Genomic DNA, 57,671 nt, shown 5'->3' on the forward strand with positions numbered 1-57,671 from the left:
ATGATATATACAGAAGACGCATCTTTTCCTTATCCGATAATGTGTTCAAATTCAACAGATTACATTAACAATAAATTTTTCTTTGATATTGATGTTAAAAGTAATAATGAATTTTACTCTTTAGAGTTAAATATCCAAATGGAGTCAGATTTTTTAAGAGAACTTTTAAAATCTAAAGAGATTGAATACTATGTTATTATAAAAACTCAAGATAGTAGCTTTTACAAGCTTCCAGATAATAATATTTTAAATATAGACAGATCAAAACTATCTTTTAAAAGTAACAGTAAAATTCAATTAATTCTAAAAAGCAGTTCAGAATTAGATTTTAAAGATAATTATGATATAGATCCATTTTATACAGATGACAATGAAAGTATTATAATAGATAAAAATTCAATTGTTGGATTTTCAAATGTAGTTATATTTGATAGAAGTGAAAAAACCACAGTGGATCTATTTGAGAAAAAAATTGATAAGAGTATTTCAAGTGAAATAAAAATTGAAGTTAGAGATGAAAATATTGTTTTAATATTTAAAGATGAAAAATATCAATATGGAAAGATTTCAGAATCTAAAAGATTAAATTATCCATATCTTTATATAGGTTTACAAAAATTACTTATGGAGATGATTGTAGTAGATTGTAAAAATCAAGAGAACGTATTAGAGATAGACAAAAATAGTATTTCTAATGCAAGCAAAGGAGTTTATCGAAAAATAGTTAAACTGCTTGAAAATAAGGGAATTAAAGAGGTCTCATTTGACAATATAGATGAGATTATCAATCAAATCTCTCCGAATATAGTAAGTGAATATTATAAAGGAATTATGGGAGTGTGCAAAGATGAAGATTAGGAAACTAAATCCAGAGATAATAAGAAAGCCACAAGTTTTTGAATACTATATAGGCAATTATAAAAATGAAGATGAGATTTTTCTAGAGGAATTTTATGAGGTTGAATTATCTCAAGAAAATCTATTTTTTCCAATATATATACCAGATAAAAATGAAGAAGCAAGAAAAGCAAAGTATCGTCAGGCATTTTTATGTATGAGAAATAACTATTTAAAATTAGGTAGAGAGATTTTATTAGATCGTAATTTTTGGTATTCTTTATTTTTAGATAAGTTAAAAGATAGATTGATTTCAGAATATCGAATCTCTTTAGATTCAGAAAAAGATTTTAGAAATATTGTTTTAAAGAAATTTGACTGGGAAAATTATGTGTATAAATTGATATTTGGGGCTGAATATATACAAGAGATGATACCTGACAAAGAGGATCATATTAGATATTTTGATCTTATTACAGAGAATCTGGATGTTTATAACTATATTTTAAAATCTGAAATATTTAAGAATAGCAATTTTTTAATAAAATTTTTAGATACAATAGTTGAAACAGAATCTTCAGAGATTCTAAAGAAAAAAATAGATCTATCAAATGATAAAGATGAAAGAGTTGGCCGTAGAGTTATTAATGAATTTGCAAAGAGTTATCCTGCAGTGTTTGTTCATGCTTTGGATAAGGAGGAGTTTAAAAATTATTTTCTAAAATATTTAGATCATTATAGTAAATTTGTAAAATAAAATAAAAACAAAAGGAGTATGTTATGGGGATCAAAAATTTTTCTTTTGAAAGTATTGAGACTTATTTACAAAAAAGTAAATATTATATTCCAGATTATCAAAGAGAGTATTCGTGGAGTAAGGAAACAGAAGTTGATGATTTTTGGAAAGATCTACAAACTATTATTTTAGAAAAAGATAGAGAGGAGCATTTTTTAGGGCAGGTTGTACTAAACGAAAATGATGGGAAAAAATATATAATTGATGGGCAGCAACGAACAACAACAATGATAATTCTTTTGGCAGTTTTAAGAGATTTTTTTATGAGTTGCATGAGAAGTTTAATATTTCAGATGCTCAAGATATCTATGAAGATATAAAGATAAAATTTATAGGAAGATATTCTGAAACTAAAAATGAGTTAAAATTGACTTTAGGAGAGGTAGATAAGGAATTTTTTAGAACTTATATTCAAATGTTTAGAAAAAAAGAGTTTGAAGTAAATGTAGAGAAAATTCCTTCCCATATTAAAATAAAAGAAGCATATAACTATTTTTATAATGAAATCAAGAAAAAGTTAGATGATTCTAAAAACTCAAATGAACAATATTTAAAATTAAAAGAAATTTATGAGACTTTTTTATCAAAAATAAAAGTTATGTATGTAGAAACAGATAATGAATATGAAGCATTTATTATATTTGAAACTTTAAATGCTAGAGGAAAAGATCTTGAGACAGCAGATTTATTAAAAAATCATCTTTTTAGAATATCTAAAGGAAATCTTGAGTTAGTAAAAAATACTTGGCAAAAAATTTTGGAAACTTTAGAAGAAATAGATGTAACTAGATATATTAGGCATTATTGGAATTCAAAATATTCTTTTTCTAGAGAAAAAGATTTATATAAAAGATTGAGAGATAAAATTTCTACTCCTGTTGATACAAAGGAATTTATTGAAGAAATCGAAAAGCTTTCACCATTATATAAATCTTTAGAAAAACCTGAAAATGGATTTTATTTTGATGATAAGGATATAAATGAATCTTTAACAAACTTGAGAATAATGGATGCGAGTACTTTTTTCCCTTTGATATTAGCATTAGAGAATAAAGGTTTTAATGAAGAGATTATAAAAAAAATTGTTCATAATATAGAAACTTTATTTTTAAGAAATTGTGTAATTGGTGATAAAGTTGCAAATAAATATGAAATTTTATTTTCTAACTTAGCATCCAAAATAACAACAGAAACATTGATAGATTTTGAATCTATAAATAAAGAATTAAAGGATAATATTTTAAGCGATGAGGAATTCTTAGTTGCGTTTGAAACAGCAGAAATTAAACAAGTAACTACGGCTAAGTATGTTTTAAGAGAGATTAATGATTTTTATGATAATGAAACAACAATAATCAAAGATAATAATAAAATTCAGTTAGAACATATAATGCCAAAAGCATTGGGAGATAAATGGAATATAGACAACGAACTACATACTAAATATTTAAATAAAATTGGTAATTTAACACTTTTATATAATAAACTAAATAATAAAGTAAAAAATAATACATTTGAAGTAAAAAAGCAATCTTACAGTGAATCTACAATTCAACTTAATAAAGAATTAATTAATTTTAAAGAATGGAGTATAAAAAATATAGAATCAAGACAAAAAAAATTATCAGAAATTGCAGTGAAAAGATGGAGTATTATTGAATAAAGGTTATTAGCTTACAATATAAAATGAACTAATTTATTCATAGAAGGAGAGAATAAATGGATTTAGCAATTGAAAAATCGCTTATAAATAAAGATATAAATCATTCAGATCATAATCCGAAAATAATAATAAATGGAAATACAAAAGGTATTCAAGAGAAGGTTAAAGAAATTTTAGAAAAATCATCTAGAATTGATATAGCTGTGAGTTATGCTGTTTGGTCAGGATTATCTCTTATACACGAAGGATTAAAAAAATTTGATTCTAAAAGCAGAATAATAGTTACAACAGATGGAACTGTTACAGATATAAGATCATTGGAAGCTTTAAAAGAACTGTCAATTAGTTCTAAGGTTTATGATCCTGAATTTGGAGATATGGGATTTCATTTAAAAAGTTATTTTGGTGAAAATTCAAAAGAAAAAACTCTTCTAATCGGAAGTTCTAATATATCATTAAGGGCTTTTGGGTTTGTGCATGAGATGGGAGTTGAAATCAAGGCTAAAGATGAGGGAGAGATTGTAAAAGAGTATAGAGATACGTTCGATATGATTTGGAATGATAAATCATCAAAATTTATTACAGAAGAATTTATTAATGAATACAAGGAAAAGTTTAATAGAAAAAAAGAGTTATTAAAAAAGATTTCTGATATAAAATTAGAATCTGAAATAACTCCAAATTATATGCAAAGAAAAGCTTTAGAGGAGTTAAAAGAGTGTCGAAAAGAATTTGATAGAGGATTAGTTATAGCTGCAACAGGAACAGGTAAAACATACTTATCAGCGTTTGATGTTAGAAATTCTAAAGCTAAAAAAGTTCTATTTTTAGTTCATAACAGACTTATTTTAACTGATGCAATAAAAACTTTTAAAAAAATATTTAAAGATAAAAAAATACTAGAGTTAAAAACTAATAATACTTTTGAGCAAATATCAAATGCAGATTTTATTTTTACAACAGATAAAACTGCTAAAAATACTTTTTATAAAAGTTCTAAATATTCAAAAGATTTTTTTGATTATATTATTTATGATGAAGCTCATAAAATTGGAGAAGAGACTATATATAAAAATTTAATTGAATGGTTTAATCCAAAATTTTCTTTAGGAATTACAGCTACTCCAGAAAGAAGTGATAATCCTAAATACCTATTTGAAGTATTTAAATATAATGTTCCTTATGAAATTCGATTATTAGATGCTATGGAGCATGAATTAGTTTGTCCTTTTACTTATTATGGTTATAATCTAGATGAAAGGCTTTTAAAATCTAAAGAAAAATTTGATGTAGAAAAATTAGCTGTTTATTTAAAAGATCTTATAAAAGACAAAGGGCACTATGGAGAAAAATTAAAAGGTATTGTATTTTGTAAAGACGTTGATGAAGCAGAAAGCTTATCAAATGAGTTTAATAAATTAAATATTATTAGTTTTTGTGCAAGTGGTTATGAGGTTGATAGAGAGAAAATAGAAGAACAAATTTTAAGTTTAAAATCTGATAAAGAAAAAAGTACTCAATTAGTTTGTGTTGTTGATAGATTTAATGAAGGTGTTGATATTCCAGGAGTCAATATGATTATTATGCTTAGAAATACTACTTCATCAATAATATATTTACAGCAATTGGGAAGAGGGTTAAGAAGAACGAATGATCCACATAAATATGTTACAGTTTTTGATATAATTGGAAACTCTAAAAATAACTATAGTATAGCAGAGGTTTTAACAGGAAATACAACTGTAGATAAAAGAAAATTATTCAAGTATGCTAATACTGGGTTTAAAACAGTATCTCCTTTTATTAATGTTGAAATTGAAAAAGAAGCTATGGATAAAATAATAAAGTCTATTTCTAAGGAGTTCAAGGTAGAGAGTCAACTTAAGCAAAAGTTTAGAGATGAACTTTACAGATTTAAAGAAATACCAACTTTACTAGAACTTTATAAAAATCCAAATTTTAAAGAGTTAGAACTTATTCAATTACTTTGTAAAAATTTTTATGATGTATTTGTGGAAAAATATGTGGAAAAATATAATATAGTTAAAGATAGTGATTTTTTATCTAAGTTCTTTAAATTTATAACACAATTTATTTTTAGAGCTTATAATAAGGAAACTCTAGTTGATTATTCAAAACTTTTAAAAGGAGAGAAAAGCTCAAATTCTATTTTAATTAGGATTCTTGCTCATAAAGATGATTGTGAAAATAGTATATCTAGCGCTATTAAAAGTGACTATTATAATTTAAAGTACTCTTTACCTAAAGTATTTTTATACGAAAATGAAGAGTTGTTAATAAATAGTAAAATAATTAATAAATTAAAAGAAGAAAATGCATATGAATTATTCTTGGAACATATTGATTTAATAGAATATTTAAGTCAAAATCATGATTATAAAATGAAAACATTTGATTTATTGGATAAAGGAGAGTTTCTTTTTAACTCTGGTTCAGAAGACTGTTATATGAATGCAATAGGAGAGTTAATGGATAAAAAAAATAAAAAAGTATACTGTCCAATTACAATTTCTGAAAAAGAAACTTTTCATGATAATTCTATTTATGAATCTGATAAGATTATTTATTTAACAAAAACTTCAATGACAAAAGAAGCTGCAGAAAAGAAATTAAAAGAGTTTATTGATAAGAATTACGAGTTTTGTATAGGAGTAAGATTCCCACATCTTCAATATAGTAATACTTCATATTTTAATATGGGAAAAGTTAAAATTATAGGAGAACCGGAGTTAAATAAAGTAGATACAAAAAAATATAATCATAAGATAAAATTTCAATTAGAAGAAAAAATTCCAGATGAATTATTACAATATAAAAGTTTGGTAGAATAAAAAACTTGAATTAAGTTATTAATAACGGTTTAATTATTTTAATGCTATTAATAAGTATAGAATATGTAGCATTAAATCCAGTGGAAACAAGAGTTTAAAAGCTCTTGTTTTTTTTGTTTTTGCTGTTGTTTTATGGTAAAATAATAATAGGATTTTATTGCTTTTGTGGGGGAGGTAAAGAAAATGGAAACTTGTTTATTAAGGAAAAAGAAGATTTGTTCATTTGATATTTTAGAGGAAAATGGAAAGAAAAATATGGAGTTAGAAACTATTTGGAGAATTGCAAGTCAAAAAAATTTATTATACTGTGATGAATGTGGAGAAGCAGTTTTTCTTAAATCTGGAAATATTAAAGTTCCTCATTTTGCACATAATTTAAGTCATGATAACAAGTTTTGTTCTAAAAGAAATTTTATAACAAGTGAAGAGTATATTAATAACAAGAAAAATATTTATACAATTTTGAAAAAAATACCTGAAATAAGTTTTTTAGAAGTTGATTTTGAAAATAAAGTGGAATTTTTAACAACTTATAATAATATGAATATAAAAGTGTATCTGAAAAAAATTGAAGAGTTTTTAGAAAGCAAAATAAAATATGAAGGAATGGTTTTTTTATATGGAAATGAAAAAAATATTAAGTCTATAAAAAAAGATAAAAATCTTTTTTATTTAAATAATAGAGAAATTACTGTATTAGAACCTCTGCTAAACCCAAGAAAGATAAATTTAGATATGGAGGCTTTAAAAGAGCTTTATCTAAAATATATAGCTTTAGAAAAAGACAAAAGAAGAAGTAATATAGATTTATTTATAAAAGAAAATATTAATAATTTTTACGAAAAGTTTCAATTTTCAAAATTTGATAACTTAGAAAAAGAGATAAAAGATTTAATAACTCATAGTACGGTAAAAAATATGAAACTTCAGTCATCTAGCCAAGAGGATAAAATATCAGATGATTATTATTTAATAAGCGGAAGAAGTTTGGTTAATATTTTAGTAGGAACATATTTTTATGAAAGAGGAATTAAAGAGGACTATAGGATTTCAAATAAAATATCTAATTTTCTAACTGTAAAATTATTTGATTGTTTAAAGTTAGAAGATATATTGGTTATAGAAAAAAATGTTGATATGACTGATTCAGTTAAGCAGATATTTTTAAATAAAATAATAGGATTTTTATTCTATAAAAAAGGGTTTGTATACTTAAAGAGATTGATTTTTAAATATATTGGATTAGAAGAAAATTATATGAAAAACTATGAAGAAATATTTAATCAAATAATATCAAAAACTGGGTTATCGGCACAATATACAGTAGTTAGTGAATCAGGTTTGGATCACTGTAAAATATTTGAGATTAAAATGAAAGTTCAAAACAAAGATTATTATGCAAAAGCTAAAAGTAAAAAAGAAGCAATGAAAGAGTGTAAAAAAATTTTTTTAGATAAAAATCCAGAATTATTAAAGTTTAGTAATTTAGAAAAAACTAAAACTTTTCAGAAAAATCGTAAAAATATTGAGTATACTCTGAATCAAGAAAAACAATATGAAAAACTTAGAAGTAATTTTAAATGCGATATGTCAAGAGTAAAAAGTTATTTTATACATAAATCTATGTACTTAGATTATAACGCTTTAGATATAACTGGTGCTGTTACTATAGGAGCTGAAGTAAAAAGATTGGTAATCTTAAATATAATATTTGAAAATAGAATGAAAATTGATGATGATATTTTAAAAATTTTAGAATACTGTATTTTAAATGATCGAACTACAGAGATATTAAGAGATAATAATTTCGAAAGTTTAATAATTAAAAAGAAAGCACATGAAAATTTAGATGGACAATTGGAGAATAAAGATGTTTTTCAATCTCTATTGTTTTTAAATTTTCAATGTGATCCAAGTTGTAATTATCTGAAAACATTAATGGAGCCATTCTATAAGAATGATATTTTAAATATAAATAAATTAGAAATAACTCAAGCACAAGAAATCTTCCAAAAAAATTATATAGATTTTGAATATAGTTATGTAGATAGTAATATAGATTTTTCTTTAGAGAAAATAACTTGTAATTTAAAGGTTAATCTATTAGAAGATATAGAAGAGGATTTTTTCTATTATGGAGTTGGAAAAAATAAAAAAGAAGCTAAAAGAAAAGCTGACGAAAAATTTTTAAAAACTTGGAGTGAAAATTTAGAATTTTTATTCTCTACATTTAGAGTGCAAGACTATAATAATGAAAATATAGTGGAGCAAGTCAATAATAAAAAATTTTTAAATTCGTATATAAATCATTTTTTGAATATCTCAAAGGATAACTTAATTCAAATTTTAGATTTTTATAAATATTTAAAAAAGTATAATTTAAAAGAATTTTCAGAAATAAAGAAATTTGTAGAAAAAATAGCAGGAACCTTTAGGGAGAATGAAGAGATTTTAGATAAATTATTAAAAATAGTTTTTATAGGAGTAGAGAATTTAAACGAAGAAAACTATGAGAAGTGTTTGAATAATAGATGGAATAATAATTTAGAAAGTATTTTATTAGGAATATACATACAAAATTCAAAAGATTTATTTTTAACGAATAATTTAGAAGATATTTATAGATTGGTGGAAACGCTTTTAGGTGAGGAGGAGTTTGAGCTTTCAAAAAATATTTTAGAATCTTTATTAATTGCAGATATTCCTTTAAATAACTTAGAAAAAGCATTAGAGATTTATGATAAATTAGAACTTTTAGATGAAGATGTTTTCAAAGAGAAAAGAGAAGTATATTTAAAATTAGATAAAAGTAATAAAGATTTTTTAGAAAATGAGCCTTTGAAAGAAGAAGTTTTAAATAAACACTTTGTTATTAATAGGGTAATTGGAGATTTATATTTTCTAAAAAACACTGACTTAAATCTAGAGTTTCAAATTTCATCTAAGAGCATTCCAGGAAAAGTAAAGCCTTTAACAAATGGTGATATATTAGAGTGTAAAATAATAAAAAATCAAAAAAATGAATTTGATTTTCTAGAAGCGAATTTTTTTAAGAACACGATTACAGGTACGATTAAATATATCGATTTAGAAAATAGAATAGTATATGTTCAAGATTTATTGGATAAAATTTATTATCAATATTGTTTTGAAAAACATGAGAAAGAATTTATTGGAGTAGGACTAGAAAAAGAAGTAACTATAAATTTAAAATAAGATTTTATGTAGAGATGCAAAATGCATCTCTATTTTTTTAAAGTAAATAATATACTGTTAAAAAAAACAAAAAAACTATTGACTTTTTACAAAATAAAGATTATACTTCAAACATAAAAGTAAATGATATACTGTTTTTAAAACGGAGGTAAATGAAATGAAGTTAAAATCATGTATGACTATTGTGAATCCCTTTAATATTAAGAAGAGTGAAGTGGAAAGTGACTATAAATTAATTACACCTTCTTGTATAAAGGATAGTAAAATTGAATCTTTTGAGTACGGAAGTGTAGATAATGATAAAGAGATTCATTCAAAATATTTTTTAGTAAAAGATGATATATTGTTTCAAGCAAAGGGAAATAAAAGTGATTCAATATTAATAGAAGAGGATATTGAAAACTTATTACCGAGTACTTCGTACTTTATACTGAGACCTGATTTAACAAAAATCGTTCCTAAGTATCTACAGTGGATTTTAAAAACTGAGGTAGCTGAAAAGTATTTTGAAAAAAATACATCAGGTGCGACAATTAAGGTTATTAGAAAGAACATTCTAGAAGATTTTGATTTTAATTTACCACCTTTAGAGGAGCAAAAAGAGTTTGCCACTTTAATAGAGGCTTTTGAAATAGAAAAAAAAGAAACTGAAAAGTATTTAAAAGCTAAAGAGGAGTTAATAGAAAGAAAGATATTATCAAAGTATGAGGTGATTATTGGTGGATAAAATAATTAAACTTAAAACTGAGAATTTAAAAAGAAGATTAAATAATGAGGAACTAGTAAAAGCTTTAGAGTTCAAAATGACATATGAATTTATGTATTCACTTAAAGATGGAAGAGAGCATTTAAGAGAGCCTCATAAACTAGAGAGATACTTAGATAATATATCTTTTGAAAAAGAGGTAACTATTGAAAATTTAGCTAGTGAGTTTTCTGAAGTTTTAAAGAATTTTGATTTTTTAAATGAGAATTTAAGAGTTTTATCAAAAATTTCTTTAGAAGAGCTTCAAGAGTTTTTAAAAATAGACAGATTATTTCAGCAAAAAATAGATAGAGGTCAATTTTTAGAGATAGCCTTAGAAATCATAGAGACAATTAATAGTTTTCAAAATTCTGGAATAGGGCAATTTTCCACTCCAAAAGAGGTTGGAGAGTTATTAAAAGAGATTTTAGAGGTTAAAAATACTGAAAAATGTATTGATATAACTTTTGGTAAGGGAGATTTAGCTTTAAGAGTTGGAAAAAAAGAGATAGGTGGCTATGAAATAAACTTTACTCTAGGTAGTTTCGGTAACTTAATGCTAAGTATAGCTAATAAAGATGGTGAGGTAGAGATAATAAATTCTTTAAATGGTGACTTTGAAGAGAGTGATGTGGTTGTTTGTGATCCACCATATAGTATGAGTAGTGTAAATTTAGAAGAGGATAGAAATTATTTAAAATGGGGAGTTCCAAAGAGAACTACAGATTTATATTTTTTATCTTTAGCAATAGATAAATCAAAAAAGCGTGGAGCTATTATATTACCTGAAGGAGCACTTTTTAGAGGTGGTGTAGAGGGAGATGTAAGAAGTAATATTATAAAATCTGGATTTATTGAAGGAGTTATCTCATTACCAAGTAACTTAATGCATCATACTGGAATTCAAACAAGTTTAGTTATATTTAATAAAACTAAGAAGAGTAAAAAGATATTCTTCTTAGATGCAAAAGAGAAGTTTAAAAAAATTAGAGGTGGTGTAACTATAAGTAAAGAGGAGTTACAAGATCTAGCTAGAATTTACAAGGAGTTTCAAGAGATTGAAAATATATCTAAATTTGTATCATGTGATGAGATTCTAAAAAATGATGGAGTTTTAAATATAGTTAGATATATTGAACCAAAGGTTTATATGAAAAGTACAGAAAGGATTGTTGAAGAGATGAAGGTATCAATGGAGAAAATAACTAAATACAGAGATATTTCTGATAAGATTTTAAGTAAAATATAAAATTTAAATTAAGGGGGAGTTCCAAGAGATGAAGGAGATATTAAATTTTTTAAAAGAAACAAAAAATAGCAAATATAATGATTTACTAGCATGTTTGGAATTAAAAAAAGATATATTAGATGAAATTAGAGATAAGATAGCTCATGAAAACATTCCAGAAATAGCCAAGTTAGGTGATATGGAAAAAATGACAAATATTATGAATATAATGAGCCAATTGAAAGAAAAATCTGAGTTGATTGATGATATATTGGAAAAAGATTTGGATGTTGAAGAATATGAAGAGATTGAAAAAACAAGTCCTAAAGATTATGAAAATTATAAGGTAGATGATCAAGTAGAGCATAATCTTTATGGTACTTTTACTTTTAAAAGACCTTGTGGAATAAGAATAGAGAATAAAAAAATAGACACTAACAATTGGAAAGAGGTTTTAATAAATACTTGTGAGTATTTAGTACACAAAGATAAAAATACATTTTTAGATATAATTATCAGTAAAAAAATAACTGGAAGAAAAAGGGAGCTAATATCATCATCTAAAGATAACTTAAGAGATCCTAAATATATAAAAGAGGTAAATGGGTATATAGAAACTAATTTAAGTGCCAATGGTATTAAAAATATTATAAAAAGACTTTTAAAAGAGTATAAGATTCCAGTTAAAGATTATGGTGTTTATTTAAGAGCTGACTATACAGAGTTAAATAATCAAAAATAACATTTGTTTAAAATTGCTTAAAATAAAGTATATATTTTGGAGGAGTAAGATGATTTTAGAAGGAGAATTTTTTAGAGTAAAAAAACAAGAGTATAATGAAAAAACTTTAGCATGTATTGAAAAATCTGTAGAAAAACTTTCTGAAATAGAAGATAAGCCTTTAATGATGTTAGGGAAAATTCAAAGTGGAAAAACTAAATCTTTTATAGGTGTTGTATCATTAAGCTTTGATAATGGGTATGACTTAGCTGTTATTTTAACTAAAAATTCAAATGCACTTGCAAAACAAACTGTTGCAAGAATGAAACAAGAATTTTCTGAATTTTTAGAAGAAGATAGTGTTGAAATATTTGACATAATGAATGCATCGCCTAATATGACTAAATTTGAATTAGAAAAAAAACTTATAATTGTTGTAAAAAAAGAAAAAAATAATTTACCTAGACTGATGGATTTTATTCAAACTTATTCTCTAGCTCAGAATAAAAAGTGTCTAATTATTGATGATGAAGCTGATTTTGTGAGCGTTGGATATGATAAAAACAAAGAAACAGAAGAGTTTGATTTAAGAAAAATAGCAGCTCAAATTAATGAGTTAAAAATTCAGACAGAATGCAAATTTATCCAGGTAACTGCGACTCCTTATTCCTTATATCTTCAGCCTGAAAATATAGATCTAGGGAACGACATAGAAATAAAACCAGTGAAACCTTATGAAACAGTTTTAGTTCCGTCTGGAGAAGGATATATAGGTGGAGAATATTATTTTGACAGAGAAAAGAATCCTTTAGGAGAATATCTATTTCATGCAATAGAAGAGACTGAACTAACAATATTGAAAAGCAGTGATCGTAGAAAGTTCAAAGAGGAAGATATTTTAGTAAGCAATAAAATAGAAGGATTAAGAACAGCTATTTTAAACTTTATAACAGGAGGCTGTATTAGGATTCTACAAAATGGAGGAAATCCTAGAGGAAAAAGTAATAAATTTAGTTTTATAATTCATACGGAAATTTCTAAAAACTCTCATGCAAGACAGGAAAATATAATAGAAGAATTATTATCGCAATTAAAAAATGAGGTTCAGAAAAAAGATACCTCTTTATTAGATAAGTTTATTGAAAATAGTTATTTTAATATAATTCAATCTGTAGAAAAATATGGATTTGAAAACCCATCCTTAGATGAGGTTATAGACTATGTAAAAAAGGCTATAAAAGATGAATGGTTAAGTAAAGTAATTGTTAATTCAGAAAATGATATAAATACTTTATTAGATGATGATGGACAACTTAGGTTGCGTACACCCTTAAATATATTTATTGGTGGACAAATATTAGATAGAGGAATTACAATAAATAATTTAATTGGATTTTATTATGGAAGAAACCCAAATAAAATGCAGCAAGATACAGTTTTGCAGCATTCAAGAATGTATGGTTATAGAAGTGAAAAAGATTTGGCAGTTACAAGATTTTATACAACTAAAAATTTATATGAAAAAATGTCTCAAATAAATGATTTTGATGCAAAACTTAGAGAAGATTTTGAACAAGGTAATTTTGATAAAGGAATTATATTTATAAGTACTGATAGTAATGGGAAAATAATACCATGTTCTCCACAAAAAATAAGAATAAGTAATACTCAATTTTTAAAAGAAGGTAAAACTATAACTCCAATAGGATTTCAGACTGGATATAAAACCCATATTAAGGATTATATAAAAGAAATTGATAGAATTCTTAGAGAAAATAATAAAGGTGAATTAAAAGGTAAATTTACAATATCAAAAGATGAAGCTTGTAATATAATAGATTTAATTTATAAAACAATAGAAATAGAAAATAATAATTGTGTTGATAGAAATACATTTATTTCATTAATAAACTATTTAAGTACTTCTAATAAAATTAATGTTTATTGTGGAGTAGATAGAAATATTAGTAGATTAAGAAAAACTTCAAGATACTATTCAGATATGCCATATAATAGAGACAACGATTTAAGACAAGCTAAAGAGTTAGCTCATAAGGAGCCAACGTTAATGTTAATGAGACAGAACGGTTTAAAAGCTAATGATTGGATGGATGCTGAATTTTATTGGCCTGTACTTGTAGTACAAAAGAATGTTCCTAAAGCCGTTTATACTTCAGAAGTTTTAAAGTAATAAACTTTAGATACTTTCTATAGTATCAAGAATATGGCATAAAGTATGTCTTTATGGTAAAATTAAGAGTGATAAAATAAAGATTATTAAATAGAAATTTATTTAGAAGGGAGTTAATATGATAACAGGTGAAATAAAAAATAAAGTGGATCAAATGTGGGAATATTTTTGGACGGGAGGACTAACTAATCCAATAGATGTAATAGAACAACTAACATATCTTATGTTTATGAAAAGATTGGACATAGAGCAAATGTCAAAAGAAAAGACAGCAATACAAAGTGCTGCTTTATTAGGAATACAGGAAGATACAAGTAAATATATATACCAAAAAGATAAAGAATACTTAAGATGGTCAAGATTATTAGACAATTCAAAAGCACATGAAATAATTAGAAATGACGGAATGGAATTTTTAAAAACACTTTCAGGAGATGAAGAAAGTGCGTATTCTAAATATATGAAAAATGCAGTTTACAAAGTTCCTAGTGCTAAGGTACTTAAAAATACTATGGATGTAATGGAAGATATATTTTCTGATGAAAGTTTTGTAAAAGATAGAGATGCAAAAGGAGATTTATACGAATATTTATTATCAAAGCTATCTACAAGTGGAACAAATGGACAATTTAGAACACCAAAGCATATAATAAACATGATGGTAGAATTAATGAAGCCAACACCAGAGGATACAATAATAGATCCAGCTTGTGGAACAGCAGGATTTTTAGCTAGTAGTGTAGATTATCTAATGAGAAATCATAAAAATGAAATAATGGTAAGTAAAGATAAAAGAGATCATTTTAACCAAAAAGCCTTTAATGGAAATGATACAGATGCAACTATGTTAGGGATATCAGCTATGAACTTAATGCTTCATAATGTTGAAAATCCTAATCTTTATTTAGAAAATTCCTTATCAGTAGATTATAAAAAAGAAAATGAATATTCTCTTGTTCTTGCAAACCCTCCATTTAAAGGAAGTTTAGATTATGAAGATGTAAATTCTACTTTATTAGAAGGAGCGAAAACAAAGAAAACAGAACTATTATTTTTAAGACTTATAACAAGAATATTAAAAATAGGGGGAAGAGCAGCAGTAATCATTCCTGATGGAGTATTATTTGGATCGTCTAATGCACATAAGAGTGTAAGAGAGGAAATAATAGAAAAACATAAGTTAGAGGCTGTAATTTCAATGCCAAGTGGAGTGTTTAAGCCATACGCAGGAGTTAGCACAGGAATCCTTATTTTCACTAAAACAGGAGATGGAGGAACTGATAAAGTTTGGTTTTATGATATGACAGCAGATGGATATTCTTTAGATGATAAAAGAAATCCTATAGAAGAAAATGATATTCCAGATATAATTGAAAGATTTGGGAATCTAGATAAAGAAGTTGAAAGAAAAAGAACAGAAAAATCATTCTTTGTACCTGTATCTGAAATAAAAGAAAATAATTATGATTTATCTTTAAATAGATATAAAGAAGTAGAATATGAAGAGGTAGAATATGCAAAACCATCTATAATATTGTCTGAGATAAAAGAACTTGAAAAGAAAATTATGGAAGGCATACAAGCTCTTGAAGCTATGTTAGAGGTGTAAAATAATGGCATGGAAAAAAGTAAAATTAGAAAAAATATGTGACATTTCAAGTGGAGGGACACCATCTAGAAAAGAAAATTTTTATTATAATGGTCAAATACCATGGTTAAAAATATCAGATTTAAATGTAAGAGGAAAATTTGTTTATGATAGTGAAGAAAAAATTACAAATAGAGGGTTAAATGCAATTAGAGATAAAATTTTTGAAAAAGGAACTTTAATGTTTGCAATGTATGGCTCGATAGGAAAAACTGCATTTGCAGGTGTGAATCTATCTTGCAATCAAGCTATTTTAGGTATTTCTTCTAAAGATAATAATAGGACTAATTTAGATTATATAAATTATTGGTTGAAATCAAAAAAAAAATTATTAAGTAAGCTAGCAAATGGAGTAGCACAAAAAAATTTATCAGCCACAATCATTAAAGAATTAGAAATCCCATTACCTCCAATGGAGATCCAGATAAAAATAGCAGAAGCCTTAGATAAAGCTCAAGAGCTTATAGATAATAGAAAACTGCAATTAGAAAAATATGATGAGTTAATTCAATCGACATTTATAGATATGTTTGGAGATCCAGTTTTAAACACTAAGAAGTGGAATAGTAAAAAGCTTGGTGAGTTAACAGAAGTAGGTTCTAGTACAAGAGTTTTTACAAGCGAGTTAGTACTAGAAGGGATTCCTTTTTATAGAGGCAGTGAAATTGGAAAATTAAGTATGGGAGAAAAAATAACTTCAGAGTTATATATTTCATTAGACCATTATAATAAAATTAAAAAGAAATATTCAATACCTAAGATAGGAGATCTGTTAATGTCATCAATTTGTCCAGATGGAAAAATTTGGTGTGTAGATAATGATAATCCTTTTTATTATAAAGATGGAAGAGTGTTATGGATAAAGAGAAATGAAGAAATAATTTGTAGTAAATATCTTCAATATTTTTTAAAAATAATATTTAGATTAAACTATAGTAAGATAGCTTCTGGTACAACTTTTTCAGAATTAAAAATATTTATATTAAAAGAACTTTTGATTTATCTTCCACCAATAGAACTTCAAAATAAATTTGCTTCTATTATAGAGGCAATAGAAAATGAAAAAAAATTATGTGAAGAATCATTAAAACAGATAGAAGAAAATTTTGATTCTATGATAGATAAAGCGTTTAAAGGGGAATTATTTTAATACTTTGTAGAATTTTTAAAGGAGAGCCAATAACTAAAAATAAAAATAAATATAATTTATAATTGGATATAAAAAGATTTAAATTTTACTAGTAGTTAGTGAGTAGCAAACAATAGTTTTTATTGTTTGCTAAACAACAGTTATTAGTTTATAAAGGGGGAAAGTGATGTCAAATTTTAGTTTTTTAGAAAATGATTTTAAAGAATTATATCTTGATTGTAAAGAAGCAGAGGAAAATGTATATATAAAACCAAGAACAAGTTGTTTTTATAGTAGAAGAGCTTTAGAATTAGCAGTTAATATACTATTTGATTTAGAAGGATTGGATAAACCCACTAAAGAAATAAATGGGAAAATTATTACAGATAAAACTTTAGGAACTTTAATAAGAACTTCAGAATTTAAAAGTATAATAGATAATTCAGAAGAGTTAGAAAAAATAAATATTATAAGATTATCTGGAAATGAGGCTGTTCATAAAAATAGTGCTATAACAAGTGAAGTCGCACTAATTTCTTTAGAGATATTATATGATTTTACTTCATGGATGGCTTATTGTTACGGTAGTTTAAAAGAAGAAAAACCTTTTAATATAAATATTATAAACAAATATTCTTCTATGAGAGAGGAAGAGTTATTAAAAAGAATAGAAATTTTAGAAAAAGAGAAAAATGAAAATTTAAATAAATTAAATTACTCAAAAGTAGAGCAAGTAAATAAAAAACACAGAGAGCTCACTATTAAAAACATAGATGAAGCTAAAACTAGAAAGTTATATATAGATATTCTCTTAAGGGAAGCTGGCTGGGATATTAATCAACCTAATGTTAAAGAATTTAAGGTTAATGGAATGCCAAATAAAAAGGAAGAGGGATATGCTGATTATGTTTTGTGGGGAGATAATGGAAAACCTTTAGCTGTTGTGGAAGCGAAAAGAACTTTAAAAAACCCAGAAGAAGGAAAACATCAAGTAACTTTATATGCTGAGTGTTTGGAAAAAGATTGGGGACAATATCCTGTAAGATTTTATACAAATGGATTTGAAACTTATATATGGGAAAAAAATGAGATTCCTAGACAAGTTTATGGATTTTATAGAAAAGAAGAACTTGAAACTTTAATTATAAGAAGAACACAATCTTTAGATTTAGATAAAGCAAGAAAGCTGATTAATCCAGATATTGCAGGAAGAAGCTACCAACTTAGAGCCATAACAAAAGTAATTGAAAATTATTATGATAATTATAGAAAAGCTCTTTTAGTAATGGCTACAGGATCTGGAAAAACTAGAACTTCGATATCAATTGTAGATGTATTATTAACTGCTAATAGAATTAAAAGAGTATTATTTTTAGCAGATAGAACAGCTCTTGTAAATCAAGCTCAAAAAAATTTTTCTAAACTAATTGGAAGCGACCATACTTTGGAGAATTTAATTGAGACTAAAGGAAATAGTAAAGCTAGAATAGTATTTTCTACATATCAAACAATGATAAATGAAATAGATAAACTAAGGGAAGATGGGACAAGACAATTTGGTGTAGGGTATTTTGATTTAATAATAGTGGATGAATCTCATAGAAGTATTTATAAAAAATACGGTGCAATTTTTGATTATTTTGACAGCTTGTTATTAGGATTAACTGCAACACCAAAAGATGAAATAGATAGAAATACATACAAAGTATTTGATTTAAAAGATGGAGAACCAACAGATTCATATAATTTATTTGATGCTGTAAATGATGGTTATTTAGTATTACCTGAAGTTAAGGAGATTGATTTAAAATTTCCAGAAAAGGGTATTAAATATAGTGAATTAAGCGATGCTGATAAAGAGGAATATGAATTGAAATTTTCAGACGATGAGGGTAATATTCCTGATGAGATTGGATCTGAAGCACTTAATAGTTGGTTATTTAATAAAAATACAGTTGAAAAAGTTATTGAAACATTAATGTCTCAAGGACATAAAGTAGAAGGTGGAGATAAACTAGGAAAAACTATTATATTTGCCAAAAATGATAAACATGCTGAGTTCATAGTAGAAGTTTTTAATAAAATGTTTCCACAATTAGGTGGAGAGTTTTGCCAAAAAATTACAAATAAAGTGAATTATGCTCAAGATTTGATAGATAGATTTTCTATTGTTACTAAATTTCCTCAAATAGCTGTTTCTGTTGATATGCTTGATACAGGAATAGATGTTCCTGAAGTTTTAAATCTAGTATTCTTTAAGAAGATAAGATCGAAATCAAAATTCTGGCAAATGATTGGAAGAGGAACTAGACTTTGTCCAAATATATTTTCACCTGAAATTGATAAGAAAAATTTTTATATTTTTGATTTTTGTAAAAATTTTACATTTTTCGAAAGCAATCAAAAAGAGATTGAAGGATGTGTTCCAGAAAGTCTTACACAAAAGATATTTAATTCTAGAGTTAATCTTACTTACTTTTTACAAGATATTAAATATCAAGAAATTAAGGAATATAAAGAGTTTTGGAATAATTTATTAAATACAATACATAATGATATTTTAGAAATCGATATATCATCAGCTTTTGCAAGAAAAGAAGTAAGATATATTGAAAAATATAAAGATAAAGATGAACTAACAAATTTAAATGAAATAAAAATAAATGAACTTAAAAATAATATAAGTTATATTGTTTATTCTAAAGATTTAGATGAGAAAGCAAAGAGATTCGATTTACTTATAATGAAGTTACAACTATCAATACTTGATGAAGGTAAAGTTATTCCAAGTGCTATTAAAGGATTGAGAGAGTTAGGAAAAGGGCTTGAAAAGTTAGGAAGCATTCCTAAGGTTCTTGAAAAAAAAGAAGTAGTTAAATTACTTAATAATGATGAATTTTGGGAAGATATTGATATTATTGCTTTAGAAAAAATTAGAAATGATTTAAGAGATTTAATCAAATATTTAGATGGAGATAATTCTTCTCAAAAAATTATTTATACAGATTTTTCTGATGAGATAATAAAAACTGAAACTAAGGGGATTTCTTTTGGGGTATATGATTTTTTACCAACAAGAGATCGTGTTAGAAAAATAATGCTTGAAAATAAAGAAAAAGCATCATTAATTAAGTTAAAAAACAATATTGTTCTAGATGATATAGATATTAAAGAGTTAAATGATATATTATTTGGGAATAAGATAGTTACAGTGGATGAAGTTTATGAAGAAGTAAAAAAAGAAAATGAAGTAAAACAAAATAAAGATATAACTTTAGGGTTATTTTTGAGATCTATAATAGGATTAGATGGTAAAGCTGTAGAAGAGCAGTTTTGCGAGTTGATTTCTGGAAAAGGGTTTAGTGGGGTTCAAATAGAGTTAATTGATTATATTATAAAGCATTATGTTAAAAATGGAGTGTTTTATAAAAAACAATTAAGAGATCCAGATATTAAGAATTTTTATGGTGCTGAATTTTTCTCTATTTTTCCAAATATGGAAGATGCAAAAAGTTTGGTAGATATTATAGACAGTATTAATGGTACTGCTAATTTTAGAATTAATTAAAAAATATTGCTGAATAAATTCATAAGCAACATACAATAAAAAGAACTTTTAAAATAAAAAGGGGAATTAATAAATTATGGAAATTAAAAAGGAATTGTTGATTCCTCTATGGGGTATCTTTATTACATCAATAATAAAAGTTATTCAAAAACAAATTTCATTATATTATGTAAAAATTCAATTGAAAGATATACTAAAAAAAATATCAGAAAATAGAGAAGATGATTATTTCAAATTAAATAAAGAGTTTACAATGGGTGTTTTTAATGAGTTATCAAAAAATTCAACAGACAATGTTTATAGTAAGGTATTTTTTTTAGATGAATTTTTATTGTCTTTAAAAGGAACAAATATGTTTAATGATGCTTTAGAAGTTAATGTTTTAATTAAAGAGAATCAAAAATATTTCGAGCAATTAAAAAAATTTGATAAATTAAATATAATAGAAAAAATAGAAGAATCAATGAGTATATCTATAGATGGGCGTCACTTAGAGCCTTGTAAAGATGAAAAATTAATTATTAAATTAATGCATGAATTTAATATTTATAAAGTATTCTGGGTAAACGATACAACTCACGAGCATAAAGAATATTTTTTAAAAAAATTTGAAGAATTTCAAAATAATTTTTCTTGTAAAAAAAATGAGATATATAGTCTAATTTTAGAAGAAAAATTAAAACTTTTACAAACAAATATAGATTCAATTACCTATATTAAGATTCTGAATAATTTAAATATTTTATTTTTTAAACTTATTATAAATTTAGATTTTATAGACTATAATTTCTATAATGAAAAAAAAATGAAAATTAAATTAGAATTACTTACTATGATTGATTTAGTTGAAAAATATGAAAAAAATAACAATATAATAATGGAGATACTTAATAAGATTAATTCTAAAGAATATCTTTATTTTAAGAAAAAAGTTAAACTTTCTTATTTTAAATTAGGAATAATTTTCTCAGATTTTTTCTGATGGATTTCAAATTTATCTGAAAGAAGGGAGGGGTTTTAGTGAAGAGATGTTTTGATTCAGATATCAAAAAATTTATAGAGATAGAACAAGATCAGTGGCTAGGAGAGATGATAAACAATTTTAAATTGATCTTTGCTGGAGAATTTCCATCTAATGAACAAGTTATGGCTTGGAAAGATTGCTTTGTAAAATTACAAAAGGAGTTAAAAAAATTATCTTCTTTAGAGGGTCATATTATCTTTGAATATCTTCTTCCTATGGAAGGTGGAAGAAGGCCTGATGTTATACTTCTTTTAGAAGATAAGGTTTTTATACTAGAATTTAAAATGAAAAAAACCTATTCTCATAGTGATCTTGATCAATTAAAAGGATATTATAGAGATATTACAGGTTACCATAGAGAAAGTCAGAAACTTACAGTAGTTCCTTTTCTTATAATCACTATGATTGAGGATAAAAAGATAGTAATAGATGGCAGATATAATATATGTTCTTGTAATATGCTAGTAGATACATTAAATACTTTATTAAGTGGAGAAAATCTAAATATTGATCCAAAAATTTGGATGGGATCTGAGTATTCTCAACTTCCTACGCTAATTAATGCTGCTATAGATATATTTAATAATAATGATATAAAGGAGTTGAGATCAGCTAAAAGTGCTGGTATATATACTGCACTAGAAAAATTAAAGACAATATCAGAATGGACTACAGATGATAAAGAGAATAAAAGTAGATCTAATTCTATATCATTTGTAACTGGAGTACCTGGGGCAGGTAAAACTTTACTTGGCTTGGAATTTATACATCATAGTAAGGGTGGGAGTTTCTTATCTGGGAATGGTCCTTTGGTGAAGGTACTTCAATATGCTTTACAAAGCCGTACATTTGTTACAGATTTATATAAATTTAAGAGTGAATATACTAGTAATTCAAAACAGCCTCATACGAATATAATTGTTTTTGATGAGGCACAAAGAGCTTGGGACGCTTTACAGAATAAACGTTATAAAAAATCAGAGCCGCAATGTATAATAGAAATAGCAGATAAGACTGCAAAACCTTGTCACTATTTGGGGTTAATTGGAGAAGGTCAAGAAATACATCATGGAGAAGAACAAGGGATAAAGCTCTGGAGAGAAGCTTTAAGAAGTAGTAAGAAGCTCTGGTATGTTACTTGTCCAGAAAGTTTAAAAATTTACTTTGAAGGGTTGGATAATGTTAAAATTAAAATCATAAAAGAATTTAATTTAGATTCATCTTTAAGAACTCATGCAGCTAATGAATATCCAAAATGGGTGAAAAATCTCTTAGAAAATATTCTAGATGAAAAGTTAGCTGAAAAAATTCAAGAAAATAACTTTAATATGTACATTACAAGAGAATTAGGAAAAGCTAAAAAATATTGTTTAAATAGATATAAAGATTCTAAATATAAAAAATATGGACTATTAGGTTCTTCAAAGGTTTATAGAGATAAAACTGAAAAATTTGATCCAGGACCTTGGTTCCATGATCCTGTTTCTTCGCTAAATTCTTGTTGTAGTTTTAAAAGTATTGCTACAGAGTTTGATTGTCAAGGGCTTGAAATTGATATGCCTATTATTTATTGGGGTGAAGATCTTTTACATGATGAAAATGATTGGATAAAATATACTTTAGATACAAAGTTGCAGGATCCACATAAGATAAGACTTAATAGTTATAGAGTTCTATTAACAAGAGGAAGAGATGGTGTTATTGTCTATATTCCTAAAGATGAGAAGTTTGATGAAACACATAAATTTTTAATTAAAGCAGGAATGAAAATATTATAAAAATTTTTAGAACAAAATAACAAAATAGCAGGAGATTTAAAATAGTGAGAATAAGTAAAAAAAACTGGCTTAAAAATAATGGAAATACTAAGAAAACTTTAAAATCTAATGATTATCAAAAATTTATAGATGGATGGTTAGATATTGAAACCTTAGAAGAAAGAGTTGAAATTTTAAAATCAGAATATTCATACTACACTGTAGAATTAGAAGGTAATGAAGATAAAATATTTATTATTAGAGAACTTAGAAGAAGAGTAGCAGATCAAGGACTATATATTTTATATAAAGATAGTAAACTAGTCGGTCCTATTATGATTAGGCATAAGAAGGGAACCTCTTTAATAGATTGTTATGATCCTTCTTTACCCTCGTTTGATTATGTTGATAAAAAATTTGTAGTAAATATAGATAATATAGAAATGTATTCCTTTGAGACCTTTAAAGAACTTAATCAATTTTACAATAACCAATATCCATCTAACTCTATTACAAAAGTATTTAAAGAAAAGTTACTTAAACTTTTATTTGATTTAGAAAATTCTAAAGTTAATCTAACATACAAACTTAAAAAAAATGACTATAGATTATTAGAGAATGAGATTGAAGTTTTCCATTCTTCAGAAATGGATGAGATACGTGATTTTCTAGTAAAATTTTATCCTATAAGTGAGCACCGTAAATATATCTCTCTTTATATAAGCTCAGCTATATATGATTTGTTTAGTAATGTGCAAATTAATTACTTTAATTTTGAATATGAATGTTCCAAAGATGATAGTATTATTAAATATACTAAAAATAGAGATGAAGCTATTAAATTTCTAAAAGAAAACGCAAGAGATAATGAAGCTTATATTTATGCTTTAAAATCACTTGAAGAACGGGAAAGTTATTTTAAAGAATTAGAAGCACTATTAAATAAAGATAGTATCTCTCCCTCTGATGACAAAATAAATGAAATTAAATCTATTCAAAGTAACACTTTAAAACTCAAGGCAGCACCTAAGAGATCTGAAGTAATTACACCAAGACAAGCTTTTTCTAGAAATAGTAGCATTGCTGATCAAGCTTTAAAATCTGCTAATTACAAATGTGAGCATCAAATAAATCATGAAACTTTTATAAGTGGTAAAGGAATTCCATATATGGAAGCACATCATCTTGTTCCTATGAATGCTCAAGAACAATTTGAGTGGGATTTAGATATTCCAGAGAATTTATTTTCACTTTGTCCTATGTGCCATAGAGAAATACATCATGGAAATAGATCTGGAATAAGAAAAATTGTGACTAAACTTTATAATGATAGGGGTTATTTACTACCTTTAAGTTTAGAAGAAATTTTAGAGTTGTATTATAAATAAAAACTAAAAATATAATATAAGAGAAAATATGAGACCGAGAAGATTTACTAGAGGATGGAGTCCATCGTATAATTATAGCCCTGTTAGAGAACATGGCAATAAAACAGTTAAAGAACCTAAAAGTAAACTTGAAAAAGAATTGGATACTAAAAAATTTATAAGTAAACAATGTTTAAAATTTGGAGTTGAAAATATATTTAAAATGGTGAAATATTTAAATTCTAAAAAGATGCAATGTAAACCTATTAGAGTGAATGAAATAACAGGTAAAAGATTTACATTTTTTCAAGATCCTGATAATCTTTCACTTGAAATTTATGAATTATAAAAATTAGTAATAACAAAAGTTGCAATACATAAATTAAGGAAAGAGTTTGGGAATAACTAATTTTTTATCTCTTTGACTTGTGCTACTAAGGAGGCAAAATGGATATAATTGATGTTATGCAGCTTATTGAGAACTTTGGATTATTAGGGAAAGATTTTATATTTCTAGAGAGCAAAGAAGAGCAAAAGGATTTTGATCTTATGTGTGTTGAATTGTTAGAAATAAAATATCAAGAAGTTGAAGATGGATTAATGTTAAGTACTAGTGCACTGGCATATTGGTTAAGAGAATATCGATGGATTTTATCAACAACAAAGGAGTTTGATATTAGATTAATATTACAAACAGGATATGTTTATATTAATAAAAAATTTGAAAAAAATTTAAAAATATCAAATGAAGATACTATAAAAAAATTATATTATATGGGTGTAGATTTTGATTTAGATGAAGATGGAACTCATACAATAGATGAGTATATGATAAATAAATTTTTTAATAAATATGGAAGCATTGACTTAACAGAAATAGAAAACCATTTTTGTAAATTTAGTCATTTGGAATTAAATATTTATATTGATAAATTTTATAAAAAAGAACTCGAAAAAAGAAAAATTGAATTAATTCAAAAATTAAAAAAATTAGAAATAGAATACACTTTAATTGATGGGGAAATAATTATGAGCAATGAAGTTTTAAAAGTTATTGCTAAAAAGTTTTCAAAAGTTAAAAGAGATCTTTTTCTTACGGATGAAGAAAATAAAATTTTAAGATTAAAAAATACAGATTTTAAAAAGATAGAGTTACAAATAAACTATATATATTAAAGAGACTTAAAAGTTATTATCTGACTTAATAAAATCAAGGGATACAGAGAGTGTAATGAGACTACAGCAAAAATAAAAAAAGTGTTATTGGGAATATTGCTAATTGAATCTGTTATTATGGTTGTGCAGTCTGTTAATAAATAAAAAAGGAGAATTTCATGAAATATTATATCTTCAGGATAGATAGGAATGACTTCGTATTGAAGGAGTTAGAACAGGGAAGATTGCGGCAGGGGTGGGGAGTTAGCAATATGTCTTTACTAGATAAAGAAGGACAGGGTGTTCCTCAGGAAGTATGGATTGAAAACTATTATTGGTCAGAGGAATCTAAAGAAAGAAAAATATCCAAATATAATAACCTAAAAAATATGCTGAATATGGAAAGTGGGGATTTTATTGTAATTCCTAGGGCCCCAAAGTGGGATAGTTTTACAGTTGGAAAGGTGAAAGAAAAGTATAAATTCTCTTTGGAGGAGGAAGATTTTGGACACCTAATAGGACTTTGCCCTGATTCAATAAAAATCTATGAATACGGTACCAGTGAGATAATAAAAGAGATAACCTCAAAATTCAGATCCTACCAGTCTCCTATAAATAATATTAAGAATGAAGGACTAATAGAATCCTTAGGAAAACTTTTAGAAAAAGCCACGAAAGAAGAGGAAGAGGATGATAGTTACGAGGATAGCTCTGAGTCCTTTTTTATAGAGTCTTACTGCCTTAACTTAAAGGAACTGGAAGAAAAAGATATGAAGCTTACAATTCCTATCTATCAGAGGCCTTATTCTTGGGGGGAAGCTCAGATTAGTAGATTTTTGAATGGAATAATGGAATCCTTGGGAAAAAATATGTTTATAGGAACCATTCAGCTAGGAAGTAATGAGGAGGGTGGGTTTGATATTATTGACGGGCAGCAGCGTCTCACAACACTAAACCTTTTAATGCTGTATCTACAGGATAGAGAGGGAAATCCCAAGCCGTACTTCAAGACTGATGTAGGAGGTCAGCAGGATAATTTTGAGAGACTTTTTGAGCAATACAGAGGAAGAGACTTTTCAGCCGTAGATATCGAAACATCAAATATCTATGAATTAAATCTGAAGACAATAGCTGAGTTTGTAGAAGGTAGTAACGATATATTGAACACTATGAGAGTGAAATTCATCGACCATATAAAGAATAACCTCAAGTTTGTCGTTGTAGAAACCAGAGCAACTCTTACAGAAACTCTGAATATTTTTGATACTATAAATACCAGTGGAATGGATTTAAATGGAGCCGATGTATTCAAAATAAAGATTTATGAATATATGAAGAAATCACTCCAGGTTGGGAAAGAAGTTTTTAGTGAAATAGACGGGTTATATAAAAAAGTTATCGAAGAGAATAAAAAATACGGTACTGCTATTACAATGGGTCAGATCTTAGAGCTGTATAAAGATTATCTGATTTCAGTAAATGAATTACCACCAACTGTTATTAAAATGGGAACAGATTCCTTCTTTGAGAAGGTCTTTGACGGACTGATTAGGAACAAATTTTATTCCAACCTTCTTTCAGAAGAAAATATTAATAAGATAAAGTTAGATTTATCCGACATAAAGAGTCTTATTGAAGCCAGATTTTTATGGGAAGAGATACGTAAGAATCTTTCTACAGAGGCAAAATTTGAAGAACAGCTTATCTACTGGTCAAGATATGGAAAGCACTTTAAAATTATCTACTACAGATTGTTTAAAGAACAAAATTTCAATTTAGCAGAGATATCCATGCTGATTAAAAAGCTGTGTAAGCTCTTTACTGTATATAGTATTGTCTATGACAAACAGATAAATATTATGATGACGTTTATGAAAGAAATATATGCTGGAGTTCTCAAAGGAGAGTCTCTGGAAGCAATTTTTTCAAAAATAGAAGAAGTAACTAAAACTCATCCTCATGGAGGAAATATATCCCACTGGTTTAATAACAAGATAAACGAACCTTTGGCAACTAAGACCACAGCAAAAAACTTACTTTGTAGAATATATGCTATGCTACATGAAAACCTTGACGAGTATACTTCAGATAACCTTATAAAGCACTTTTTCAAAGATCATATAGATATAGAGCATATTCAGGCCTATAATGACCGTAATAATGCTGAAAAGGTCCGTGATATATGGGGAGATGAGATAAACAGCATAGGAAATTTGATGATACTGGAATCAAATATAAATAGATCAATAGGTAATTATGATTTTTCACAGAAAAAAAATAAGTATAAAGACAGCAAATATGAAGTCGTAAAAGCTATTACAAGCCTTGAACACTGGACAAAGGAAGATGCTGCAAAAAGAAGAGAAGAGTCAGTAAAAAAAATCTTAGAGTATATCTATCCAAATTTATAGAATAAACCGGAACAGTAATTTAATTTAGGATTTTATTTCAAACTGGAGGTTTTTTATGAAAAAAATAATTTATGCTTTATTCTTAATAGTATCAACTTACTGTTTTGCTTTAAGGGAAGTGGATGGAGTTTTATATAGACAATATGTTAATAGTAGATTTGGATTTTCTTTAGAATATCCTGCTGAAATATTATTTATGCAACCACCTCCTGAAAATAATGATGGAAGAGAATTTCTTTCTCCTGATGAAGAAACCTCGATGCTGATATTTGGTACTTATTCATTGCTTCTTATCAATGATGAAATTGATGATTCTAATCTTTTAAAGAACGTTGAAAATAATTACTATTATACATTGTACAATGATTATGGAAATGCAAACGTAACGTATAAAGTGTTGAAAGAGTCAAAAGGGTTATATATTATCTCAGGTATTATTAATGATAAAATCTTTTATAAAAGAGTTCAATTAGTAGCAAATTCAGAACCATACTTTATGGTATTTGAGATAGAGTACCCTATAATTGATAAAGATATATACAATAAGATTGTAGAAACTGTTGTTAAAAGTATAGAAATATAGAATAAAAGGTGTGAAAATAGAGGGTGTGGACCTTGTAAAGTTTATCATTAATAAGTAGGGGGAACAAATATAATGTTTAATTTGGATAAATACAAAATAGATAAAATAAAAATAAAAGGAGAAGAATTTATTGATTGTAAGAGTAGAAAAAAATTAATAAAAGTAACTCCTGAAGAAGAAGTGAGACAAAAAGTAATAGAATTTTTACAAAAAGAAATTAATGTTCCTGAGAAGATGTTAGAGGTAGAATTTCCATTGTCAAGAATAGAAAGTGGAAATAAATTAAGAGCAGATATAGTTGTATTCGAAGAGATTGATAATAAAAAAACTCCATTATTAGTTATTGAATGTAAAGAGCCTAAGATACCTTTGTGTAATGGAGTATATGAGCAATTAAGAGAATATGATGAAGTTTTAGAACCCAAATATATAGCTATGACAAACGGAATTGATATTTACATTGAAAAATATAAAGAAGATGATAATGAATTTCTGAAGTTAGAGAAGATACCTAAGTATTCAGATATGTTATTAAATAAAGGCCAAGAAATTATTAAGGAACAAAAATGGATAAGATGTAACGAAGAAGATTATAATGATATAGAATTTTTATTAGAATGCTATTACCCACTTATAACAGAGCATATAGATGATAAAGAAAAAATAGAGATAATAAAATTTATAGATTCTTTATATGATACATCTGTAAGACTTGAAAATTGTGGGAATGATTTAATATATATAGAAAAAGATAATGGTAATTTAAATAAGAGCTTTGGAAATTCTAGTGGTGATGGTTGGAATGGTTTATATAGAATTTTTTTAGTGAAATATAAAGAAAACTATTATACGATATCACTAGGAATAAATTTTGGATATATCTTAGTTGGAATAGAAGATAATACAATAAAACATCATTCATTACAACTGAGATTGACTAAAAGTACTTTTAAGAAAATTAAAAATGGATACCAAGTTATTCATAGTGGAAGAATGACAGTTGGAAATAAAGGATCTGTAAAAAATCAAATAGTATTAGATTATATAAAAGAGAAATGCCCAAGAATACTGAATGATAATAGAATAATATTAGGTGATTTGAAATTAGATAAAGATTCAAAAATAACTGATATAAAGGATTTTATTTTTAATCTAATAGAATATTCTTTATTGAGAGATGAAATAAGAGAAATAGAAAAACAGAGTTAAAGAAGTTGGAGAAATAAGTAAGAGATTATCAGAAATATTATTTATAAATAAAAAGTATAACAAAATTAAATACACAATAAAGGTCCCATAATCTATACATAGAAAATAAAAAATTTAACTTCCACATTTGTAACAATTTTTTTAATTAACGTAAATTAGAAAAAAAATTATTTGAAAAAACAAAAAAGTATGTAGTTATTATTTTGATGACTTTTTTTATAGTAGTTGAATTTTATTATGGAAAAGGATTCTTATTCTAAAAATTAGCCATATAAAAAATATTAAAATAACAAAAACAGGTACCGGAAAGGTACCTGTTTAGTTTTATTTAACTTGTGAGAAGTTAAATAGATTATTAAAAGTTCAGGTAAATATATTATACATAAAATGTGTGTGTTTTGCAACTTTTTTTAGCAGCACTGTAGCATTTTTAAAGAGCACCACCATTTTTTCTTGATATAGCATTTTTTAATCTGTAACTTTCTCCACTAAAAATTATTAAATGTCCGTAATGAATTACTCTATCTAATATTGCAGTTGTAATTTTTTTATCCATGAAAATTCCATTCCACTTAGAAAATTCAATATTAGTTGTGATAATTAAACTTTTTCGCTCATAACAATCAGCGATGACTTGAAATAGCAGTTCTGCGCCCTTTTCTCCTATTGGAACATATCCCAGTTCATCTAGAATAATTAGATCATACTTTTTTAAATTCTTTAGAAATCTACCAAGTGTTGCCTTATTATATGCGTCTATTAATTCATTTATTAAAGTAGCAACCTTAAAAAATCTAACCCTTTTGCCTTGATTACAAGCTTCAACACCAATCGCTGTTGCTAAATATGTTTTTCCTGTTCCTACGGAACCATAAAAAATTAAATTGTGACTCTTTTCTATGAAATTACCAGTTTTAATTTCCTCTAAATTTAAACCTTCGGGTAACTGTATGTCATCAAAGCAATAGCCTTCGAATGTTTTTACAACATCGAATTTAGCCTCAGCAATCAGCCTATTTTTTCTTCTAATTTCTTGAGAATTTATACTTATTTCTAGTACGTTTGTTAAAAAATCTTTTTTATCATCTAGAGGAATAGATTCATATTCCTCTAAAATCTCACTGCCTAACTTAAGTTTTTTACAGTACTTTTCTAGTGTGTCCATTTAGTTCCCTCCCATTAAAATATCATATATTGATAACTCTGGTTCCATTGAATTTTGATAAGGTGTATTTATCTCATCAGGATTAAGCTCTGCATATATTTTATTTGGCTCATTAAATGCCCTAAAAGTTGTAATTAGCGATGAAATATCATTTATACCTTTATCTAAATTAGATTCAAGCGCTCTTGTTGCCATACTTAAATCACTGCTTATTAGCATTTCAGCAAGAGCTGAAACAATTTTTCTTTTTTCAATGCAATCTTTAGATTTAAAATATATTTTCCAAATTTCAGGGAGTTCTTGATAGAAATCAGTGTATTCAAGTGCTGATATTTTTCGCTCTAAGACTTTGAGCCAATCCTTCCAATTAGTTGATTTTGTATTTTTTTTATATATTCTTTTATGATCTGTTAAAAGTTTATAGTTATTATCTAAAATTTCAATTTTATCAACAAATATTTTTAACCAAACTTCACTACTTAAAAAATTTGGAAGAACTGAATAATCGTTACTTTCGAATTTAACAAAACCAACTTTATTACTTTTATATTTTTGTAACTTATATACTTCAAAAGCATATGAATTAAGAGGAATCATTTCTGATAAATCAACTTTGAAAAGATCATTAATATTCTTATTTTTTTTGTAATGATCTCTATTAGAGTCTTGCTCACATTTTATTAATAATTCTTTATTAAAATCGCTTAAAGAATCAAAGTTGGGAACAGGTACAAATAGATTTCTTCGAGTATAGCCTACTTTATTTTCAACATGTCCCTTTTCATTGCCACTTGCAGGATTACAAAATTTTGCTTTAAACCCATAGTGAGTCATAAATTGAATAAATCTATCTGTTAATTTTCTTTCTTTTCCTTTTTTTATTTGAGCAACAGCAGTAGACATATTATCGAACCAAATTTCTTTTGGTACTTTTCCAATATGATCAAATATATTTTTCATACCTTGAAATAGAGCTTCTTGATTTTGACTCGGAAAAATTTGAACGTATGAATGATTGCTATATGGGAAAGAAATTACCAAATGATAACCGTTTATTAGTTCTCCATTCATAGAAAACTGCGTTTCACCAAAGTCAAGCTGAGCTTCTCCAGGTAAATGAGTTAAAGAAAGAAGTCCTATATTTTTATTTGAGAAATCTTTTAAAGTTTTTTTCTTTTCATTCACATATTTACAAACTGTTCTATAGCTAATATTAAAAGTATCCGAAAATTCTTCGCATAATCTTTCAAAAATTCTTTTAGCAGTATGGCGCTGTTTTCGAGGAGAACCTAAATCACTAATCAACCACTGATTAATTATTTCTTTAAATGGATCAAGCGAACTTACTCCTGGTCTTCTAATAATTTTATCTGAAAAATCTTCAGTTAAGGCATATTTTTTAACAGTTCTAAAAGTATGTCCAGTTTCTCTAGCAATTTCTCTTAAAGATTTTCCTTGAACAGAATACATAGTTTTGATATTATATTTATTGATCATTGGCAACATCCTTTATACACTCCTTAATAATTAGATTTGGTCGTCTAACTTATTAAAGTGTTATTTTGGTTATTTGTCAATGGTCTCTTTTTTTATGCTAAGTGTTGCTTTTTTAAGTTGCATTTCTGCTGTCTTTTTATATTACCATAAACAAATGTGTATAAATGTACAAATTTAAAACGATTAAAATGTTATCTGAGCAAGATTAATAAAATTTCGTTTTGGTGTAATTATGTGAATTTTAATAATAAAAAGGATATATAAGATAAATTATGAAAATATAATATAAAATAACTTATGAAATGGAGGAATGAATGTATAGGATAATTCTATTAGAAAATGAACAAATTTTATCATCTAAAGAGATAGAAGATTATGATGAAACTTTTAGCTATATTAATAGTTTAGTAAAACAGCTAGATAAAAATAAAAAAATTATAGTTCATGAAATGAGAAATGAGAAATGGGAAAAGTTTGGAGAGTGGAAGCTAGAATAAGAGAGATTATTTTAGCAATATTTAAAAATGAGAAAAATTAAAAAGTAAAGATAGTTAGTAATGGAGGAATTATGAAGTTAGAAAGTTTTGAAAATAAATATAAAGATGTGGTAGATGAAGGTTGTATATTAAGTGGATATTTAAACTCCTATAAACTAACTATATTCGGTACATATAATGAAGATGGAACTTCTATGGTAAACTATATAATGCAGTGTGAATTAGAAAGTGGTGGCTCTAGTGTTAAGAACTTTGAGAACTGGGAAGGGTTAGTTCTATATGTAAAAAATTTAGAGTCGTTTTAAAATATAGTTTCTTAGATATAGAAATAAAAAAGGAGGAGTGAAAATGTCTTTGGATACGAAAAATATTTCAATTTTATTGCATGAGAAAGTGGATCCCAAAAAAGGAGCAGAAAAGTTTGAGGAGATGTTACTAGAAACTGAAACAGTGGAGTTAGCATATATGGCTGTTAGAGATAGAATTTTATTTACAAATAAAAGGTTGATTATAATTAATGTTCAAGGATTAACTGGTAAAAAAATAGATTTCCATACAATTCCATATAATAAAATAAATTCTTTTGCTATAGAGACCTCAGGAACATTTGATTTAGATGCAGAATTAAAAGTTTGGGTATCTGGTTTAGCAGGAGTAGAGATAAAGTTTTTAAAAGGGATTGATATTAAAGAAATAGGTAAATTTTTAACAAAAAAGATAATTTAAATAGAAAGTAACTTTAAAATATGGGGTGAGATTATGAAGGGCGGATTTAAAATGCCAATTTTTATACTTTTTATAGCTTTATCTATAACTTCACTAGGTAGCGTAGTAGATGACTATGAAAAAGAGATTTCTAGATTAGAAAAACAGTGTGAAGAAAAAATGTCTAAAGATTATTCAACAACTGGGATGGTATTAGCTACGCAAGAGTACTATGAGGAGTTAGATAAGGTTTTAAATAAAGTATATAAAGAGCTTATGGTAACTCTTGATGACGAAGGAAAAGTGGCTCTTAGAGACTCTCAAAGGGAGTGGATAAAGTTTAGAGATAAAGAGATAGCTTTTGCAGCAAATCTCTATTCTAAAAAAGATGGCTCAATTTGGAGCCTATCTACACCAAGCGTTATGACAAATTTAATGGAAAATAGAATTAGAGAGTTAGCTAGTTATATAGGAGATCAAAGAGATGAGCTGTTTTAAAAAAAAGGAAAGAGCCTCTGGGGGGGATAGAGGCTCTTAAGGGGATTAATTATGTTCTCATTTTTTTGTTACAATATTTAGACTGAAAACTGTATAAAAAAAGTTTGAAAATTATATAAAAAAATTATTTTAAAGTTAAAAAGCAATTAGAAATTAAAATCTGGATCTGGAATATGAGTATGTCTAAATCCCTTTTCAGCATCTCTAAGCTCTTCATAATCTAGTTCATCCTCTTCGTAAAAGTCGTTAAATTCATCTTCCCACTCTTCATTTTCATCATAGTCGTCTTCTAAAGCATTTTCTTTTTCAAGCTCTTCATCATTATTAAGTTGTTCTTTATCAAGTTTTTCTCCAGGAAAATCTTCATAGTCATCTTCAAAAAAAGTATTTTTTGACATACATCCTCCTTAATTTAAATAGATTATATTGTAGTTAAAGTCATAGTAGTAGTATTTTCTATGATGTTTATGGTAGTAATAATATATTTTAGCTCGAATTAAATCATTTTTAAGGCTTTCTCTTTCTGTAATAATTCTATATTCAGCATCTCTATAAAGAAATTTAAGCTGTTCTTTTTGAATCTCTCCTTTGGATTTTAAAAGCTGAAGTTCTCTTAAATCCTCATTTAATCTTAAATCTAAAACTTGATTTTTCCATTTATTGTAACCCTCAACTATGTCAATAGAGCTAGAAGTCTCAGGAAAACTAGTATAAACGAGTTCTTTTCCATATACAAAAGTATTCAGTATTAAAAATATAATTAATCTTTTCATATTCACACTCCTTTATAAAAAATATTTAATTTTAAACTCTTTTTAAGGTTCTACTAAAAGAATTCAATTATCTTTTTTAGATTGACTAATTATATTTGAAATTTTAAAAAATTTGATTTTTTAAAAAAAATGGGGTATATATAATATCAATTATAGTTAAAGAGGAGGCTTTTATGTCGTTACAAGATAAATTTATTGATTTAGTTACATCAGAAAAAATAGAAGATTTTTTATCTAAAGACTCCTTGGTTTGTTTTTCTTTTACATCAGAAATTGATAGTTGGCAAACTTTGGCAGAGTACGATGGATGGAAGTTACAAATTAATCCTAAGAATGGAATATGTAGAGTAGTGGATTCGCATATTATAAGAAAAGTATCATCTTCTGTGAAAAAGATAGAGGAGTTAATAGAAAGTTATATGTAAAAAGTTAATAAAAAAGTAGAGTTTATGACTCTACTTTTTTGTTACAATAGTTTCTTGTTTATCTCTTGAAGAAATTTTAAAAAAATTTAAAAAAGCTTCTAATAGATATAATCAAAATTACGTTGTATAATATAACCAACATTATTAAAATCGGGAGGGAAATATGTTAAAAGGAACAGTTAAATGGTTTAATAAAGAGAAGGGATTTGGATTTATAACTTGTGAGAATGGAGAGGATCATTTCGTTCATTTTTCAGCAATAAACGCTGAGGGGTTTAGGGTTTTAGAAGAGGGGCAAAAAGTATCTTTTAGAGCTGAGGGAGCAGATAAAGGATCTCTAGCAAAAGACGTAACAATAGGATAAGCCAATTTTAGAGTGAACATCAAGTTTCACTCTTTTTTTTTAATACAAGGGGGAAACTATATGGATGGTGAAAGAGTAATTTTAGCAAGAAATGGGGATGAAGAGGAGTTAGAGAAAATTTTTTTGGAATATAAAAAAAACATATTAAAGTATAATAAAATGTTTTATTTAAAAGGTGGGGACTCTAACGACTTACTTCAAGAGGGATATATAGGTTTAATGAAAGCTATAAAAGGATATGATAAAAAAAGAGAGGTATCTTTTTCATATTTTGCAAGTATATGTATAAAAAGACAGATAATCACAGCTATTAAAAACTATAATTCAAGTAAAAATTTATCACTAAATAATAGTTCAGTAGATGAAGAGATTGATATAGATCATTACTTTAAGTCATCAGCTTACTACTCTCCTGAAGAGATGATTTTAGGAAAAGAGTTTCTAGAAGGGTTAAAAAAATATTTAGATGTAAATTTAACTTCACTTGAAAAAAAGGTGTTTCCATATATGTGCCAAGGATACACATATTTGGAAACATCTAAAAAATTAAATGAAAAAGTAAAAAGAATAGATAATGCAATTTGTAGAACTAAGCAAAAAATAAAGATATATGTTGAAAGTTATTTAAAGTAAGTAAAAAATATTCTACATTAAAAAAGAGCGATGATAAGATTATTGTGAATCTATAAATAAAATTCTGGTTATAGCTAATTTATTTTTATGAAATTGTGGTTTCACACAAAATGAGTTTCAATTGTAATAAAATTTATGGTATAATTTAAATGAAACAATATCAAACTTCTTTTATAATTTTTAAATACGCAAAAAAGAATGGTTTAGTCTATGCCATTCTTTTTTTCTATTTTAATTTTGTCCTATAATAAAAAATAAAGAATAGACATGTGAATCATAAATTTTTATCTATTTTTTACTTATTTTATTACTTCAATTTTCTTTATATTTTTTCTCGCATTATATAAATTTGTATCTCGGTATTTTTATGTTAATTTTAACTATATAGCTCTATCTTAATAAAATCAATAAAATAAATCTCGTATTATTAGGAGAATACGAGATTTATAGAATTTTATAAAAAATATCGATCAAAAATAATCGGTTCTTATTTTTATATTTATATTTATATCAAAAATGTTGTATATCTTTTTTTATATACATATTATAAATAACAAAAATTAAAAATTATTACAAATAATTTTTAATTTTTGTATAAAAATATTTTTCTTTTTTTAATTAAATTAATGACTAAAAAGTTAAAGTATATATATTTAATTTTTATAATTTATTACTACATTAGATTTACTATAGAGAAAGATAAAATTTTATCTCCAACTGAAGAAATTGGTGATAGCTCAAATTTTCAAAAATTAATTAATGAAATAGACTAATAAAAGCTTTTAAGAATTTATATATGAATAGTGGAATGGCTTTAAAAAAATTTTTTGTTTTTAAATTTAAAGAATTGAATACTTCATTATCCGAATTTTTTAGATTATATAACGAGCTATTCATAGATGGTCTATTAAGTATGATAATGATTAATTTGAGGTTTATAGTATTGAAAAATTTTGTAAGTCCATCAGCACAAGCGATTAATACATCCCATCCCTTCTTCTAGCCCATCTTGGTAAAATTCTTCTACCATAATTTTCATCATATTTTTTTTAATAGTATTAAGATCATCAGGACTAGAAATAAGGATTTTGTTTTAAAACCTCCTCTTACTTTAATTCTTTTTCCTCAGACATATTTCTTCTCATAAAAAAACCTCCAGGTTAGATAATTTAATATTACCCCAACTTGAAGGTTTACACAAATATTTAATTAGCCCTAATTCTTGATTTTATTAATCCATGGAGGAATATAATTATTTGGATTAGGTTTTAATCTTAGGATTTTTTTTTGCAAAAATTATATAGTAATTCAATCGTATTTTAAATTAATTCTAAAATAAATAGAAATTCTAATATTTTAAAATAGCTCCATTCGCTGCAGAAGTACATAATTTTCTATAAATTTTTAAATATCCATTAGGGACTTCTTTAACTAGTACTTTTAAATTTTTGTATCTTTTTTTTATTTCTAATTCATCTACATTTAATGTTATTAAATTATTATATATATCAATTATAATTTCATCACCGTTTTTAACAATTGAAATTATTCCCTTTTCATAAGCCTCTGGAGAAATATGTCCTACAAAAAGTCCTCTATTTGATCCTGAAAATCTTCCATCTGTTATAAGAGCACAACTACTAGACAAACCCATTCCCTCTAAATATTTCATTGGTTTGTACATTTCAGGCATTCCAGGACCTCCTTTTGGCCCTTCATATCTTATTAATATAACCGACTTTTCCTTAATATATCCTGAAATAATTGCTTTATTAGCTTCTTCTTCACTATTAAATACAACCGCTTTTCCTTTAAAATATTTTAAATTTTCTGGAATTGCTGCTGGCTTGCAGATAGCACCATCAATGGCTAAATTACCTTTTAAGATATCTACACCACTTTCATTATTAAAAGGATTATCAAAAGATTTAATCATATTTCTATTTTTAGCATATGATATTTCTTCAAGAATATTCTTTAGTGTTTTATTGAGTATATTTTTACAGTTTAAATTCAAATTACTTTCTAATTCTTTTAAAATTGACAAAACTCCACCATCTCGATAAAAATCTATAACATCATATTCTGAAGCAGGATATATAGAAGCAATTGTTGGGATTGATTTTGAAATCTCAGATATATATTCTAAAGTTAAATTTTCATCAAAATATTCTTTATAAATACTTTGTAAATGTAATATCGCATTAGTAGACCCTCCCATAGCTAATAAAAACTTAAGAGCATTATCAAAGGAATCTTTTGTTAATATATCTTCGAATTTTATTTTATTTTTTATTAATTCTACAATTGCTTCTCCAGATTCAACTGCTATTCTAAATCGTTTTGCTTCAACAGCTGGAATCATAGCACTGCCTGGTATACTTAATCCTAAAACTTCTCCTAAACAACACATGGTATTTGCAGTTCCCATCATTGAGCATGATCCAATACATGGTTCAGCTATTTCTTCTATATTTTTAAATTCTTCTTCTGTAATTAATCTTTGTTTTTTCCAACCTATCGCTTCTGTAATAATATTACCATCCCAATCTTTATTATTATAATATGCTGGGTACATTGGTCCACCATTTACAAAAACAGCAGGTATTTTCAACCTTGCAGCTCCTATCAACATCGCAGGAACTATTTTATCACAGGATCCTAGCAATACAATTCCATCAAAATTATGAGCTCTTCCCATTATTTCTATTGAAGAAGCTATTATTTCTCTTGCAGGAAGTATATATTTCATTCCAATATGACCTTCAGCAATTCCATCGCATGGGGCGATTGTTCCAAATTCTATAGGAGTTCCTCCGGCTGCTATAATTCCCTCTTTTACTTTTTTTGAAATTTCATTTAGATTATAATGTCCTGGTGTACCACTAGTGAATGAATTTGCTATACCTATCAAGGGTTTTTTTAATTGACTATCTGTAAATCCCATAGACTTATACAAAGCTCTTTTTAATGCCCCTTCATCTCCTGAAAATATCTTATTAAATGTTTTTGTTTCCATACATCCCTCGCTCTACATAATTCCAAATTTTTTAAATGCCTCTGAGGCCAACATTCCTTCTTTTATTTTTAATTGAACAATTTTTTCTCCTCTTGCTTTTTCCAAAGATTTGGTTATTATTTCTAATTCCTTTTCTTTAGGTACAACTAGAACTCCATCTATATCTGCAATTATTAAATCTCCTGGATTTATCTTCACTCCATTTATTTGTACTGGAACTCTATAATCTATAACCATTCCTCTCCCTCTTTGATCTTGAGCATAAAATCCAGTAGAATAAACCGGAAAATTTAATTCTTTAATTCCTTCTACATCCCTTATAAAACTATCACTAATAGCTCCAACTGCTCCTCTAGCAATCATAGCAGTACACATTAACTCTCCTATTGTTGCATAATTTTTAGCTGCTCCTGCACAAATATAAATTTCATTTTCTTTTAAGTTATCTAACGCTTCTAACATTTTACCAAAAGGTAACCCTTCTTTTGGTTCTTCAAAAACATTTACTTCAACAACAGGCATAGCTCTTCCAACCATTACCGGAACTCTTTTATGGGTTTCTATAGGTCTTATATCTTGAGATAGAAATTGATTATGATAATCTATTTCATCACATATATCTCCAACTACAGATGTATATAACTCTTTTCTTATAAGCTCTAATAACTCTTTTTCGTTATCCCATTCCATAATTTTTTCTCCTTTCTTAAATTTATTAATAACTTAATTTTTTAATTCTTCTCTTGTAAACTTTCAATTTCTTTTTCTTTTAAAATTAAAACTTCTTCAATTACATTATTTATTTTTTTTAGAGCTGTTTCTCCTCCAATAATTACTATTTTATTATATTTAAAACAATCTTTTTTTAATTGATTACTTATCGTTAAATCAACAAAACTTTCTGGTAAAATAATACTTTCCACTCCTCACCTCAAAACATTATTTATTTACAATTAATACTTCTGTTGTAAGAATTAAAGAAGCAACTGAAGAGGCATTTTGTATCGCAGTTCGTGTTACTTTTACAGGATCAATAATACCTTTTTCTATCATATTAACATATTCTTCTTTTGAAGCATCAAAACCAATTCCTTCGGGTAGAGATTTAATTTTTTCAATTATAGTTTCTCCATTTAATCCAGAATTTTCTATAATTTGTTTTAGTGGAGATAATATAGCTTTTTTAATAATCTCAAATCCTATCCCTTCCTCGCCCTCTAATTTTAAATTTTCTATTTTTTTACTAATCTCAATCAGTGCAACTCCTCCACCTGGAACAATCCCTTCTTCTATTGCAGCTTGTGTTGCATTCAAAGCATCTTCTATTCTTAATTTCTTTTCTTTCATTTCAATTTCAGTCGCAGCTCCAACTTTTATAACTGCAATACCTTTTGAAAGTTTTGCTATTCTTTCTTTTAATTTTTCTATATCATATTCTGATGAAGAGCTTTTTATTTGTTTTTTAAGAAACTCTATCCTATTTTGAATATCTATTTCTTTAGATTTTCCTCCCAAAATTAAAGTTCTATCTTTTGTTATTTTTATATGCGTCGCTCTTCCTAAGTTTTCAATCTTTATATCTTCTAATTTCATTATTTTTTCGTTCGAAATTAATTCTGTTCCAACTGCACAAGAAATATCTTCTAGTAGGTTACTTCTATTTTCACCAAAAGATGGAGCTTTTATTACTGCAATATTTAATTTACCCTTAAGTTTATTAACAATAAGTGTTGCTAATGTCTCTGATTCTATATCTTCTGCTATTATTAAAAGTGATAAGTTATTTTTTGAAACTTCTTCCAAAATGTAAAGTAATTCTTTTATATTATTAATTTTTTTATCAGTTATAAGAATATAAGGATTTTCTAAGTTAATTTCCATTTTCTCTTGATTTGTAACCATATGAGGAGATAGATACCCTCTCTCTAAACTCATTCCTTCTATTATTTTTAATTTGGTGTCTAATATATTACCTTCTTCTACTGTTATAACTCCATTTTCACCTACATAGTCAAATGCTTCTGCAATCAAGTTTCCAATCTCCTTATCTCCAGATGATATTTCTCCAACTTGACTAATCTCTTCCTTTGTTTCTATTTTTTTTGCCATATTTTGTAAGTTTTTAACAACTTCCTTAGTTGCTTTTTCTATACCTTTTTTTATAAACATTGGATTATGTCCATTATTCACTTCTTTTAACCCTTCTTTAACAATAGCTTGAGCTAAAACTGTAGCTGTGGTTGTTCCATCACCAGCTATATCATTTGATTTACTCGCAACTTCCTTAATTAATTGAGCTCCCATATTTTCAAACTTATCTTCTAATTCTATTTCCTTTGCTATTGAGACCCCATCATTTGTTATTAATGGTAATCCAAATTCTTTTTCTAAAACTACATTTCTTCCGCGAGGACCCAGTGTAACTTTTATAGCGTCTGCTATTAGATTAACACCATTTTCTAGTTTTTTTCTAGCTTCTGTATTAAAACTCAATATTTTTGCCATTATTTCTCCCTAATTCCTTTTATATATTATTTAATTGCATATATATCTTCAATTTCTAAAACTATATAAGTTTCATTTTTATACTGAATTTCTACTCCACTTTTATTATTAAAATAAATTATGTCTCCTATGTTCAATTCTTTATTTTCTAAATCTTTACTTATATTTTTCACTATTCCTATTCCAATTTTTTCATTGTGATTTGAAATCAATATAATTCCATTATTAGATTTTTTTTCTAAATCATTTTTTTTAATAATTACTCTTTGTCCAATTGGTCTTAACATTTTTATTCTCCTTTTTAAAAAAAGGGTGACGTAAATTACGTCTCCCATCTTATTTCCTAATTTTTACCATTCTGCAAATGAACCATCCTTATGACGCCAAATAGGATTTTTCCAATTGTGTTCTTGTTTAGACAACTCTCTTACTAATTCTTCGTTTATATCTACTCCTAATCCGGGACCAGTTAAAATATCGACCATTCCTTCTTTAAATTCAAAAACTTCTTTATTTATCAAATAATCTAAAACATCTTTTCCCTGATTATAATGAATTCCCATACTTTGTTCTTGGATAACTGCATTATAACTCGTCGCATCAACATGTAAACATGATGCTAATGCTATTGGTCCCAATGGACAATGAGGAGCTAGTGCTACATCGTATGCTTCTGCCATTGCTGCTATTTTTTTTACTTCTGTTATTCCACCAGCATGTGATAAATCTGGTTGAATTATATCAATATAACCACTATTTAATATCTCTTTAAAATCCCATCTAGAAAATAATCTTTCTCCTGTTGCTAAAGGAATTGAACAAGAATTCGCAATATCTCTAAATGATTCTTTATTTTCGCAAAGCACAGGTTCTTCTATAAACATCAAATCGTATGGCTCTAATTTTTTAGCTAATAATTTTGCCATAGGCTTATGTACTCTTCCATGAAAATCAACAGCAATTCCAAAATATTTTCCCGTTGCTTTTCTTATAGCATCAACTCGTTCTAAAACTTGATCTACCTTTTCATAGCTATCTATAAACTGTAACTCTTCTGTAGCATTCATTTTAATCGCTTGAAATCCTTGATCTTTTTTTTCTTTTGCTGCCATTGCTACATCATTTGGTCGATCTCCACCAATCCAAGAGTATACTTTCATTTTATCCCGACATTTTCCACCCATTAATTCATATACAGGTTGATTCAAATATTTTCCTTTTATATCCCATAAAGCTTGGTCAATTCCTGCAAGGGCGCTCATCATAATTCCGCCACCTCTATAAAAGCCACCTCTATACATTACATTCCAATGATCCTCAATATCTAAAGGGTTTTTTCCTATTAAATAATTTTCAATTAATTCTTTTACTGCAGCTTTTACGGTAGAGGCTCTTCCTTCAAGAACAGGTTCTCCCCATCCCACTATCCCATTATCAGTTTCTAATTTTAAAAAAAGCCATCTTGGGGGTACTTCAAATAATTCATAACTTTTAATTTTCATAATTCATCTCCTAAAAAAATAATTTTGGTACAAACATAACTATCGATGGAAAAAACATCAACAACAGCTGTGTTATTGTCATTGCTACTAAAAATGGTGCCACTCTTCTGGAGATCGTTACCATTGAACAATTCGTTAATCCTTGTGCGACAAATAAATTAACTCCTACAGGAGGTGTCAAAAATCCTAATTGTGCAGCTATTATAAATATAATTCCAAAATGTATTGGAGAAACTCCAAGATTTTTTAATATAGGCAAAAACATTGGGGTAAATATAAGTATTTGTGCTTCTGTTGCCATAAAAGTTCCTGTTATAAAAGCTAATATAATAAAAAGTAAATAAATCATATATACATTATTTGTCCAACTTAATATTATTTGTGCTAACTGCTGAGGAATTTGCGCTAAAGTCAAATATCTAGCAAAAGCTATGGCAAATCCTAAAATAATAACGACTGTTGAAGTAGTTAAAGCTGCTTTTGTTAAAATATCTGGAATCTCTTTTAATTTTATTTCTTTATGAACAAATACTCCTATAATGAAAGCATATAAAACTGCTACTATTGCTGATTCTGTTGGAGTAAAAACACCACTATAAATTCCTCCTAATATAATTAAAGGAGTTGCTAATGACCATTTAGCATCTGAAAAAGCTGCTAAAAAATCTTTTAAATTAGCTTTTTTAGCATGTACATTCCTATATCCCTTTTTTTTAGAAATAAAATATACTGTTATCATCAAACTTATAGCTATCAAAATACCAGGCAAAAATCCTGCCATAAATAATTCACCTATCGAAACTTCAGCAGTGATAGCATAAATAATCATTGTTATAGATGGTGGAACTAAAACTCCTAATGACCCTGCTGCTGCAGTTAAAGCCCCTGCAAATGCTGTATCATATTTTTCTTTTTCCATTGCTGGAATCATCATTGAGCCTATCGCAGCAACAGTTGCTGGTGAAGACCCTGATATTGCAGCAAAGAAAAAACATGCAAAGATTGTTACAATTCCTAATCCACCATAAATATCTCCAACCAAAGATGAAGCTAACCTTACTAATCTTTTTGATATTCCACCTGTTTCCATTAAAAGACCTGCTAAAATAAACATTGGTATTGCTAAAAACGTATAGCTATCAAGTCCTGTAAATGCTGTTTTAGCTATAAATTCAATGCTCATTCCGCTCATTACTAAAGCTGTTATACCAGAGATACCTATCGAATATGCTATTGGCAATCCCATAAAAATTGTTATTCCAAATACTGCCATCATTATTCCAAATATATGCATATTAATTAACCCCTTTCCTTATTTTTTAAATTTTCAATAAAAACTTGCACTCCTCTGAATGCCCCTAAAAAGAAAGTTACTGGTATTATTGCATAAACTAAATACATTGGTAATTCCATAGCTGGTGATAATTGTTCCATTTCCCAAGTACTATAACATATCTTAAGTCCTGCAAATCCTATCCATATTAATAAAATAATTAAAATACAATCATTAATAGCATATAAATATTTTTTTCCAGTTTTCGACAACATATTTTCTAATATATCTACTTTAACATGTTTTCTTTGCTTAATTGCTAAAGAGGCTCCAGTATACACCATCAGAACAAAAAAATATCTTGTTAATTCTTCTGTCCATGAAAGAGAAAAATTTAATAAAAATCTAAATAAAATTTGTAATGTTCCTAAAAGAATTAACATAATCATTAATGTCATTATTATATAATTTTCAAACTCTTTTTTTTCTTTCATAATACTCCCTTCTATTGATTAACTTTATTTTTTGCCTCTTTGAAATCTTCATATAATTTTTTATTAACTTTTTGTCCTGCTTTATCCACTATTGGTTGCACTTTTTCTTTTATTTGTTGCTTAAATTCTGGTGAAGGGTCTATAAAATTTAACTTTGTCTTAGCCATCTCTTCTCTAGCCATCTTATCATCAGAAATTACTGCTGCATCCATATAATCTATAGCCAAATCTGCTGCATCATGAAGAGTTTTCTGTTGTTCTGGTGTTAATGAGCTATAAAAATTTTTTCCTACAACTAATACTACCCAACTAAAAACATGCCCTGTCATTGTTCCATATTTTTGAACTTCATTTAATTTATTTGAATAAATGTTCATTAAAGGATTTTCTTGACCATCTACTACACCTTGTTGCAGTGCTGAAAATAACTCACTAAAAGGCATTGGTGTTGGATTAGTCCCTAACGCTCTAAACACTTCTAAATGAATTGGATTTTGCATTGTTCTTATTTTCAGACCTTTGAAATCTTCTATACTTTTTATTTCTCTTGCATTATTTGTAACATGTCTAAACCCAAAAGGAGCAAATCCTAACCCTACGTATCCAGCTTTATCTAATTTTGTTAATAATTCTTTACCCCATTCTCCCTTTGTAATTTTAACTGCTTCTTCCTGTGAATCAAATATATATGGTAAACTTAATATTTGAAAATCTTTTACTAAATTTCCTAAAATAGCAGGATCTGGTAAATTCATTTGTGCCGCACCAAATTTTATTTGCTCTAAAACTTCCTGATCAACTCCCAATTGATTTGAAGGATATAATTCTACTTTTACTGCCCCATTTGTATTTTCTTCAACATTTTTCTTAAATAACTCCATTCCTTTATATTCAAAATGAGATTCAGGTACACCTAATCCTACTCTCATAATTTTTTGAGCTAATGTAAATTGAGACATTGATAATAATAATAAACCTGTTAATAATAATTTTGAATTTCCAATTTTTTTCATTTATAATTTCCTCCCTAATTTTTATAATTTTCCAAATTAATTTGTTTTTTATTTCTATAAGTTAATTAAGCTACTTACTTTAGCAATTTCTAGTGCTCCTATTGATGAAAGTTTATTGTCATTAATAATTTTAACTTTAACATCAGGAATATTTTCTTTTAATAAATAATCCATTGCTTTTACAAAATTTCCTGCTCCTCCAATTATTACTGTTCTTTCTTTTGTTAAAAATTTATTTAAAACTAGTGATTCTATATCCTGCTGAATTATTATTCCTAATAAATAGCTAGATTTTTCATTTAAAGATAAATCGTTAAATAGATCTAAAGATCTCAGAGAAAAAAGAGCTTTACCAAAACCTTTTTCTTTCGAAAAAAAATACCCTTTTTGTAAAAATTTATAATTTAATTCATCACAGAATGAGGCATCTAAAGAATTTTTAAGTATGCTATTTTTCGTTATTATTTCTAATAATTCACCACTTATAGTTGTTGAGAAATCTAGTATTTCATGATTTCTATTTACAAGTATAAATTTATTATGTGATCCTGGTAAAATTATGATACACTCCTCTTTTATTTGAAGTTTTTTCAATATTCCAAAAACTTCAACTTCTTCTCCTCTAATAACATCATTTAAATTTAATTCATCTAATTTTTGTGTTGTTTTTATTCCTGTTATATAATATGTTGGAATTCCACATATCTCTTTTTTTTCAATATTTTCAGCTAATTTATTTAATGTCACTGGTAAAGTTAAGTGATCTATATGGCATAATCCTAGATTAGATGTTATCATTCCAGAAGCTATTATTCCCTCTATTTCACTTTTTTTATTTTTTAGAATGTTTATATTTTCTTGTATTTTAGAAGTTAATATTTCTTTATCAGACTTTATCCCTATAGGAATTTTTATTTCTTCTTCAAGGACATTTCCTACCCAACTTCTGATTCTTGAATTAGTTGTTCCAACATCTAAGGTTAGTATTCGCTTCTCCACTCTCTTCACTTCCTTTTATTATATAGTATTATTTTTTCTTTAACTCTTTTAACTCTTTCTTCTATATTTATCCATTTTTTTTCTTTTATATCATCCTTTTTTAAAAGACTACTTCCCATACCAACTCCTATGTGACCAGCTTCTAAAAACTCATCTAAGTTTTCTTCTGTTACACCTCCAACTGCCATAACATCAAAATCATTATAAGGACCCCTTAAGTTTTTTATATAATTCATCTTTACACTATTTGCTGGAAATAATTTTAATAACTTTAATTCATTTTCTATACAATATTGAAATTCTGATGGAGAAAAGACCCCTGGTATTATTGGAATTTTAAATTCTTTAGAATAGTCCAAAACTTCCTTACATATTCCTGGTGTTAAAAAAAAATCTGCATTTAATTGATGAGATCTTATTGCTTTCTCTTTATTTGTTACAGTTCCTGCTCCTACTAGAACATCTTTATTTGTAAAATATTCTTTTAACTTTTTAATTTGTTGATATGATTGTTCTTGATTTAAAGATACTTCAAATACTCGCGCTCCTCCTCTATATGCACTTTCAGCTACTTCTATTAAATCTTCATCCGAAATATTTCTGATAATTACAATTAAACCATCATCTTTAATACTTTTTAAAAGTTTCATTTTTCCTCCTTAATAAAGTTTCTCTTCATAATACCCATACTTTTTTGATATTTCTAAGGCTGTTTCGATCATCATTTTACTTTGTTGCTCTACTATCTGAGGTGTAATTTTTGTAAATAAATTTGCCATACTAATAGCTCCTAAAACATTTTTATTCATATCATATATTGGAACTGCTATACAATAAACATTATCTTCTCCTTCTTGATTATCTATTGAATATCCCCTTTCTCGTATTCTTTTCAAATCATTTAATAGAACTTCTTTCGAGACTATTGTTTTTTCGGTTCTTGGATATAATTCTATTTCATTTAAATAATTTTCTATTTTTTCATTTGAATAAGTCGCTAATATAGCTTTTCCTAATCCCGTATAGTAAAGTCCATTCTGAGATCCCAACTGAGCAGTTGTTCTAATTCCTCCTTCATTAACTTCAAATTTTGAAAGATAAACAATTTTTTTATTATTTTCAACTGCAAAAAAAACTGTATTATTTGTTTTTTCTTTTAATTCTTTTAAAAATGGATCAACCACTTGATTTATTTCCAACTTACTTTGAAATAAATTTGAAATTTGAAATATTTTTAAGCCTAATTCATATGTTTTTTCTTTTTTATTTTTTATAGAAATATACCCCTTCTCTAAAAGTGGCATTAATATATCATGAGTACTACTTTTAGGAATCTCTAAATCTTTTGAAATTTCAGATACTGTCATATCCTTACTTGAATTACTTAACAATTCAAATATCTCTAAAACTCTTAAAACCGTTTTATTCATTCTTCTCTCCTCACTGTTCGAAATGTCGAACGTCATACGCAATACCGAATTTGATAGTTTATACTTCATAAAGTTTTATTTGTCAACTTTTTTTTTGTTTTTTCTACACTATAAAAAAACTAAGTAAAGAGTTTATAAAAAAATTTATATTTTTTAATTATTTATAAATTAAATATACTAATAAAAAATACTTAAATAAACCATAAATAAACTTTTTTTCGGTTTATTTTTTTTTAAAATTTAAAAGAAAAAAAGAAAAAAATATTTTTAAAATTTATATTTAAAAGTGAACTTGTTGACAAAATATTAATAGATGAGGTATATAACACTAATAGTAAAACTACACAAAATATTTTTTAGGAGGAATTATTATGTCAAAAGGATTTGCACCAGAACCATATAAAATAAAAATGGTTGAAAATATGGCTATTATGACTAAAGAAGAGAGAAAAGAGGCTATTGAAAGAGCTGGATATAATACTTTTTTATTAAAATCAGATGAATGTTATATAGACTTACTTACTGACTCTGGAACTAATGCCATGAGTGATGCTCAGTGGGCTGGGTTAATGTTGGGAGACGAAGCTTATGCAGGAAGTAGAAACTTCTACCATTTAGAAAAAACAGTACAAGAACTTTTTGGATTTAAATATGTAGTTCCAACTCACCAAGGAAGAGGAGCAGAAAATATTTTATCAACATTAACAATTAAGCCAGGGGACTATGTTCCAGGAAATATGTATTTTACTACTACAAGATTTCATCAAGAAAGAAATGGGGCGACTTTCAGAGATATTATAATAGACGAAGCTCATAATTCTCAAATAGATTTACCATTTAAAGGTAATGTAGATTTAAAGAAATTACAAGCATTAATAGATGAAGTGGGGGCAGAAAAAATACCATATGTTTGTTTGGCAGTTACAGTTAACTTAGCTGGAGGACAACCGGTATCAATGGCTAATATAAAAGCTGTTTCAGAACTAGCTCATAAACATGGAATTAAGATTATGTATGATGCAACTCGTTGTATAGAAAATGCTTATTTTATAAAAGCAAGAGAAGAAGGATATGCAGATAAATCTATAAAAGATATTGTAAAAGAGATGTTTTCATATGGTGATGGGTGTACAATGAGTGGAAAAAAAGACTGTTTAACTAATATCGGTGGATTCTTATGTATGAATGATTATGAATTATATCTACAAGCGACAGCTACAGTAGTTCAATTTGAAGGAATGCCTAGCTATGGTGGATTGGCAGGAAGAGATATGGAAGCTATGGCAATTGGACTTAGAGAGGCTGTAAACTATGAATATATAAGTCATAGAGTTAATCAAATAAGATATTTAGGAGAAAAGCTAGATGCAGCAGGGGTACCTATGGTAAAACCTTATGGAGGACATGCAATTTTCTTAGATGCAAGAGCATTTTTACCACATTTAACTCAAGATGATTTTCCTGCTCAAGCTTTAGCAGCATCTATTTATGAGCATTCTGGTGTTAGAACAATGGAAAGAGGAATTATATCAGCAGGAAGAGATGTAAAAACAGGAAAAAATCATTATCCTAAATTAGAAACAGTAAGATTAACAATTCCAAGAAGAGTTTATACATATGCTCACTTAGATTATGTAGCAGCTACAATAATAGAACTGTACAAAAATAAAGAGCAAATAAAAGGATTAAAGTGGGAGTATGAACCAGCTTGTTTAAGATTTTTTACAGGAAGATTTTCACAGAAATAAGAAATTATTGGTTTTATAAGGAGATTAAATATGGAAAATATCTATGATTTAATAATTGTTGGTGCAGGCCCAGCTGGACTAGCTGCAGGAGTCTATGGAGCTAGAGCTAAAATGAAAACTTTAATTTTAGAAAAAGGAACCATAGGTGGAATGGCTGCAAAAACTACTGAGATAGTTAATTATCCTGGAATACCTAAAACTTCTGGAGAAAAACTAGGTGAAGTTATGTCTAAACATGCGGAAAAATTAGGTGCTACAATTGTAAGAGATAGTATACGAACGGTAGAATTAAATGGCGAAATAAAAATTTTAAAAAGTAGAAGAAAAGAATACAAAGCTAGAAGTGTGATTTTTGCAACAGGAACTAGACCTAGAGTTTTAGGAATTCCTGGAGAAGTAGATTTTAAAGGTAGTGGTGTGGCTTATTGTGCTACTTGTGATGCTGAATTTTTCTCAAATCAAGAGGTTATTGTTGTTGGAAGTGGAGATCAAGCTATTGAAGAGGGAATGTTTATATCCAAATATGCTTCAAAAGTAAAAGTTATAGTTCTTCACGATGAAGGAGTATTAGATTGTAATAGATTAAGTGCAGAAGAAGCTTTTAAAAATCCTAAAATAGAGTTTATTTGGAATTCCACTCTTGATGAAATCATAGGAGATGAATCTGTAGAAAGAGTAAAAGTTAAAAATTTAAAAACAGGAAATATAACGGATATTCCTTGTAAAGGTGTATTTTTCTTTGTTGGAATGATTCCTAACACTGAATTTTTAGAAGAAACAGAATTAAAACTTGATAAGAGAGGTCATATTGAATGTGATAGTTTATTAAATTCATCAATCTCTGGAGTTTTTGTAGCTGGAGATGTAAGAGAAAAATATTTAAAGCAAGTTATAACTGCTGCTGCCGATGGAGCTATAGCAGCTGTAGCAGCTGAAAAATATTTAGAGGAGATGAATATTTATATAAATAGAATTAAAGATAAAAATGTAGCCATTGGATTTTGGAACTCTTTAGATAGCGATGGGCTAAAATATCTTTCTGAAAAAGAAAAAGAGTTGAGAGAAAATGATGTAGATGATTTTATATATGTTGATATTAGAAAAAATAAACACTTAGCTAAATTTTTTAACAAAGAAAATATAGATAGTCCAGAGTTAGTAATAAACAAATAAAATAAATATAAAATGGGGAGGTTACAAAATGGGTCATCCAACGATTTATCCAACAGGAGCAACGATTTATAATCCAGAAAAAGCATGGAGTGGGTATACACTTTTTCCTTTAAAAGGACAAGGGGTAATGCTAATAGATATGAATGGAGGAGAGATTAGACTTTGGGAAAATTTAAAAGGTTTTCCTGCAAAGATGTTTCCAGGAGGATATGTTTTAGGTAGTAAAAGAGAGAGAAGTTCAAAATTTGGAATGCAAGATTATGAGGATGTTGTGCAACTAGACTGGGATGGAAACGAAGTTTGGAGATTTGATAGATATGAGTATATCGAAGACGAAGGAATAGAACCAAAATGGATGGCTAGACAACATCACGATTTTCAAAGAGAGGGTAATCCAGTTGGATACTATGCACCTGGTATGGAACCAAAAGTTCACGGTGGAAAAACTTTAATACTTGGACACAAAACAGTAAGAAACTTAAAAATATCAGATAAATTATTATTAGATGATGTTATTTATGAAGTTGATGAGGATGGAAAAATAATTTGGGAATGGATTTGTAATGAACATTTTGATGAATTCGGATTTTCAGAAGAAGCTAAAAATGTTTTATTTAGAAATCCAAATTTAAGAAGTGTTGAGCCAGAAAAAGTTGGGGACTGGATGCACATAAACTCAATGTCAGCTTTAGGTCCTAACAAGTGGTACGATGCTGGTGACGAAAGATTCCATCCAGATAATATAATTTGGGATGGAAGAGAAACAAATATAATTGCTATTATCAGTAAAGAAACTGGAAAAGTGGTATGGAAAATCGGTCCATATTATAATACTCCAGAGTTTAAGCATTTAGGATGTATCATTGGACAACATCACGCTCATATGATTCCAAGAGGATTACCTGGAGAAGGAAACGTTCTTGTATTTGATAACGGTGGATGGGCAGGATATGGTGCACCAAATCCTGAATCTAAATATGGAGAGAAAAACGCAAGAAGGGACTATTCTAGAATATTAGAAATAGACCCAGTTACATTGGAAATTGTATGGCAATATACACCAAAAGAAGCTGGATTTGTAATGCCATTAGATGCTTCAAGATTCTATAGCCCATTTATAAGTGGAGCTCAAAGATTAGCAAATGGAAATACTTTAATAACAGAGGGATCTAATGGAAGACTAATCGAAGTAACTCCAAGCTATGAAATTGTATGGGAATATATAAATCCATATTGGGATAAAGAGATTATGAACATGAATATGATTTTTAGAGCTTATAGAGTTCCTTATGAGTGGGTACCTCAATTGGAAAAACCTGAGGAAACTCCAATTAAAAAAGTAGATGTTTCTACATTTAGAGTTCCTGGATCAAAACCTTTGGGTGGGGCAACGAGAATATTTGTTGAAGGTGTTTCTCCTTGGGAAAAATCAAATGCTTTAAATGCATGTGTAGCTGCTGGAGATGAAACAGAAGAAAAACCTAAATTATTTAAAATAAACTCTACATTATTTGCACATTTAAATGAAAAAAATCTTAAAGACGAAATTTCTAAAGTTGAAGATATAGGAATAATATTTGTTGGAGCTGAAAGATGTAAAAACTGTATGGCTCTTCAACCTATATTAGAAGAGTTAGTTCCAATTTATAAAGAGGAAGCTAATATGGTCGCATTCCATTTAGATGCTGATAAAAATAAAGAGTTTATGAGCAAGCATAGTTTAAAGTCAATTCCAGTTTTATTATTAGTAAAAGATAATGAGATTGTTGACAAACTTTCAGGATTTAATCCAATTGATGAAGTTGAAGAGTTTATAGAGAAAAATCTATAGGAGGATTAAAAAATGAAAGAAATGGAGAGTGAAAGAGCCTTAAAAGGCTCTTTCTATACAATAAATAGTGATTTTTATAAATGGATTGGAACATTTATAATCTTAATTATGATTTGGGCAATATCTCAAAGATATAATTTAGATTATAAAACGTCATCATTTTTTACAATTACCATATTTGCTGTTTTACTTTGGTGTTTTTCATTAATTCCAGACGCTATAACAGGTTTGTTACTTCCAACTTTATATGTTGTTTTTAAAGTGGCCTCACCGAATACGGCTTTTAAACCTTGGACTTCAACAATTCCTTGGCTGGTTTTAGCAGCTATGTTAATGTCAACAATGCTTAATGAAACTGGTGTGGCTAGAAGAATAGCTATTTGGAGTATTGCAAAATTTGGAAAAACATTTGCAACTATCCTTTTAGGGATAACCTTAGCAGGAATAATTATAACTCCATTTATTCCATCGGTTATTGCTAAAATAGTAATTTTTAATATTATAACAATGGGGCTGATTGAAACTTTAGGTTATAAACCTAAAAGTTTAGAAGCAACTCTTATAACTATAGCAGGGTTTTTTGTTATCTCAACTTTCAGATTGGGATTTGCAACAGGAGATTCTGGAATTATAATTGGACTGAACTATGCTCAACAAGTAACAGGACAAACTCTAACTTGGATGCAGTATTTAATTCATAATCTACCATATATATTTTTTTATACTTTTGGCTCGTTAGGTGTTTTAATTTTATTCACAAAAAATACAGAACCACTAACAAAAGAAAAAATAGAGCTACTAAAGAAAAAATATTTAGATTTAGGTAAAATAAAAGATAAAGAGAAAAAAGCTTTTATAGTTATGGGAGTTGCACTTCTATTTATGTCTACAGAAAGTATTCATAAAATCAACTCTGCTTGGATTTTAGTTATTTTAGCAAGTTTCTTTTTTGTTCCAAAAATAAATTTATTAAATAATGAAAGTTTAAAAAAAGTAAACTTATTGCCACTTCTATTTATTGTAGGTGCCATGAGTATTGGGAGCGTTGCAGCAGAGACTCAGGCTATAAATATAATAAAAAATTTTCTACAACCATTTTTTAAGGGAAATGCCTTTTCAATAATAACAGTATCATATATTTCTGGTATCTTATTAAATTTTTTACTTACACCTCTAGCAGCTATGTCATCTTTCACAATGCCTTTAATACAACTTGGACTTGAAAATAATATAAATCCCTATGTAATGACATATATTTTTCAAGTTTCTTTAGATCAATATCTATTACCATATGAATTTGCAGGATTATTATTAGTTTACACTTCAGGATACGTATCTTTAAGTACTTTAGTAAAGATTCTTATAGTGCGTATGTTTTTAGGGTTAGTTATTTTATTAGGAATAGCTTATCCTTGGTGGAATATTTTAGGAATAATTTCAATTTAAAAAAGGAGGCTTTATGAATAATAAAAAAGAAATCCCTTTATATATAGCATTATTGCCTATATTTTTTCTTCTTATGATAATATCTTATGCAGTTATAATAGCTAAATTACCTGTCCATTTTCCTGTTTTTGCTTCAGCAATGTTTGCAGCTTTAGTAGCAAAAATTTTATTAAAATGTAATTGGAAAGATTTAGAGAGTGGAATTTCAGATACTTTAAAAATGGTTGTAATCCCAATCATGATACTACTAGTTATTGGAATGTCCATAGGAACATGGATACTATCTGGAGTTGTACCTACAATGATATACTATGGTCTTAAAATGATAACGCCAGATATATTTTTGCCAGTAGCTTTAATTAGTTCATCATTAATATCAATTTCAACTGGTAGCTCTTGGACAACAATGTCAACAATAGGAATTGCCTTAATTGGAATGGGAGAAGGACTAGGAATTCCGCGAGAAGTTATAGTAGGAGCTGTACTTTCTGGAGCATATTTTGGTGATAAGATGTCACCACTCTCAGATACAACAAACTTAGCTCCGCTTATGGCTGGAGCAAAATTATTTGATCATATAAAACACATGCTTTATACAACTGTACCAGCATATATTTTAGCTCTTATAGGTTTTATTATTTTAGGAAATAAGTATTCTAATGCAATAATTGATGATATTGGAGTAGATTTAATGTTAACGACTTTAAATCAAAATTTTACAATAACTCCTTGGCTAATTTTAATTCCAATTTTAACAATAGGATTAGTTATGAAAAAAGTTCCAGCTTTACCTGGATTATTTTCTGGTGCTTTATTAGGTGGAGTTGCAGCAATGATAATTCAAAAGAAAACTTTAATAGATATTATGAGAGTTTTGCAGTTTGGATATAAAAGTAATACTGGAGTTAAAGCTATCGATAGTTTACTAACTCGTGGTGGAATGTCTTCAATGCTAATGACAATATCTTTGATTATTTCAGCTCTAGCTTTTGCAGGAATAATGGAAAAATCTGGAATGTTAGATAAATTAGCAACAACAATATCCAAAGTGGCTAATACTAAGAATAAAATTGTAGTAGCTTCTGTGATTACTCCAATTTTAACTAATTTATGTGCTGGTGGACAATATATGTCAATTGTAATAACTGGTAGAATGTTTAGAAAAAATTATGAGAAATTAAATTTAGCTCCAAAGAATTTATCAAGAGCTTTAGAAGATGGAGGAACAATAACATCACCTTTAGTTCCATGGACTGTTTGTGGAGCTTTTGTAGCAAGCACTTTTGGAGTTCCAACATATATTTATGCACCATTCTGTTTATTTAATTTAATTTGTCCTGTTATTTCAATATTTTATGGAATTTTTGGAATAACAATAGAAGAAAATAATAAATCTGTGAATGCAATACTAGAAAACGATGAGATAGAAGAACTTGCTTCTGAAAATAATTGATGCTAGTAATGAACTTCTAATAAATAGTGTGGCTTCGCGAGAAGTATCTGTCTAATGTCAGATATGTAATCATACTAAATGAATAGTTACTATCGTGTTATATTTTTTTAATAGGCTAGTAGGTTTTGATGTGCTTCCTTCATAATAGATAGATTTATATTATTTCATCTATCTATTATGAAGGAAGCTTTTTATATAGGTAAAAAATCAAGATGTTAAAACTAATATGTTAAAATAATAAGATATACTGGGATCGATAGTCAAATTTTTCAGAAATCTGAAAGGTAAAAATTATTATTAAAGTAAATTTCTAAAATACAAAAATATTACAAAAAATTAAATAGCTTAAGCTATTTAAAATATAAAGCTTAAGCTATAAAGAAAGTTCTTTTCATTTTAAATTTTAAATAAAATTAATTAAAATAGGTATTAAAAATACAGTTATAATCCCTGCAATTCCAATAGCTAGTCCTGACATAGCTCCTTCTACTTCTCCAATTTCAATAGCTTTTGATGTCCCAACAGCATGACTTGCAGTTCCTATTGCAACTCCTTTTGCTATACTATTATCAATTTTACTCCATTTACATATAGTTGGACCTATAGCAGCTCCAACTATTCCTGTTGAAACAATTGCAACTATAGTCAAAGCTGTATCTGCATTTAAAGCTTTAGTAATCTCTATCCCTATAGCTGTTGTTATAGATTTAGGAAGTATTGATATTAATACATCTTTTTCTAAATTTACAAGCTTAGATAAGAAAATTACTGATAATATTGCTGAAGTTGATCCAACAGTTATTCCAAAGAGTATTGGTACAATATTTTTTTTCAAGGTTTCAATTTGGTTATACAATGGAACTGCTAAAACTACTGTAGCTGGAGCTAGAAAAAATGTAATAATCTCAGTTCCTTTATTGTATTCATTCAATGGAATATCAAATATAACTAATATAGATATAACAAAAATAATACCTAATAATAGAGGATTTAAAAGAGTTATTTTAGTTTTTCTATATATAAAAACTCCTATTTGATAAGCAACTAATGATATAAGGATACTAACAAGTGGACTCATCTTTTTTAGCCTCCTCTTTTCTTTTTATAATAAATTGGACACTCCAACCA

General features: G+C 27.0%; 52 protein-coding genes (1 of these 52 running past the window's edge). 34 read left to right on the plus strand and 18 right to left on the minus strand.

The features are described from left to right. From NON08_RS12110 to NON08_RS12210, 21 genes are all read left to right on the plus strand, one after another. The coding region (locus NON08_RS12110; protein ID WP_256691862.1) for a hypothetical protein at positions 1-858 on the plus strand (858 nt) is incomplete at its 5' end. Continuing rightward, on the plus strand, positions 848-1,594 hold the full coding sequence (locus NON08_RS12115; RefSeq protein ID WP_256691863.1) for a hypothetical protein: 747 nt from the start codon (positions 848-850) through the stop codon (positions 1,592-1,594). The genes NON08_RS12110 and NON08_RS12115, both read left to right, overlap by 11 nt. Positions 1,595-1,617: 23 nt before the next feature. After that, positions 1,618-1,953 carry a DUF262 domain-containing protein gene (locus NON08_RS12120; protein ID WP_256691865.1) on the plus strand — a complete coding sequence of 112 codons (336 nt, stop codon included), beginning with the start codon at positions 1,618-1,620 and terminating at the stop codon, positions 1,951-1,953. Continuing rightward, complete coding sequence (locus NON08_RS12125; protein WP_256691866.1) at positions 1,902-3,296, plus strand: DUF262 domain-containing protein; 1,395 nt, start codon at positions 1,902-1,904, stop codon at positions 3,294-3,296. Before NON08_RS12120 ends, NON08_RS12125 begins: the two co-directional genes overlap by 52 nt. Before the next feature lie 56 nt (positions 3,297-3,352). After that, positions 3,353-6,148, plus strand: a complete 2,796-nt coding sequence (locus tag NON08_RS12130; RefSeq protein WP_256691867.1) for a DEAD/DEAH box helicase family protein — start codon at positions 3,353-3,355, stop codon at positions 6,146-6,148. A 183-nt stretch (positions 6,149-6,331) separates the two neighbouring features. Further along, complete coding sequence (locus NON08_RS12135; RefSeq protein ID WP_256691868.1) at positions 6,332-9,364, plus strand: competence protein CoiA family protein; 3,033 nt, start codon at positions 6,332-6,334, stop codon at positions 9,362-9,364. Positions 9,365-9,521: 157 nt separating this feature from the next. Beyond that, on the plus strand, positions 9,522-10,091 hold the full coding sequence (locus NON08_RS12140) for a restriction endonuclease subunit S (protein WP_256691869.1): 570 nt from the start codon (positions 9,522-9,524) through the stop codon (positions 10,089-10,091). Continuing rightward, positions 10,084-11,358 (plus strand): N-6 DNA methylase, encoded by a 1,275-nt coding sequence (locus NON08_RS12145; RefSeq protein ID WP_256691870.1) that lies wholly within the window; start codon positions 10,084-10,086, stop codon positions 11,356-11,358. Before NON08_RS12140 ends, NON08_RS12145 begins: the two co-directional genes overlap by 8 nt. Before the next feature lie 28 nt (positions 11,359-11,386). Then, the gene (locus tag NON08_RS12150) at positions 11,387-12,079 is read left to right on the plus strand and encodes a hypothetical protein (protein ID WP_256691871.1); all 693 of its coding nucleotides are present in this window, start codon (positions 11,387-11,389) and stop codon (positions 12,077-12,079) included. A 49-nt stretch (positions 12,080-12,128) separates the two neighbouring features. After that, positions 12,129-14,249, plus strand: a complete 2,121-nt coding sequence (locus tag NON08_RS12155; protein WP_256691872.1) for a Z1 domain-containing protein — start codon at positions 12,129-12,131, stop codon at positions 14,247-14,249. Between the two features lie 118 nt (positions 14,250-14,367). Next, on the plus strand, positions 14,368-15,858 hold the full coding sequence (locus NON08_RS12160; protein WP_256691874.1) for an N-6 DNA methylase: 1,491 nt from the start codon (positions 14,368-14,370) through the stop codon (positions 15,856-15,858). 4 nt (positions 15,859-15,862) lie between these two features. After that, on the plus strand, positions 15,863-17,047 hold the full coding sequence (locus NON08_RS12165; protein WP_256691875.1) for a restriction endonuclease subunit S: 1,185 nt from the start codon (positions 15,863-15,865) through the stop codon (positions 17,045-17,047). A 166-nt stretch (positions 17,048-17,213) separates the two neighbouring features. Further along, positions 17,214-20,594, plus strand: coding sequence for a DEAD/DEAH box helicase family protein (locus tag NON08_RS12170; RefSeq protein WP_256691876.1), 3,381 nt, complete (start codon positions 17,214-17,216; stop codon positions 20,592-20,594). A 76-nt stretch (positions 20,595-20,670) separates the two neighbouring features. Next, entirely contained in the window at positions 20,671-21,576 is a 906-nt protein-coding gene (locus NON08_RS12175; RefSeq protein ID WP_256691877.1) for a hypothetical protein, read from the plus strand. A 38-nt stretch (positions 21,577-21,614) separates the two neighbouring features. After that, complete coding sequence (locus NON08_RS12180) at positions 21,615-23,396, plus strand: DNA/RNA helicase domain-containing protein (protein WP_256691878.1); 1,782 nt, start codon at positions 21,615-21,617, stop codon at positions 23,394-23,396. A 44-nt stretch (positions 23,397-23,440) separates the two neighbouring features. Continuing rightward, positions 23,441-24,763 (plus strand): hypothetical protein, encoded by a 1,323-nt coding sequence (locus NON08_RS12185; RefSeq protein WP_256691879.1) that lies wholly within the window; start codon positions 23,441-23,443, stop codon positions 24,761-24,763. Positions 24,764-24,791: 28 nt separating this feature from the next. Beyond that, on the plus strand, positions 24,792-25,091 hold the full coding sequence (locus tag NON08_RS12190) for a hypothetical protein (RefSeq protein WP_256691880.1): 300 nt from the start codon (positions 24,792-24,794) through the stop codon (positions 25,089-25,091). Positions 25,092-25,189: 98 nt separating this feature from the next. Further along, on the plus strand, positions 25,190-25,918 hold the full coding sequence (locus tag NON08_RS12195; RefSeq protein WP_256691881.1) for a hypothetical protein: 729 nt from the start codon (positions 25,190-25,192) through the stop codon (positions 25,916-25,918). A gap of 158 nt (positions 25,919-26,076) precedes the next feature. Next, positions 26,077-28,308 carry a DUF262 domain-containing protein gene (locus tag NON08_RS12200; RefSeq protein ID WP_256691882.1) on the plus strand — a complete coding sequence of 744 codons (2,232 nt, stop codon included), beginning with the start codon at positions 26,077-26,079 and terminating at the stop codon, positions 28,306-28,308. 55 nt (positions 28,309-28,363) lie between these two features. Further along, on the plus strand, positions 28,364-28,891 hold the full coding sequence (locus NON08_RS12205; protein ID WP_256691883.1) for a hypothetical protein: 528 nt from the start codon (positions 28,364-28,366) through the stop codon (positions 28,889-28,891). A gap of 72 nt (positions 28,892-28,963) precedes the next feature. Continuing rightward, the gene (locus NON08_RS12210) at positions 28,964-30,100 is read left to right on the plus strand and encodes a type I restriction enzyme HsdR N-terminal domain-containing protein (protein ID WP_256691884.1); all 1,137 of its coding nucleotides are present in this window, start codon (positions 28,964-28,966) and stop codon (positions 30,098-30,100) included. A gap of 430 nt (positions 30,101-30,530) precedes the next feature. Here NON08_RS12210 and istB read toward each other — a convergent pair whose 3' ends face one another. Together istB and istA are read right to left on the minus strand one after the other, a co-directional pair. Further along, on the minus strand, positions 30,531-31,265 hold the full coding sequence (gene istB / locus NON08_RS12215; RefSeq protein ID WP_256691885.1) for an IS21-like element helper ATPase IstB: 735 nt from the start codon (positions 31,263-31,265) through the stop codon (positions 30,531-30,533). Continuing rightward, complete coding sequence (istA, locus tag NON08_RS12220; RefSeq protein WP_256691886.1) at positions 31,266-32,771, minus strand: IS21 family transposase; 1,506 nt, start codon at positions 32,769-32,771, stop codon at positions 31,266-31,268. Positions 32,772-33,076: 305 nt separating this feature from the next. Between istA and NON08_RS12225 the strand changes: the two genes are divergently transcribed. From NON08_RS12225 to NON08_RS12240, 4 genes are all read left to right on the plus strand, one after another. Continuing rightward, positions 33,077-33,259, plus strand: coding sequence for a hypothetical protein (locus NON08_RS12225; protein ID WP_256691887.1), 183 nt, complete (start codon positions 33,077-33,079; stop codon positions 33,257-33,259). 71 nt (positions 33,260-33,330) lie between these two features. Then, positions 33,331-33,564 carry a hypothetical protein gene (locus tag NON08_RS12230; protein WP_256691888.1) on the plus strand — a complete coding sequence of 78 codons (234 nt, stop codon included), beginning with the start codon at positions 33,331-33,333 and terminating at the stop codon, positions 33,562-33,564. Positions 33,565-33,607: 43 nt separating this feature from the next. Next, positions 33,608-33,985, plus strand: a complete 378-nt coding sequence (locus tag NON08_RS12235; RefSeq protein WP_256691889.1) for a PH domain-containing protein — start codon at positions 33,608-33,610, stop codon at positions 33,983-33,985. A 33-nt stretch (positions 33,986-34,018) separates the two neighbouring features. Then, positions 34,019-34,462: a lysozyme inhibitor LprI family protein gene (locus tag NON08_RS12240; RefSeq protein WP_256691890.1), complete on the plus strand. Its 444-nt coding sequence runs from the start codon at positions 34,019-34,021 to the stop codon at positions 34,460-34,462. A gap of 146 nt (positions 34,463-34,608) precedes the next feature. Here the strand turns inward: NON08_RS12240 and NON08_RS12245 are convergent, their stop codons facing one another. Continuing rightward, positions 34,609-34,860, minus strand: a complete 252-nt coding sequence (locus NON08_RS12245; protein ID WP_256691891.1) for a hypothetical protein — start codon at positions 34,858-34,860, stop codon at positions 34,609-34,611. Between the two features lie 9 nt (positions 34,861-34,869). Next, positions 34,870-35,235 carry a hypothetical protein gene (locus NON08_RS12250; protein WP_256691893.1) on the minus strand — a complete coding sequence of 122 codons (366 nt, stop codon included), beginning with the start codon at positions 35,233-35,235 and terminating at the stop codon, positions 34,870-34,872. A 173-nt stretch (positions 35,236-35,408) separates the two neighbouring features. Between NON08_RS12250 and NON08_RS12255 the strand changes: the two genes are divergently transcribed. The 4 genes from NON08_RS12255 to NON08_RS12270 all read left to right on the plus strand — a co-directional run bounded on the left by NON08_RS12255 (position 35,409) and on the right by NON08_RS12270 (position 37,430). After that, positions 35,409-35,660, plus strand: coding sequence for a hypothetical protein (locus NON08_RS12255; protein ID WP_256691894.1), 252 nt, complete (start codon positions 35,409-35,411; stop codon positions 35,658-35,660). Positions 35,661-35,823: 163 nt separating this feature from the next. Then, on the plus strand, positions 35,824-36,024 hold the full coding sequence (locus NON08_RS12260; protein ID WP_256691895.1) for a cold-shock protein: 201 nt from the start codon (positions 35,824-35,826) through the stop codon (positions 36,022-36,024). Positions 36,025-36,084: 60 nt separating this feature from the next. Beyond that, entirely contained in the window at positions 36,085-36,657 is a 573-nt protein-coding gene (locus NON08_RS12265) for a sigma-70 family RNA polymerase sigma factor (RefSeq protein ID WP_256691896.1), read from the plus strand. Between the two features lie 626 nt (positions 36,658-37,283). Then, positions 37,284-37,430 (plus strand): hypothetical protein, encoded by a 147-nt coding sequence (locus NON08_RS12270; protein ID WP_256691898.1) that lies wholly within the window; start codon positions 37,284-37,286, stop codon positions 37,428-37,430. 575 nt (positions 37,431-38,005) lie between these two features. On the opposite strand, the gene ilvD is transcribed toward NON08_RS12270, so the two are convergent. The 12 genes from ilvD to NON08_RS12330 all read right to left on the minus strand — a co-directional run bounded on the left by ilvD (position 38,006) and on the right by NON08_RS12330 (position 48,892). Then, complete coding sequence (gene ilvD / locus NON08_RS12275; RefSeq protein ID WP_256691900.1) at positions 38,006-39,676, minus strand: dihydroxy-acid dehydratase; 1,671 nt, start codon at positions 39,674-39,676, stop codon at positions 38,006-38,008. Positions 39,677-39,688: 12 nt separating this feature from the next. Beyond that, positions 39,689-40,366, minus strand: a complete 678-nt coding sequence (locus NON08_RS12280; protein ID WP_256691901.1) for an RraA family protein — start codon at positions 40,364-40,366, stop codon at positions 39,689-39,691. Positions 40,367-40,407: 41 nt separating this feature from the next. Further along, positions 40,408-40,599: a hypothetical protein gene (locus tag NON08_RS12285; RefSeq protein WP_256691902.1), complete on the minus strand. Its 192-nt coding sequence runs from the start codon at positions 40,597-40,599 to the stop codon at positions 40,408-40,410. 16 nt (positions 40,600-40,615) lie between these two features. Continuing rightward, entirely contained in the window at positions 40,616-42,181 is a 1,566-nt protein-coding gene (gene groL / locus NON08_RS12290; RefSeq protein WP_256691903.1) for a chaperonin GroEL, read from the minus strand. A gap of 26 nt (positions 42,182-42,207) precedes the next feature. Beyond that, positions 42,208-42,468 (minus strand): hypothetical protein, encoded by a 261-nt coding sequence (locus NON08_RS12295; protein WP_256691904.1) that lies wholly within the window; start codon positions 42,466-42,468, stop codon positions 42,208-42,210. A 63-nt stretch (positions 42,469-42,531) separates the two neighbouring features. Continuing rightward, positions 42,532-43,683 (minus strand): galactonate dehydratase, encoded by a 1,152-nt coding sequence (dgoD, locus tag NON08_RS12300; RefSeq protein ID WP_256691905.1) that lies wholly within the window; start codon positions 43,681-43,683, stop codon positions 42,532-42,534. A gap of 10 nt (positions 43,684-43,693) precedes the next feature. Beyond that, positions 43,694-44,977, minus strand: a complete 1,284-nt coding sequence (locus NON08_RS12305; protein ID WP_256691906.1) for a TRAP transporter large permease — start codon at positions 44,975-44,977, stop codon at positions 43,694-43,696. A gap of 5 nt (positions 44,978-44,982) precedes the next feature. Then, complete coding sequence (locus NON08_RS12310) at positions 44,983-45,450, minus strand: TRAP transporter small permease (RefSeq protein WP_256691907.1); 468 nt, start codon at positions 45,448-45,450, stop codon at positions 44,983-44,985. A gap of 11 nt (positions 45,451-45,461) precedes the next feature. Then, complete coding sequence (locus NON08_RS12315; RefSeq protein ID WP_256691909.1) at positions 45,462-46,463, minus strand: TRAP transporter substrate-binding protein; 1,002 nt, start codon at positions 46,461-46,463, stop codon at positions 45,462-45,464. 54 nt (positions 46,464-46,517) lie between these two features. Then, positions 46,518-47,462, minus strand: a complete 945-nt coding sequence (locus NON08_RS12320) for a 2-dehydro-3-deoxygalactonokinase (protein ID WP_256691910.1) — start codon at positions 47,460-47,462, stop codon at positions 46,518-46,520. Between the two features lie 5 nt (positions 47,463-47,467). Further along, the gene (locus NON08_RS12325) at positions 47,468-48,112 is read right to left on the minus strand and encodes a bifunctional 4-hydroxy-2-oxoglutarate aldolase/2-dehydro-3-deoxy-phosphogluconate aldolase (RefSeq protein ID WP_256691911.1); all 645 of its coding nucleotides are present in this window, start codon (positions 48,110-48,112) and stop codon (positions 47,468-47,470) included. Between the two features lie 9 nt (positions 48,113-48,121). Continuing rightward, on the minus strand, positions 48,122-48,892 hold the full coding sequence (locus tag NON08_RS12330) for an IclR family transcriptional regulator (RefSeq protein ID WP_256691912.1): 771 nt from the start codon (positions 48,890-48,892) through the stop codon (positions 48,122-48,124). A gap of 371 nt (positions 48,893-49,263) precedes the next feature. Here NON08_RS12330 and NON08_RS12335 point away from each other — a divergent pair, with 371 nt between their 5' ends. The 5 genes from NON08_RS12335 to nhaC are packed head-to-tail and all read left to right on the plus strand — an operon-like array spanning position 49,264 to position 56,543. Then, positions 49,264-50,640 carry a tyrosine phenol-lyase gene (locus NON08_RS12335; RefSeq protein ID WP_256691913.1) on the plus strand — a complete coding sequence of 459 codons (1,377 nt, stop codon included), beginning with the start codon at positions 49,264-49,266 and terminating at the stop codon, positions 50,638-50,640. A 30-nt stretch (positions 50,641-50,670) separates the two neighbouring features. Further along, positions 50,671-51,813 (plus strand): thioredoxin-disulfide reductase, encoded by a 1,143-nt coding sequence (trxB, locus tag NON08_RS12340; protein ID WP_256691914.1) that lies wholly within the window; start codon positions 50,671-50,673, stop codon positions 51,811-51,813. 28 nt (positions 51,814-51,841) lie between these two features. Then, a complete protein-coding gene (locus NON08_RS12345; RefSeq protein ID WP_256691915.1) occupies positions 51,842-53,644 on the plus strand; it encodes an aryl-sulfate sulfotransferase in 1,803 nt (600 codons plus the stop codon). Positions 53,645-53,656: 12 nt separating this feature from the next. Next, on the plus strand, positions 53,657-55,090 hold the full coding sequence (locus NON08_RS12350) for an SLC13 family permease (RefSeq protein WP_256691916.1): 1,434 nt from the start codon (positions 53,657-53,659) through the stop codon (positions 55,088-55,090). A 13-nt stretch (positions 55,091-55,103) separates the two neighbouring features. Further along, the gene (gene nhaC, locus NON08_RS12355; protein ID WP_256691917.1) at positions 55,104-56,543 is read left to right on the plus strand and encodes a Na+/H+ antiporter NhaC; all 1,440 of its coding nucleotides are present in this window, start codon (positions 55,104-55,106) and stop codon (positions 56,541-56,543) included. A gap of 403 nt (positions 56,544-56,946) precedes the next feature. Here the strand turns inward: nhaC and NON08_RS12360 are convergent, their stop codons facing one another. Together NON08_RS12360 and NON08_RS12365 are read right to left on the minus strand one after the other, a co-directional pair. Further along, positions 56,947-57,621 carry an LrgB family protein gene (locus NON08_RS12360; protein WP_256691918.1) on the minus strand — a complete coding sequence of 225 codons (675 nt, stop codon included), beginning with the start codon at positions 57,619-57,621 and terminating at the stop codon, positions 56,947-56,949. Beyond that, positions 57,605-57,671: the 3' end of a CidA/LrgA family protein gene (locus NON08_RS12365; RefSeq protein WP_256691919.1), read on the minus strand. 302 nt of this gene lie beyond the right edge of the window; only the last 67 of its 369 coding nucleotides appear in the window; the start codon falls outside the window, past its right edge — the gene reads right to left on this strand; its stop codon occupies positions 57,605-57,607. Before NON08_RS12365 ends, NON08_RS12360 begins: the two co-directional genes overlap by 17 nt.

This window comes from Cetobacterium sp. NK01 (assembly GCF_024506395.1).
Lineage (GTDB): Bacteria > Fusobacteriota > Fusobacteriia > Fusobacteriales > Fusobacteriaceae > Cetobacterium_A > Cetobacterium_A somerae_A.

Excerpts from the sequence above, each read along its gene's own strand:
- NON08_RS12210 (WP_256691884.1), top strand. The coding sequence starts at position 28,964 with ATGTTTAATTTGGATAAATACAAAATAGATAAAATAAAAATAAAAGGA.
- groL (WP_256691903.1), bottom strand. The coding sequence starts at position 42,181 with ATGGCAAAAATATTGAGTTTTAATACAGAAGCTAGAAAAAAACTAGAA.
- NON08_RS12160 (WP_256691874.1), top strand. The coding sequence starts at position 14,368 with ATGATAACAGGTGAAATAAAAAATAAAGTGGATCAAATGTGGGAATAT.
- NON08_RS12345 (WP_256691915.1), top strand. The coding sequence starts at position 51,842 with ATGGGTCATCCAACGATTTATCCAACAGGAGCAACGATTTATAATCCA.
- NON08_RS12225 (WP_256691887.1), top strand. The coding sequence starts at position 33,077 with ATGTATAGGATAATTCTATTAGAAAATGAACAAATTTTATCATCTAAA.
- NON08_RS12190 (WP_256691880.1), top strand. The coding sequence starts at position 24,792 with ATGAGACCGAGAAGATTTACTAGAGGATGGAGTCCATCGTATAATTAT.
- NON08_RS12335 (WP_256691913.1), top strand. The coding sequence starts at position 49,264 with ATGTCAAAAGGATTTGCACCAGAACCATATAAAATAAAAATGGTTGAA.
- NON08_RS12200 (WP_256691882.1), top strand. The coding sequence starts at position 26,077 with ATGAAATATTATATCTTCAGGATAGATAGGAATGACTTCGTATTGAAG.
- NON08_RS12360 (WP_256691918.1), bottom strand. The coding sequence starts at position 57,621 with ATGAGTCCACTTGTTAGTATCCTTATATCATTAGTTGCTTATCAAATA.
- ilvD (WP_256691900.1), bottom strand. The coding sequence starts at position 39,676 with ATGGAAACAAAAACATTTAATAAGATATTTTCAGGAGATGAAGGGGCA.
- NON08_RS12255 (WP_256691894.1), top strand. The coding sequence starts at position 35,409 with ATGTCGTTACAAGATAAATTTATTGATTTAGTTACATCAGAAAAAATA.
- NON08_RS12155 (WP_256691872.1), top strand. The coding sequence starts at position 12,129 with ATGATTTTAGAAGGAGAATTTTTTAGAGTAAAAAAACAAGAGTATAAT.
- NON08_RS12250 (WP_256691893.1), bottom strand. The coding sequence starts at position 35,235 with ATGAAAAGATTAATTATATTTTTAATACTGAATACTTTTGTATATGGA.
- NON08_RS12150 (WP_256691871.1), top strand. The coding sequence starts at position 11,387 with ATGAAGGAGATATTAAATTTTTTAAAAGAAACAAAAAATAGCAAATAT.
- NON08_RS12260 (WP_256691895.1), top strand. The coding sequence starts at position 35,824 with ATGTTAAAAGGAACAGTTAAATGGTTTAATAAAGAGAAGGGATTTGGA.
- NON08_RS12135 (WP_256691868.1), top strand. The coding sequence starts at position 6,332 with ATGGAAACTTGTTTATTAAGGAAAAAGAAGATTTGTTCATTTGATATT.
- NON08_RS12280 (WP_256691901.1), bottom strand. The coding sequence starts at position 40,366 with ATGGAATGGGATAACGAAAAAGAGTTATTAGAGCTTATAAGAAAAGAG.
- NON08_RS12350 (WP_256691916.1), top strand. The coding sequence starts at position 53,657 with ATGAAAGAAATGGAGAGTGAAAGAGCCTTAAAAGGCTCTTTCTATACA.
- NON08_RS12205 (WP_256691883.1), top strand. The coding sequence starts at position 28,364 with ATGAAAAAAATAATTTATGCTTTATTCTTAATAGTATCAACTTACTGT.
- dgoD (WP_256691905.1), bottom strand. The coding sequence starts at position 43,683 with ATGAAAATTAAAAGTTATGAATTATTTGAAGTACCCCCAAGATGGCTT.
- NON08_RS12195 (WP_256691881.1), top strand. The coding sequence starts at position 25,190 with ATGGATATAATTGATGTTATGCAGCTTATTGAGAACTTTGGATTATTA.
- NON08_RS12330 (WP_256691912.1), bottom strand. The coding sequence starts at position 48,892 with ATGAATAAAACGGTTTTAAGAGTTTTAGAGATATTTGAATTGTTAAGT.
- NON08_RS12130 (WP_256691867.1), top strand. The coding sequence starts at position 3,353 with ATGGATTTAGCAATTGAAAAATCGCTTATAAATAAAGATATAAATCAT.
- NON08_RS12270 (WP_256691898.1), top strand. The coding sequence starts at position 37,284 with ATGACTAAAAAGTTAAAGTATATATATTTAATTTTTATAATTTATTAC.
- NON08_RS12325 (WP_256691911.1), bottom strand. The coding sequence starts at position 48,112 with ATGAAACTTTTAAAAAGTATTAAAGATGATGGTTTAATTGTAATTATC.
- istA (WP_256691886.1), bottom strand. The coding sequence starts at position 32,771 with ATGTTGCCAATGATCAATAAATATAATATCAAAACTATGTATTCTGTT.
- trxB (WP_256691914.1), top strand. The coding sequence starts at position 50,671 with ATGGAAAATATCTATGATTTAATAATTGTTGGTGCAGGCCCAGCTGGA.
- NON08_RS12240 (WP_256691890.1), top strand. The coding sequence starts at position 34,019 with ATGAAGGGCGGATTTAAAATGCCAATTTTTATACTTTTTATAGCTTTA.
- istB (WP_256691885.1), bottom strand. The coding sequence starts at position 31,265 with ATGGACACACTAGAAAAGTACTGTAAAAAACTTAAGTTAGGCAGTGAG.
- NON08_RS12265 (WP_256691896.1), top strand. The coding sequence starts at position 36,085 with ATGGATGGTGAAAGAGTAATTTTAGCAAGAAATGGGGATGAAGAGGAG.
- NON08_RS12175 (WP_256691877.1), top strand. The coding sequence starts at position 20,671 with ATGGAAATTAAAAAGGAATTGTTGATTCCTCTATGGGGTATCTTTATT.
- NON08_RS12310 (WP_256691907.1), bottom strand. The coding sequence starts at position 45,450 with ATGAAAGAAAAAAAAGAGTTTGAAAATTATATAATAATGACATTAATG.
- NON08_RS12140 (WP_256691869.1), top strand. The coding sequence starts at position 9,522 with ATGAAGTTAAAATCATGTATGACTATTGTGAATCCCTTTAATATTAAG.
- NON08_RS12230 (WP_256691888.1), top strand. The coding sequence starts at position 33,331 with ATGAAGTTAGAAAGTTTTGAAAATAAATATAAAGATGTGGTAGATGAA.
- NON08_RS12115 (WP_256691863.1), top strand. The coding sequence starts at position 848 with ATGAAGATTAGGAAACTAAATCCAGAGATAATAAGAAAGCCACAAGTT.
- NON08_RS12305 (WP_256691906.1), bottom strand. The coding sequence starts at position 44,977 with ATGCATATATTTGGAATAATGATGGCAGTATTTGGAATAACAATTTTT.
- nhaC (WP_256691917.1), top strand. The coding sequence starts at position 55,104 with ATGAATAATAAAAAAGAAATCCCTTTATATATAGCATTATTGCCTATA.
- NON08_RS12120 (WP_256691865.1), top strand. The coding sequence starts at position 1,618 with ATGGGGATCAAAAATTTTTCTTTTGAAAGTATTGAGACTTATTTACAA.
- NON08_RS12165 (WP_256691875.1), top strand. The coding sequence starts at position 15,863 with ATGGCATGGAAAAAAGTAAAATTAGAAAAAATATGTGACATTTCAAGT.
- NON08_RS12170 (WP_256691876.1), top strand. The coding sequence starts at position 17,214 with ATGTCAAATTTTAGTTTTTTAGAAAATGATTTTAAAGAATTATATCTT.
- NON08_RS12315 (WP_256691909.1), bottom strand. The coding sequence starts at position 46,463 with ATGAAAAAAATTGGAAATTCAAAATTATTATTAACAGGTTTATTATTA.
- NON08_RS12295 (WP_256691904.1), bottom strand. The coding sequence starts at position 42,468 with ATGTTAAGACCAATTGGACAAAGAGTAATTATTAAAAAAAATGATTTA.
- NON08_RS12245 (WP_256691891.1), bottom strand. The coding sequence starts at position 34,860 with ATGTCAAAAAATACTTTTTTTGAAGATGACTATGAAGATTTTCCTGGA.
- NON08_RS12235 (WP_256691889.1), top strand. The coding sequence starts at position 33,608 with ATGTCTTTGGATACGAAAAATATTTCAATTTTATTGCATGAGAAAGTG.